At 45.0% G+C, this 57,671-nt stretch carries 50 protein-coding genes and 1 riboswitch (2 of these 51 cut by a window edge); of the genes, 26 read left to right on the plus strand and 24 right to left on the minus strand.

Features of this window, described 5'->3' with window-relative positions; translation table 11 throughout:
- Nucleotides 1-874 carry the 5' portion of a homogentisate 1,2-dioxygenase gene (locus KIV41_RS21260; protein ID WP_285337648.1) on the minus strand. 257 nt of this gene lie to the left of the window's left edge, so 874 of the gene's 1,131 nt are visible here — the first part of the coding sequence; it begins with the start codon at nt 872-874; its stop codon lies off the left edge, out of view.
- Nucleotides 867-1,940 (minus strand): 4-hydroxyphenylpyruvate dioxygenase, encoded by a 1,074-nt coding sequence (hppD, locus tag KIV41_RS21265; RefSeq protein WP_285337649.1) that lies wholly within the window; start codon nt 1,938-1,940, stop codon nt 867-869. Before hppD ends, KIV41_RS21260 begins: the two co-directional genes overlap by 8 nt.
- A 388-nt stretch (nt 1,941-2,328) precedes the next feature.
- Here hppD and KIV41_RS21270 point away from each other — a divergent pair, with 388 nt between their 5' ends.
- Nucleotides 2,329-2,790: a TetR family transcriptional regulator gene (locus KIV41_RS21270; RefSeq protein ID WP_038887163.1), complete on the plus strand. Its 462-nt coding sequence runs from the start codon at nt 2,329-2,331 to the stop codon at nt 2,788-2,790.
- 164 nt (nt 2,791-2,954) lie between these two features.
- Here KIV41_RS21270 and KIV41_RS21275 read toward each other — a convergent pair whose 3' ends face one another.
- Together KIV41_RS21275 and KIV41_RS21280 are read right to left on the minus strand one after the other, a co-directional pair.
- Nucleotides 2,955-3,689 (minus strand): hypothetical protein, encoded by a 735-nt coding sequence (locus KIV41_RS21275; RefSeq protein ID WP_045387528.1) that lies wholly within the window; start codon nt 3,687-3,689, stop codon nt 2,955-2,957.
- A 31-nt stretch (nt 3,690-3,720) separates the two neighbouring features.
- On the minus strand, nt 3,721-3,879 hold the full coding sequence (locus tag KIV41_RS21280) for a hypothetical protein (RefSeq protein ID WP_010447828.1): 159 nt from the start codon (nt 3,877-3,879) through the stop codon (nt 3,721-3,723).
- A gap of 529 nt (nt 3,880-4,408) precedes the next feature.
- Nucleotides 4,409-4,510: riboswitch (glycine riboswitch) on the plus strand.
- Nucleotides 4,511-4,627: 117 nt separating this feature from the next.
- On the opposite strand from KIV41_RS21280, the gene KIV41_RS21285 reads away from it, so the two are divergent.
- Nucleotides 4,628-6,004, plus strand: coding sequence for a sodium:alanine symporter family protein (locus tag KIV41_RS21285; protein ID WP_010447826.1), 1,377 nt, complete (start codon nt 4,628-4,630; stop codon nt 6,002-6,004).
- A gap of 51 nt (nt 6,005-6,055) precedes the next feature.
- Here the strand turns inward: KIV41_RS21285 and KIV41_RS21290 are convergent, their stop codons facing one another.
- Together KIV41_RS21290 and KIV41_RS21295 are read right to left on the minus strand one after the other, a co-directional pair.
- Entirely contained in the window at nt 6,056-6,622 is a 567-nt protein-coding gene (locus KIV41_RS21290; RefSeq protein ID WP_285337650.1) for a threonine transporter RhtB, read from the minus strand.
- A complete protein-coding gene (locus tag KIV41_RS21295) occupies nt 6,622-7,257 on the minus strand; it encodes a LysE family translocator (protein ID WP_005396787.1) in 636 nt (211 codons plus the stop codon). The genes KIV41_RS21290 and KIV41_RS21295 overlap by 1 nt, the downstream gene beginning before the upstream one ends.
- 309 nt (nt 7,258-7,566) lie before the next feature.
- On the opposite strand from KIV41_RS21295, the gene KIV41_RS21300 reads away from it, so the two are divergent.
- The 8 genes from KIV41_RS21300 to KIV41_RS21335 all read left to right on the plus strand — a co-directional run bounded on the left by KIV41_RS21300 (nt 7,567) and on the right by KIV41_RS21335 (nt 15,944).
- Nucleotides 7,567-8,061 (plus strand): hypothetical protein, encoded by a 495-nt coding sequence (locus tag KIV41_RS21300; RefSeq protein ID WP_285337651.1) that lies wholly within the window; start codon nt 7,567-7,569, stop codon nt 8,059-8,061.
- An 85-nt stretch (nt 8,062-8,146) separates the two neighbouring features.
- Nucleotides 8,147-8,641, plus strand: a complete 495-nt coding sequence (locus KIV41_RS21305; protein WP_010447818.1) for a hypothetical protein — start codon at nt 8,147-8,149, stop codon at nt 8,639-8,641.
- A gap of 86 nt (nt 8,642-8,727) precedes the next feature.
- Nucleotides 8,728-9,432 (plus strand): fimbria/pilus periplasmic chaperone, encoded by a 705-nt coding sequence (locus KIV41_RS21310; RefSeq protein WP_010447816.1) that lies wholly within the window; start codon nt 8,728-8,730, stop codon nt 9,430-9,432.
- A gap of 11 nt (nt 9,433-9,443) precedes the next feature.
- Complete coding sequence (locus KIV41_RS21315) at nt 9,444-10,118, plus strand: fimbria/pilus periplasmic chaperone (RefSeq protein WP_285337652.1); 675 nt, start codon at nt 9,444-9,446, stop codon at nt 10,116-10,118.
- Nucleotides 10,102-12,582 carry a fimbria/pilus outer membrane usher protein gene (locus KIV41_RS21320; RefSeq protein WP_285337653.1) on the plus strand — a complete coding sequence of 827 codons (2,481 nt, stop codon included), beginning with the start codon at nt 10,102-10,104 and terminating at the stop codon, nt 12,580-12,582. The genes KIV41_RS21315 and KIV41_RS21320 overlap by 17 nt, the downstream gene beginning before the upstream one ends.
- Nucleotides 12,572-13,450 (plus strand): hypothetical protein, encoded by an 879-nt coding sequence (locus KIV41_RS21325; RefSeq protein WP_285337654.1) that lies wholly within the window; start codon nt 12,572-12,574, stop codon nt 13,448-13,450. Before KIV41_RS21320 ends, KIV41_RS21325 begins: the two co-directional genes overlap by 11 nt.
- Nucleotides 13,451-13,558: 108 nt before the next feature.
- A complete protein-coding gene (locus KIV41_RS21330; protein ID WP_045387546.1) occupies nt 13,559-14,224 on the plus strand; it encodes a LuxR C-terminal-related transcriptional regulator in 666 nt (221 codons plus the stop codon).
- A 247-nt stretch (nt 14,225-14,471) separates the two neighbouring features.
- Nucleotides 14,472-15,944: a carboxypeptidase M32 gene (locus KIV41_RS21335; protein WP_010447811.1), complete on the plus strand. Its 1,473-nt coding sequence runs from the start codon at nt 14,472-14,474 to the stop codon at nt 15,942-15,944.
- Nucleotides 15,945-15,997: 53 nt separating this feature from the next.
- Here the strand turns inward: KIV41_RS21335 and KIV41_RS21340 are convergent, their stop codons facing one another.
- Both KIV41_RS21340 and KIV41_RS21345 read right to left on the minus strand, forming a co-directional pair.
- The gene (locus KIV41_RS21340) at nt 15,998-19,045 is read right to left on the minus strand and encodes an efflux RND transporter permease subunit (protein ID WP_285337655.1); all 3,048 of its coding nucleotides are present in this window, start codon (nt 19,043-19,045) and stop codon (nt 15,998-16,000) included.
- The gene (locus tag KIV41_RS21345; protein WP_010447809.1) at nt 19,042-19,812 is read right to left on the minus strand and encodes an efflux RND transporter periplasmic adaptor subunit; all 771 of its coding nucleotides are present in this window, start codon (nt 19,810-19,812) and stop codon (nt 19,042-19,044) included. The genes KIV41_RS21340 and KIV41_RS21345 overlap by 4 nt, the downstream gene beginning before the upstream one ends.
- 445 nt (nt 19,813-20,257) lie before the next feature.
- Between KIV41_RS21345 and KIV41_RS21350 the strand changes: the two genes are divergently transcribed.
- From KIV41_RS21350 to KIV41_RS21365, 4 genes are all read left to right on the plus strand, one after another.
- A complete protein-coding gene (locus KIV41_RS21350) occupies nt 20,258-21,364 on the plus strand; it encodes a M20/M25/M40 family metallo-hydrolase (protein ID WP_252041984.1) in 1,107 nt (368 codons plus the stop codon).
- 497 nt (nt 21,365-21,861) lie between these two features.
- A complete protein-coding gene (locus KIV41_RS21355) occupies nt 21,862-22,041 on the plus strand; it encodes a hypothetical protein (protein WP_252041983.1) in 180 nt (59 codons plus the stop codon).
- Between the two features lie 157 nt (nt 22,042-22,198).
- Nucleotides 22,199-22,627 carry a hypothetical protein gene (locus KIV41_RS21360; RefSeq protein ID WP_252041982.1) on the plus strand — a complete coding sequence of 143 codons (429 nt, stop codon included), beginning with the start codon at nt 22,199-22,201 and terminating at the stop codon, nt 22,625-22,627.
- 9 nt (nt 22,628-22,636) lie between these two features.
- Complete coding sequence (locus tag KIV41_RS21365; RefSeq protein ID WP_252041981.1) at nt 22,637-23,311, plus strand: Crp/Fnr family transcriptional regulator; 675 nt, start codon at nt 22,637-22,639, stop codon at nt 23,309-23,311.
- A 72-nt stretch (nt 23,312-23,383) separates the two neighbouring features.
- Here KIV41_RS21365 and tsgA read toward each other — a convergent pair whose 3' ends face one another.
- The 5 genes from tsgA to hrpA form a co-directional block, all read right to left on the minus strand.
- Nucleotides 23,384-24,550, minus strand: a complete 1,167-nt coding sequence (gene tsgA / locus KIV41_RS21370; RefSeq protein ID WP_285337656.1) for an MFS transporter TsgA — start codon at nt 24,548-24,550, stop codon at nt 23,384-23,386.
- 87 nt (nt 24,551-24,637) lie between these two features.
- On the minus strand, nt 24,638-25,348 hold the full coding sequence (deoD, locus tag KIV41_RS21375; protein WP_370445480.1) for a purine-nucleoside phosphorylase: 711 nt from the start codon (nt 25,346-25,348) through the stop codon (nt 24,638-24,640).
- Nucleotides 25,349-25,509: 161 nt separating this feature from the next.
- Nucleotides 25,510-26,025, minus strand: a complete 516-nt coding sequence (locus KIV41_RS21380) for a porin family protein (RefSeq protein ID WP_171305271.1) — start codon at nt 26,023-26,025, stop codon at nt 25,510-25,512.
- 214 nt (nt 26,026-26,239) lie between these two features.
- Nucleotides 26,240-26,719, minus strand: coding sequence for a porin family protein (locus KIV41_RS21385; RefSeq protein WP_010447800.1), 480 nt, complete (start codon nt 26,717-26,719; stop codon nt 26,240-26,242).
- A gap of 213 nt (nt 26,720-26,932) precedes the next feature.
- Nucleotides 26,933-30,970 (minus strand): ATP-dependent RNA helicase HrpA, encoded by a 4,038-nt coding sequence (hrpA, locus tag KIV41_RS21390; RefSeq protein WP_373417618.1) that lies wholly within the window; start codon nt 30,968-30,970, stop codon nt 26,933-26,935.
- A 175-nt stretch (nt 30,971-31,145) separates the two neighbouring features.
- On the opposite strand from hrpA, the gene KIV41_RS21395 reads away from it, so the two are divergent.
- Complete coding sequence (locus KIV41_RS21395) at nt 31,146-31,730, plus strand: FMN-dependent NADH-azoreductase (protein ID WP_252041979.1); 585 nt, start codon at nt 31,146-31,148, stop codon at nt 31,728-31,730.
- Between the two features lie 55 nt (nt 31,731-31,785).
- On the opposite strand, the gene KIV41_RS21400 is transcribed toward KIV41_RS21395, so the two are convergent.
- The 6 genes from KIV41_RS21400 to KIV41_RS21425 form a co-directional block, all read right to left on the minus strand.
- Nucleotides 31,786-32,283: a 4Fe-4S binding protein gene (locus KIV41_RS21400; RefSeq protein ID WP_252041977.1), complete on the minus strand. Its 498-nt coding sequence runs from the start codon at nt 32,281-32,283 to the stop codon at nt 31,786-31,788.
- The gene (locus KIV41_RS21405; RefSeq protein WP_285337658.1) at nt 32,270-32,881 is read right to left on the minus strand and encodes a molecular chaperone TorD family protein; all 612 of its coding nucleotides are present in this window, start codon (nt 32,879-32,881) and stop codon (nt 32,270-32,272) included. The genes KIV41_RS21400 and KIV41_RS21405 overlap by 14 nt, the downstream gene beginning before the upstream one ends.
- A gap of 111 nt (nt 32,882-32,992) precedes the next feature.
- Entirely contained in the window at nt 32,993-33,844 is an 852-nt protein-coding gene (locus tag KIV41_RS21410; protein WP_252041975.1) for a DmsC/YnfH family molybdoenzyme membrane anchor subunit, read from the minus strand.
- The gene (locus tag KIV41_RS21415) at nt 33,844-34,473 is read right to left on the minus strand and encodes a DMSO/selenate family reductase complex B subunit (protein ID WP_005433785.1); all 630 of its coding nucleotides are present in this window, start codon (nt 34,471-34,473) and stop codon (nt 33,844-33,846) included. Before KIV41_RS21415 ends, KIV41_RS21410 begins: the two co-directional genes overlap by 1 nt.
- Nucleotides 34,473-36,920, minus strand: a complete 2,448-nt coding sequence (locus KIV41_RS21420) for a DmsA/YnfE/YnfF family dimethyl sulfoxide reductase (protein ID WP_252041974.1) — start codon at nt 36,918-36,920, stop codon at nt 34,473-34,475. Before KIV41_RS21420 ends, KIV41_RS21415 begins: the two co-directional genes overlap by 1 nt.
- A gap of 524 nt (nt 36,921-37,444) precedes the next feature.
- Entirely contained in the window at nt 37,445-38,749 is a 1,305-nt protein-coding gene (locus KIV41_RS21425; RefSeq protein WP_285337659.1) for a MipA/OmpV family protein, read from the minus strand.
- Between the two features lie 264 nt (nt 38,750-39,013).
- On the opposite strand from KIV41_RS21425, the gene KIV41_RS21430 reads away from it, so the two are divergent.
- The 5 genes from KIV41_RS21430 to KIV41_RS21450 all read left to right on the plus strand — a co-directional run bounded on the left by KIV41_RS21430 (nt 39,014) and on the right by KIV41_RS21450 (nt 44,972).
- On the plus strand, nt 39,014-39,364 hold the full coding sequence (locus KIV41_RS21430) for a hypothetical protein (protein WP_010447780.1): 351 nt from the start codon (nt 39,014-39,016) through the stop codon (nt 39,362-39,364).
- 9 nt (nt 39,365-39,373) lie between these two features.
- Nucleotides 39,374-41,314: an alkaline phosphatase D family protein gene (locus tag KIV41_RS21435; protein WP_285337660.1), complete on the plus strand. Its 1,941-nt coding sequence runs from the start codon at nt 39,374-39,376 to the stop codon at nt 41,312-41,314.
- A 143-nt stretch (nt 41,315-41,457) separates the two neighbouring features.
- The gene (locus tag KIV41_RS21440) at nt 41,458-41,898 is read left to right on the plus strand and encodes a TerB family tellurite resistance protein (protein WP_045388248.1); all 441 of its coding nucleotides are present in this window, start codon (nt 41,458-41,460) and stop codon (nt 41,896-41,898) included.
- Nucleotides 41,899-42,162: 264 nt separating this feature from the next.
- Nucleotides 42,163-44,655, plus strand: coding sequence for a reprolysin-like metallopeptidase (locus KIV41_RS21445; RefSeq protein ID WP_285337661.1), 2,493 nt, complete (start codon nt 42,163-42,165; stop codon nt 44,653-44,655).
- Nucleotides 44,652-44,972 (plus strand): hypothetical protein, encoded by a 321-nt coding sequence (locus KIV41_RS21450; RefSeq protein ID WP_052447937.1) that lies wholly within the window; start codon nt 44,652-44,654, stop codon nt 44,970-44,972. Before KIV41_RS21445 ends, KIV41_RS21450 begins: the two co-directional genes overlap by 4 nt.
- A 57-nt stretch (nt 44,973-45,029) precedes the next feature.
- On the opposite strand, the gene KIV41_RS21455 is transcribed toward KIV41_RS21450, so the two are convergent.
- Both KIV41_RS21455 and KIV41_RS21460 read right to left on the minus strand, forming a co-directional pair.
- Complete coding sequence (locus tag KIV41_RS21455; RefSeq protein WP_045387588.1) at nt 45,030-45,560, minus strand: 3'-5' exonuclease; 531 nt, start codon at nt 45,558-45,560, stop codon at nt 45,030-45,032.
- Between the two features lie 82 nt (nt 45,561-45,642).
- Entirely contained in the window at nt 45,643-47,184 is a 1,542-nt protein-coding gene (locus KIV41_RS21460) for a sensor domain-containing diguanylate cyclase (protein WP_285337662.1), read from the minus strand.
- Nucleotides 47,185-47,469: 285 nt separating this feature from the next.
- On the opposite strand from KIV41_RS21460, the gene KIV41_RS21465 reads away from it, so the two are divergent.
- The 3 genes from KIV41_RS21465 to KIV41_RS21475 are packed head-to-tail and all read left to right on the plus strand — an operon-like array spanning nt 47,470 to nt 52,933.
- A complete protein-coding gene (locus KIV41_RS21465) occupies nt 47,470-48,102 on the plus strand; it encodes a DUF2760 domain-containing protein (RefSeq protein WP_005442696.1) in 633 nt (210 codons plus the stop codon).
- Entirely contained in the window at nt 48,102-50,066 is a 1,965-nt protein-coding gene (locus tag KIV41_RS21470) for an Hsp70 family protein (RefSeq protein WP_285337663.1), read from the plus strand. The genes KIV41_RS21465 and KIV41_RS21470 overlap by 1 nt, the downstream gene beginning before the upstream one ends.
- Nucleotides 50,067-50,122: 56 nt before the next feature.
- Nucleotides 50,123-52,933 (plus strand): Hsp70 family protein, encoded by a 2,811-nt coding sequence (locus KIV41_RS21475; RefSeq protein WP_285337664.1) that lies wholly within the window; start codon nt 50,123-50,125, stop codon nt 52,931-52,933.
- 85 nt (nt 52,934-53,018) lie between these two features.
- On the opposite strand, the gene KIV41_RS21480 is transcribed toward KIV41_RS21475, so the two are convergent.
- Entirely contained in the window at nt 53,019-53,213 is a 195-nt protein-coding gene (locus tag KIV41_RS21480; RefSeq protein WP_050920236.1) for a hypothetical protein, read from the minus strand.
- An 86-nt stretch (nt 53,214-53,299) separates the two neighbouring features.
- Here KIV41_RS21480 and KIV41_RS21485 point away from each other — a divergent pair, with 86 nt between their 5' ends.
- A complete protein-coding gene (locus KIV41_RS21485) occupies nt 53,300-53,986 on the plus strand; it encodes a DNA-3-methyladenine glycosylase I (protein WP_285337665.1) in 687 nt (228 codons plus the stop codon).
- A 90-nt stretch (nt 53,987-54,076) separates the two neighbouring features.
- Here KIV41_RS21485 and KIV41_RS21490 read toward each other — a convergent pair whose 3' ends face one another.
- A complete protein-coding gene (locus KIV41_RS21490; protein WP_285337666.1) occupies nt 54,077-55,054 on the minus strand; it encodes a Gfo/Idh/MocA family protein in 978 nt (325 codons plus the stop codon).
- An 11-nt stretch (nt 55,055-55,065) separates the two neighbouring features.
- Nucleotides 55,066-55,353, minus strand: a complete 288-nt coding sequence (locus KIV41_RS21495; RefSeq protein WP_285337667.1) for a putative quinol monooxygenase — start codon at nt 55,351-55,353, stop codon at nt 55,066-55,068.
- Nucleotides 55,354-55,456: 103 nt separating this feature from the next.
- Between KIV41_RS21495 and KIV41_RS21500 the strand changes: the two genes are divergently transcribed.
- Nucleotides 55,457-56,335, plus strand: coding sequence for a LysR family transcriptional regulator (locus tag KIV41_RS21500; protein ID WP_285337668.1), 879 nt, complete (start codon nt 55,457-55,459; stop codon nt 56,333-56,335).
- A 427-nt stretch (nt 56,336-56,762) separates the two neighbouring features.
- Nucleotides 56,763-57,671, plus strand: the 5' portion of a protein-coding gene (locus KIV41_RS21505; RefSeq protein WP_285337669.1) for a sodium/glutamate symporter. The gene runs 435 nt beyond the window's last position; only the first 909 of its 1,344 coding nucleotides appear in the window; its start codon is at nt 56,763-56,765; the stop codon falls past the right edge of the window.

Consider the following 57,671-nt stretch of genomic DNA (forward strand, 5'->3'; position numbering starts at 1 on the left):
CGTCATTATTATGATAGAACGGCACCTTCAATGCGCCAGGATCGCTTTCGATCGGACGAGGTACAAACGTACACACCACAAATCCAGCACCAACAAATGTGGTATGTGCGGAAGGCGGTAAGTGATAACGATGCGACATCAAAGGTCGAATATCACGCCAGTTCACTTTCACCACTGCCAAGTCACCGTGCCAACCAATGGCATCAAGTGGATTGAATGGATAAGTAATGACGCTGACTTTGTCATGGCGCTTCACCTGTACCTGCGTCAGTTCTTCTGAGTATTGCGCGCGAAATGCGTCGTTAATCGAAGGCGTTTCCAGAACCGCCGGGTCAAATACAGCATGATTACCCACCATGCCTTTCTCTGGCAGAGAATAAGCGGCATCGGTGTTTTCAATCATCAGAACAAACATTGGCTCACTTGGTTCTAATCGCCAACTGGTCGAGCGCGGGATCATCACGTAATCCCCTTCACTCACTTTGAGATGACCATAGTCGCAATAAAGGTCGGCCGTTCCGTGGTGGATGAATAGCAGCTCATCACCATCAGCGTTGCGGACCAAGAAGTCCATCTTCTCTTCCATACGCCACACTCGAACCTTACAGTTGGCGTTGTGTAGAAGATGTGGCACTGCCCAAGGCGAAATCTGGCTCGCCGTTTCAACTAGGTTGAAATCGAAAGCGCGCGGACGTAAGTCCCCCTCCCACTCAGACCAACCTGTCGGTGCATGTTGATGATGAAAGTGTGCTGCTGGGCCAAAGAATCCACTTCGACCTGCTTCACGTTCGTAAATTGCCTCTTCCGGGAAATCAGCATGTGCTTGCTTGGAGCACACTCCCTCCCGATGAGGGAATGTGATCCATTTATGCATCGCTTAGTACTCCTCGGCGGATTTGGTCTTCTTCAATCGATTCGAACAGCGCCTTGAAATTACCTTCACCAAAGCCCTCATTGCCTTTACGTTGAATGATTTCAAAGAACACCGGGCCAATTACCGTCTGAGTGAAAATTTGCAGCAAAATGCCGTCTTTGGTCGGTGCGCCGTCTATTAAAACTCGTAAATCACGTAGTTTGCTAACATCTTCTCCGTGCCCTTTCACACGCTCGTCCACTTTCTCATAGTAGGTGTCTGGCGTCGGCATAAACTCCATTCCACGATCACGGAGCGTTTGAACGGTTTGATAAATATCATCGGTGGTCAGCGCGATGTGCTGAATACCTTCACCGTTGTATTCACGAATGAACTCTTCAATCTGCGATTTTTCATCAGAAGACTCATTGATTGGAATGCGGATCTTGCCACAAGGTGCGGTCATTGCGCGGCTAACAAGACCGGTCAGTTTACCTTCGATATCGAAATAGCGGATCTCGCGGAAGTTACCAATGCGCTCGTAGAATCCTGACCACACATCCATATTGCCTTGCTTCACGTTGTGGGTCAGATGGTCAATTTCATACATACCAACGTCGGCTTTCGCTAAACGTTCGTCGGCATCGTCATAGAAACGGAAGTCGACATCGTAAATACTCTGCTTGCCGTAACGATCAACGAAGTACAGAAGGCTTTCACCAATACCGTATATCGCTGGAATGCTCAGTTCCATTGGACCAATTTCAGTTTTGTACTCAACGCCACCGTTATCCAGCGCTTGCTTTAATGCGACGTTCGCGTCTTTCACACGAAATGCCATGCCACAAACCGATGGGCCGTGAACTTTAGCAAAGCCTTCTGCTTGACTGTGCGGCTGGGCGTTAACGATAAAGCTGATGTCACCTTGTCGGTACAGCCAAGCCTCTTTAGAGCGGTGTTTTGCGATCTCTGCAAAACCCAACGATACAAACAGCGCTTTTAATTGTTCAATGCCTTCGCTATTCGCCGCTGTGTATTCCACAAATTCGAATCCATCCGTTCCTAATGGGTTGTAGGTGTCCACCATGACTTTCTCCTTATGTCATTGCTGTATTTGAACATGCGTTCTCGTTCGATATTTCTAACTTGGCGCAGGAGGAGAAAAATTGGAATACATGAGTGGAAATCTGGCTTTACGCAGTTTTAAATGGCAGTTGTAAAATTTATGTTACACACAATTTTGCAATAGCAAACGTTTACGACAATTATACGGAAAGCGAGCTATATCAATGCATTATCATATCCATCAGCAATTTACACACCACAAGCAAATGTAAACAAGTTGTTACCTTGGCTATTTTTTTGGCCAGTTATGCGCATTTCTCATGCGAACAACGTCAATATTAGGTTTCCGATATGGAATGGTAGACGATAAGTGGTAGTATCTTTTTTTAATCACAACACTGGCAATAGTTATGGCACGCCGAACACAAGAAGATACCCAAATCACCATCAACACCATTCTCGATGTTGCAACAGAGCAATTGATAACGCTTGGTTACGAGAAAATGTCTTACACAACGTTGAGTGAGCAGACAGGGATATCGAGGACGGGGATCAGCCACCACTTTGCAAAGAAAGTAGATATTCCATGTGCGCTTCAAGGTCGCCTACTCAAGCTGATGGTTGAAAAGTTAGATCTCTCAAAGAATGAGACGGTGTTTATAGCGAGTTGGCAGAAAGCTCTCGAAGACGGTCAGTTCTTGGCGATATGGCGCCTCGCTTTCCAAATGACGATAGGCAGACATCATCAACCTTACGTTTATGAGCTAACCTCTCAGGTAGAGAGCTTAGTCGCTTATAAGCTCAGCCAACCATGTTATAAGACTATTGAATGGCTGATAGGGTTAACGCTTATGAAAATAGGGAAAGCGTAAAATTATACCAATCACAGTAAGTAACTGGAGTTAGCGCAGGAAAAACATCTGAAAACAAGGCTAGTATTTTTGATTAGTGGTTATTTACTAAGACGGTATTAGATACAACAAAGGAGCTCAGTGAGCTCCTTTTTAATATGTGGTTCACTACCGAAGCGATGGTGCTATAAACCCATGTCTTCAGTAATATCTTTAATCTGCTTTAAGTCCATTTTATTGACTTCAATAAGCTGGTCAACTTGGCTTAAACGAGAGTTTGCTTCATCGTATTTATCACAGGCGTCAGATTTCACATCCCAAGATTTGCCTTCTAAGAAAACATCACACTCTTTCTTTAGCTTCTCAATTTTAGGCAATAGTGCTTCGCGCTCTTTCTCAAGAGACTCAAGCTCTTGCGATATTTGTAATTCTTTGCGGAACACCTCTCGAGAACGCTCGAACATCGTCGCTTGCATATCGGCTTGGCGATTCAACTTGTCGTTTTCATTCTTGGTGCTGCTTAATTTGTTTTTCTGCTCTTTCACCTGTGATTCAAGTGCAAGATTCACTTTTTCGACTTCGGTTAACTGTTCTTGAAGTGCTTTTAATTCGGCTTTATGAGCTTCTTCTTTCTCTGCCAACAGTGTCGCTACTTTTGCATCAACTTCTTGATCTAGGCTCGCTTCACGTGTTTTTACTTGAGAGACCAAGTCAGTTTTGTCTTGTGTCAGTGCTTGGTACTTTTCTTCCAACACTTGATACGTGGACTCCCACTTGCTCGCTGTCATTGCCGAGCCAGCTAAACCACCAAATGCCAGACCCAACACTGCCGCAATCGCAATATAAATATGAGTACGCTTATCGCGCTCCTCAATGACAACTACTTCGTCTTGATCTTCAATATTGTTCTGAGAAGTCACCGTATCTTACTCCAAGGGATCTACTGATTTGCTAGCGAGTGAGTTCCGCAATCATGATTGATGCGGTATAAATTAAGAATGCGCCAATCAAGGTAATGACGGTCGCTTTTTGGACTTTTTCATTGGTACGATAACGAAATAACACAAACGCTAACGCCACCAATACTGCAATGGCTAACAATCTGGTCATACTGCCTCCTTGTCCAACTCTGAGAACCTATCTGACTCCATAGACAGTCTCGCAAAAACTCATTGTAACCTATTTCTACGGAGCATACGGTCAACATAGCGTAGAATTTAAAGCGATTGCTCCCGTTTTGATCAAATTAATGTTCTAATTTGAACAACATATCATCAGCCAATCGAAATCCCATCGCGCCCTAGAATCCTTCCCCGACCTTCCATACACACCAAGAATAAACCCAATTGCACGTAATTTGTTTAATTAATCAACAAACCTATGAAATCAAAGCCACAACATCCGCATAATGTATTGAAAATAAATCTTCATTTGGTGTTGAAATGGTAACAAAACATGATAGAGTTCACACGTTAATGGTGACCAGCATCATTAACTAACCTTTACTCATTTGATTGAGTAAATGTTCCGATGAAGACTGCAGGAGAGTGGTTATTAACTAAATTTTAACATTTAGTTAGGGTAACTCGCCGAAGAATTAACTATTTCAGGTGCTACTTAGGTAGCGGGGACTGTAGTTGGAGGAACCTCTGGAGAGAACCGTTAAATCGGTCGCCGAAGGAGCAAGTCCTGCACATTTGTGTAGGGTGAAACTCTCAGGCAAAAGGACAGAGGAGTGGAAAGTAACAACCTAACTATTTGGCGTTCCCGCCTAATTTAAATAGCTTGGCTCTATTAGAGATCTTTGATCTCGTCCTTTCCCTCTTCTCCTTATTAGTTGTTTTATTAAGGGGAAATCATGAACGACCTACAATCTTTACTTCAAACCATTGATAACTTTGTCTGGGGTCCACCACTGCTACTTTTGCTTGTGGGAACCGGTGTTTACTTCACTTTTAGCCTAGGCTTGATCCAGTTTAAGCACCTACCAACTGCGTTAGCGATGGTATTTCGTAAAGATAAGTCATCTGATAAACAGGGTGACGTTTCTAGCTTTGCTGCGCTGTGTACTGCGCTGTCTGCAACAATTGGTACAGGTAACATCGTTGGTGTTGCTACCGCAATCAAACTTGGTGGCCCTGGTGCCCTATTCTGGATGTGGCTTGCCGCTCTATTCGGAATGGCAACCAAATACGCGGAGTGTCTTCTTGCGGTGAAATACCGTCGCGTTGACGACAAAGGCCAAATGATTGGTGGCCCTATGTACTACCTACAATATGGTGTTGGCTCGAAAGCGCTTGCGATCATGTTTGCGGTATTTGCACTGGGTGTAGCGTGTTTTGGTATCGGTACCTTCCCTCAAGTGAACGCGATTCTTGATGCCAGCGAAATTTCTCTCGGTGTAAACCGTGAACTTGCTGCTTTCATCCTGACTCTATTGGTTGCGTTTGTCACTTTGGGTGGTATTAAATCCATCGCGAGTGTTGCAGGTAAAGTGGTTCCAGCAATGGCAGTATTTTACGTACTGGCTTGTTTGAGCGTGATCATCATGAACGCTGACCAATTGCTAAACGCCGTTGAGTTGGTGTTGGTGTCTGCCTTCACTTCAACCGCAGCGACAGGTGGTTTCTTGGGTGCAAGCATTATGCTAGCCATCCAGTCAGGTATCGCTCGCGGTGTATTCTCAAACGAATCTGGTTTGGGTAGTGCACCGATGGCAGCTGCGGCAGCGAAAACAGACTCTTGTGTTAAACAAGGTCTGATTTCAATGACTGGTACCTTCTTCGATACCATCATCATTTGTACTATGACAGGTCTAGCGTTGATCCTGACAGGCGCTTGGCAAAGTGACTTCTCTGGTGCAGCGATGACAACGCACGCATTTGCTGTAGGCTTGAACGCAGAGACATTTGGTCCAATGCTGGTGTCTATCGGCCTGATGTTCTTCGCGTTTACCACCATTCTTGGTTGGAACTACTACGGTGAGCGTTGTGTGGTATTCCTGTTCGGTACTAAAGCAGTGCTGCCATACAAACTGATTTTTGTTGGTTTGGTAGCTTCAGGAGCTTTCCTTCACTTAGACATGATTTGGCTGCTGGCTGATATTGTGAATGGTTTGATGGCAATCCCTAACCTGATTGGTTTGATTGCTCTACGCCATGTCGTGTTGGAAGAGACGAAGCTGTTCTTCAAATCCTCGTCTCAATCTGATGATTTTGATGCAGTGAAAGCATAAACCGAGCTAGAAACTTTAAGCCCGCTGATTTCAGCGGGCTTTTTTATTTTGCTAATCTCTCAGCCATTGGTGTTCGACCTGTTCCCCTTGCTTTTCAAAAAATGAAGAGTGCTGTTGTTTAAACTGATCGACTTTAATGTCATCAATAGGCCACTGTTTAAAGTCTTCATTGATAACTGCTTTTTCTACACCAAACTCAAGCGACACAAGCTTAGGTCTGACATGACGATGAAAGTAGGTTTCTCCGCTACTGTCACACACCATAGGAACATGGGATGCGGGTTCACTGTTAATCGATACCATGGCCCAAATACTAGAGTCAGGCTTACAGCTCTCCTCTTTGACCACATCAATTTCAAACTTATTGTCCAGTGTCGTCATAACATAAATAGCCAATGACTCTTCTAGATAGACGCGTCTTAGTAAAAGCTGCTTTGTGTCTTGTGTTCTAGCTTGTTGGATACCATTTGAAAACGGATGGAAGTATGACCAATGCCACTGCCAGTCCATGTCTCTCTGTTCAAATTGAAGCTGAGGTACGGCTTTCCAAGCGACAGCACCAACCATCGCTGCCAGAAAAAGGAGGAGAATTAATATCAATTGAATAAGTAAACGCATTAGACTGGCTTTTCTACTAGTAACTTAACACCAAGAACAACTAATACCGCACCCGTTGCCCCTTCCATCCACTTCATAAAGCTCGCATTTTTCAGCAAACTTTTCGCCGAATTAAGTGCTCCGGCCAAACCACATTGCCAAACCATCGCAATAATAAAATGAATCATCGCCATCGTCATCGACTGTAACAACGGTGAACCTTCTGGGTTCACAAACTGCGGCAAGAACGCAAGATAAAATACGGCAGTTTTCGGATTCAAAACGTTAGAAAGAAAACCTTCCCGAAAAGATCGTTTCCCACTGTAGGCCTGATGAACTTGCTCTGAGACTGCAATACCACCATTGGCCTTCATCAATGCTCTTAAACTACTTAGACCAAGCCATATCAAGTACGCCGCGCCAATCATTTTCACGGTTTGGAAAAGCTCCGCAGATTGCGCAAGAATGGCAGAGATACCAACCGCTGAGAAAAAAGCGTGCACAAACAGCCCAAAACAAATCCCTAAACTGGTCGTGCAACCATCTTTCAGTCCAGAGCGACTGGTATTACGGATCACCAAAGCAGTATCCAAACCAGGCGTTAAGGTCAAAATGGTAATGGCAACCAAAAAGGCCTCAAAATTTAAAATATCCATATCATTGATTGAGTTATTGAGAATTACCCATCAATACCGCCAATCAGTGTGTTCTGCAAGTCCATTTTTATAAATCAGCATGTAAAGCCTCTACCCCACCAATGAAAATGGCTATTTTCCATGGCAACGGCCTCTGCATCAGTTGCTTACCCCTGCTCTCAACCTTGAGTTAATTCACCAGAAAAATGCAAAACTACAACTATATCTACAACTTTTATGTATCGCTTCCAACTTGTTTACTACTTCATTATTCATAGGGAGACTTATAGTTTTGTTAGTTCAAACGTATTAATTCACAAAGGACGTCAGATGTGCCGACTCAAAGCTAATTTGATTTATTTGACGATTTCCCAGTTTTGGATGTTGGGATATGTCCAAGCTGACAGCTTATCGATGAATATATCTGGCTATATCGGTGATCAATGTGAAGTAAATTTTGGTTCTAATGACACTATGGACTTTTCTAATGAAATATCAAGAACACTACCTTTTGACATATATTGCAACCAACCAATAGTGCTTACTATTCGTTCAAAATACGGCGGTCTTAAACACGAAGATAATGAACTTGTAAACCTCACTCATTATTCCATCAATTTGGATGTTAGCTCAATAAATATCGCTACAGAGTTAAACAGTGAGGATATTACCACACCAGTACAAATTGACAGTTTTGGCGCTATTCCTTTTTCCACTATTGGGGAACTAGGAGTAACGCTTGAGCATGGCTTGCTATACGCAGGCTATTATAAAGACGTCATTGAAATTGATATCTACCCATCAATAAATAACGTCACGAAGTAGGAAATCTGCAATTTCGCAGAAAAGCTAGCTCGGCAGGATTTGAGCTAAACATGAATGTTATCTCTTGAGTTAAAGGAATCTTCTTATGAAAAAACTAACGATTTGCGCAGCAGCAATTACTGCTTTATTTGGTACTCAGGTCAATGCTGCACCGGGCGATGTTCAATTAGTTGGTTATGTTTCACCTGTTTGTGAAGTTACAGGGCTTGCTACTCAACTTCTTGATTTCGGCGATGTAACGAATATTCAAACTGTATCCCTCAACCTGGGTATGCAATGTAATGATGTTGATGGTGCAACCGTTTCTCTAACCAGCTCAGAAGGTGGTTTGGAATCTGATGATAATGAGGACTTTGCGCTGGAATACACTGCTACGTTTACTCCTACCGGTTTGTCTCCTCTGGTTTTGAATGCACCTGGTGGTCCTGGTCTTAATGATGTATCGGTAGATGTTGCCTACCCTGGTTCATCAACGTTGGCAGGTGGTGTTGGCGCGACCTTAACGGTAGCAACGACTGAAACAGCGGCTTGGGCTGGCGGCTACTCTGATACGTTAACTGTGAATATCACATCAAACTAATCGATATTCTTCCCCCCCCAATGGGAGGCTTAGGCACGGGCCTCCCTATAACAACAGCAACACCGATGAACTTGATGGAGCTCAACATGTCTCGTTGGATAAATTTAGTAGTACTATCTTTAGTTTGTTCTTATGCACACGCTTATAAAGTCGAGCCTATGGTTGCAGAAATGGAACCTCTCGGTAAACGAGCACAGATGTCCATGCGTATAGACAACACCTCCCGAGCGCCCCTCACCGTTGAGCTCTATCCTTTTTCTATGACAATGGATGAGCACGGAAAAGAAACCATCCGAGCAGCGGATGACGAGTTACTTGTCATACCCGTAACCGCCATTATTGAACCAGGTCGTTCCCAGTCTGTGATGATCCGATACTTAGGCGACCCATCGATCACTCAATCAAAATCGTATCGTATTGCCGTTAAGCAAGTAGAGGTTAAGCGAGGTGATGGCAACAACGGTCAACTTGGGTTACTGCTCCAGTTCAATACACTTGTCAATGTGAGACCAAAGAATACAGCACCAGCTCTTGATATTAAGAGTGTGCAAGAAGGGGAAAATAAGTGGATCGTTGAAGTCGAAAATACTGGAAACAGTTATGGCAGATTAACGAAAACTAACTGGCGAGTAACTGATGGCAACCATTCTAAATACCTCAAGGGCATCGACATTAGTAAGCTGATAGCGGGGACATTAGTGTTACCACATTCGACACGCTATTTTGACATGCAGCCACTGGATGGATTTGATGCATCTAAGGTATCAATCGAGATCGATCAGGACGAATAACAATGAGAATAATGAGTCTACTTGGCGTTCTCCTACTAGTCATGAGCTACCCATCGTTAGCCATTGTTATTTCACCCACGGTTTTAGAACTGAATACAAGCAAGAGTAATAATGCTCAATTGATTGTCACCAATAACTCAAATATCAAATTACCTATTGAAGTGACCGTTAAAAAAATTGTATTCAATGAAGATGGGAAATACTCGACTAATAATATCAGTCACGAAGAAATTTTAGTTTTTCCACCAGCAGCAATGTTAATGCCAGGGAAAAAACAAACATTTCGAGTGCAATGGTTAAAGAATAAGCCTATTAATCATTCAGAGAGTTATTTCATTCGATTTAGTGAAGCTAAAGTAAAAGACAATAAAGAAACTCAACGTAGCAATAACCTAACAACCGACGTTGACTTAAATATACATTATAACGCGCTAGTTCACGTGTTCGACCAAACATTAAGGCCCAATGTATACGCCCATATTGATGAACTCGGTGCCATTACACTTCAAAATAGAGGCTCTCGATACACATTTTCATCACTCGTTCATTTTGGTGAGTTAAATTCTGAGGTAAATGATCTGCTGCAAAACGAAATTGGGCAGCAATTCTTACCTCCTCATTCATTAATAAAGTTGCCGTCAACTTCAACCTTACCTGCCGGTCTATATCATGGAAAAGAACAATGAATTGAGTTTATTATTGAAGTTCTTCTTTCTACCCCTACTCTCACTGTTTCTAACAAATAGTGTCTCCCATAGTCGAGAAGTCGTTCTGAACCCGACTGGCAGGGATATCGAATTGGTCTCTTTAGTTAGGATCAGTGATACTGTACTCGGTGAAGCTTCTATCACCATCACCGCAGACGATTCCATTGTATTACCCAAAGAAAGCACACTAGGTCTATTATCTTCTTCAGTTTCACAGCAAGCCATCCAGAGGCTTCGTGACGTAAACAACCTCGAAACGCTCACACAAGTTGACTTTGAAAAAGTCGGACTGGGCTTACAGTTCGATCTTTCAACCCTAGAGTGCATCATCGCCGTCCCAAATGAGCTAAGCCTCACACAGCAAATCTCGTTGTCCGATAATAACGATCATTACAATTACAACGAGCCAAGCTTTTACAGTGGTTATTTGAACATTTTCCTAAACGCAAATGAAACCCAATCATTTGATGAGCAAAGCTCTAGAACCAGCCTTTATAGCTCTCGACTAGATTCTGGCCTAAACATTGGTTCACTTAACATTGAGTATGAGTCCATCTTTGAAAATGGCTCTGAAAAAGAATCGACATACAATAGAGAAGGGACGCGGCTCAATGTCGACTTCCCTACCCAAGGAACAAGGCTAGTCGTCGGTGACATGTACAATCCCGGCACTAGTTTTCAAGATGGCACTGACGTTCTTGGGCTCGGCATTACGCGAGACTTTACGCTTATCCCCACCCGAAATGTTCGACCAAAAGCAAATCAGTCTTTTACGCTGCAAAGAACCTCAAGTGTTGACGTTGTGATTGACGGTATTGTTGTGCAACGATTCACGCTTGGTGCAGGCAGTTATAACTTGAGTGACATCCCCTTGGCTCAAGGAACGAACGATGTAGAACTCGTGATTACTGACTCATCCGGTCAACAAGAACGCATCCAGTTTTCGATTGCCACAGGTAACGACTTATTGGACAGCGGAGAGTTTGAATATAGCCTGATGTATGGTGCGCCTTCATTTTTCGACAATGGCGCCATAGATTATTTTTCAGATCAAAGACTTGCTCATGGTTACCTAGATTTTGGTGTGACGCCTTGGTTAACACTCGGTGTTAACGCTCAGACAAGAGAAAAGCTGTATCAATATGGCTTTTCTGCTCTATTTGCGAATTCTCTTGGCATTACCGAACTTTCTGGCTCCCAAAGCCACCATCCCGAGTTTGGCAATGGACACGCCTATAAAGTGGCGTTTGATGCGGAGTTTTCTGACGCCAATTCATGGCAGCCTCAACTTAGCCTGGTTTACGAATATCAATCCGAGAATTTTTCTGGCGTCAGTGACCTTGACTCAACCCAATCACCATTAAATTTAACCACACATTATGCGTCAGCTTTTGCTGCTGTTTACATTTACGATAGTTTGAGAGCCGCAGTGACATTCAACTATCGCTCTGGCCTCGATAAAAACAATGATTATTGGTCAGTCAGCCCGAGCTTATCTGGTCCTTTTTTTGGCACACCTGCTACTTGGAGTGCTCGCGTAAACTATCAGAATAATGAGGTAGACTCAGATGAAGTCAACACAACACTAACTCTAAGTTGGCCGCTTAGTAAACAGTCTCGCGTCGTCGGCCGATACTCTACTGAAATCGATCAAGCTTCGCTCGACTACACCTATCAAAACAACGTTGGCAATACTGGCGGGGTCTCTGGTTTTGCATCTGTCGTTACCGACAGAGAGACGGATTCTAGCGTCGACCTCGGCATTAACTATGCCGCAAATCGATACCAATTCATTGCGGACCACTCTTCACGCCTTGAAGATCTAGACGAGGACAGACGAAATCACTCCACAAGAATCGAAATTGGTAGTGCCCTCGCCTTTGCAGGAACCTCCGTTACGATTGGCCGCCCTGTACGTGAAGCATTTGCGGTTGTAAGCAAGCATTCAAGCTTAGAAGATAACGCTATCGCGATAGACCCAACTAAAGATGGTGACTACGCCCGCGTCTACAGTACTAACCAACATAACGTATTAATCCCGGATCTGGTCGCCTACAACACACAACTGATTAGTTACGATGTAGAAGATCTTCCTCCCGGCTATGATCTTGGAGAAGGTGCCTTTTGGCTCAATCCCGGAAACAAGCAAGGGTACGCTCTTCAGATTGGTTCCGATGCCGTCTTAACCGTTATAGGCACTCTTTTAGATAGACAAAGTGGCAGCCCCATCCCTCTTGTGGCAGGAACAGCAAGCTACTTAGGAACGGGAAAGCAGCTGCCAATTGAGTTTTTTACGAATAGAAATGGCTTATTTGCGATATCTGGCTTGAAACCTGGGCGCTATAAGCTCGAACTTGATACCAAACAAAAGCAAACCGTCACCATTGATTTAAGTGAACAACAAGAAGTCCTGATAAGACTGGGAGAGCTCTATGTTGATTAGATCATCCTTTTACCTGATTTCCCTTATTACAGCCTTGCAATCCAATTCGGTGGTAGGTTGTCAAATAAACTCACTGAGCATTGAGCCTATTGCAACGCCTTATAGCTATGATGTCTTTGCCAATGGACCTTATGCGATGACCAACTCTTATAAAGCTGCCGCAGATATTGTAGGCGAAAATTGTCATGTTGAGATGTCACTGCAAATGGAAGATGTAACGACGACATTAGCGGGCAGTAACCAGCAAACTCTCGCATTTACATGGGCTGGGGGCAACGGTACGTCCGTTGCAAACCAATGGCAATTTGTACTAACAGAACAATCGCCCTCGGCCATCATACAAATGCGTTACCCAGCAAAGCAGTGGCTCCCGGCAGGCTCCTACAGCGGAACACTACAGCTCGCGTTAGCTTATTCTTCAATGTTGAACCAAACACCATTATCGCCTGCAATCACGACTGTGAATGTCACGGTTAACCCGATTGCAAAAATACAATTTTATGGATTAACTCAGAGGCAATACGACTTAGATTTGGGTAACTTGTACTCAAACAAAGTGATCAGTAATGCGCCAAATTTATGGGTTCAAAGTAACAGTCCTTATCAAATTACCGTTACTTCTAGCCACCAAGGGAAGTTAAGGCATCAATCGAATGATGGACAGTGGGACATCGATTACCAACTTTCGTTTGATAGCCAAGTGATTGACTTAGACCTTTTGGAGGCTCAAGTGAACAAAAGTGAAATGACTTCTGGGCTGCCTATTGCTCTTAACTTTGTCATTGGTGACACGTTCAACAGACCGGGAGGAAAGTATAGCGATACTCTAGATATATCTATTGAGCCACTTCTTTCACAACAACCATAGGCATTCCCAATGATGAGACAGTAAAGAGTGGCAAGGGCAATATCAGTGGACTATGGTGATATTGTTAACATTAAGTGCTAAGACAAAATTACTATTTTGGGGCTAGTCATGCACGGTAGGGCAAACAACAGCGGCCGACTCAGTATTCTTTTGGTTGGAGATCATTGTATACAGAATCAGTTTTTACGCCGCGAAATAGAGAAAAGTAATAAGTATAAGTTCACAAGGAAAAGCATTCATGATTTCAGTCACTTAACTATCCAAGGCTCGTTCGACATTGTGTTGGTATCCTACGCACAATTAGAAAAGTATGATTATCATGGCTTTATCTCTGCCTGCACAGCGGAGGCAGACCTGATCGTTTACGACGTACCTAATGGTATTGTCGAGCTTAAACTCGCCGCGAGTTTAAATCTCAAGGGAATGCTTTATGAAGATGCCCCTATTGAGCACTTAACGCGCTGCATACAAGCGGTCGAAAACCAAGAGCTCTGGCTACCGAGAAAAGTCATGGAAAAAATGCTCAGCGACATTCGCCCTTATGCAATGAACTCCCAGGATATCAGCTCCACACTAACCAAACGTGAGAAGCAGATACTTGATCGGCTCGTTCAAGGCCATTCTAACCTGCAAATCGCGGAAGAGTTATTTGTTGCGGAAAGCACAGTAAAGACCCACGTTTATAAACTGTACAAAAAACTCAATGTCAGTAACCGAAAAGAAGCCGTTCAGAAAGCAAGCCAACCGTTTCATTACGAATTTAAGCCACACTAACGTATTAGGTGTACTTAACCGCACATGCTGCCCCCCCCTCTAAAGGCATCCTACCTCTATACAAGTTACTGAAATTGTGCACAATAGACCTGAATTATTTGTTAAAAAATAGTAAATTCAAATAATCTCGCTATCGGTGATTTGTTGATGCTTTATCTTGTTCTGCATCCAGCACCAAGAGAAGGAACCCTAGGTTCAAGGACCCCTTTGGGGCGTTTAAGGAAAGAAAATACAAAAGAGTAGTCACATGAGCGCATTTCAAAAACTCGTCGAACATTCAAATAAAGTCTTCAACTTCGGTCATTTAGCATCCATTGTTGGTTGGGATCAGGCAGCCGTTATGCCCGCAGGCGGTGCAGAAGCTCGATCTAATGCAGTGGCAGAATTAGAAGTCCACATCCACTCTTTAATGACTCAGCCACACCTTGGTGACCTATTTGCTCAAGCAGAAGAAGAGTCACTATCTGCTAAAGAGCAAGCCGTACTTCGCGAAATGAAACGTGATTGGCAGCAGGCTAACCTATTACCAGAGTCATTAGTTCAAGCTCAGTCCCTAGCGGGCTCAAAGTGTGAACACGCTTGGCGTACTCAGCGTGGTGACAATGACTGGGCGGGGTTCGAAAAGAACTGGGCAGAAGTGGTCAAACTTTCTCAAGAAGAAGCGCAAATCCGAGCGGAAGCCAATGGCACTACGCCTTACGATGCAATGCTAGATATTTATGAACCTGGCACAACTTCCGCTTCACTCGATGCTCTATTTGCAGACGTTAAAACGTGGCTACCGAATCTAATCGATGACGCTATCGAGAAACAAAAGTCGAACAATATTCTACTGCCTAACGGCCACTACCCTGCTGAAAAGCAAAAGGCATTGGGTCTAGAAGTCATGAAGCTTTTGCAGTTCGATTTTGAGCATGGCCGTCTCGATGAAAGTGTTCACCCTTTCTGTGGTGGTGTACCAACCGATGTACGAATTACTACTCGTTATGACGAGAGCGAATTTGTTCAATCTCTAATGGGTATCGTGCACGAAACTGGTCACGCGCGTTACGAGCAAGGTTTACCTAAATCGCTAGCGGGCACTATGGCAGGTCAAGCACGCTCAATGGGAATCCATGAGTCTCAATCTCTGTTCTTTGAGATGCAAGTCGGTCGTAGCCAAGGATTTGTAGAACACCTAGCACGTCTGGCTTCGAACCACTTTGAAGGCCCTGAGTTTGCACAAGATAACTTATCAAAAATCTACACTCACGTAGAGAAAGGCTTTATCCGAGTTGACGCTGACGAGTTGACCTACCCAGCTCACGTCATCTTACGTTACGAGATTGAGCGCGATCTGATGAATGGCGTAATCAAACATACCGACGTGCCAGAGTTGTGGAATGAAAAGATGAAGTCTTATCTTGGTCTATCAACAGAAGGGAACTTCAAAAACGGTTGTATGCAAGACATCCACTGGACCGATGGTTCATTTGGCTATTTCCCTTCATACACACTAGGCGCAATGTATGCGGCACAATTTATGGCTGCTATGAAGAAAACCGTGGACGTGGATGGCGCAATTCGCTCCGGTGATCTGTCACCAATCTTCACATGGTTATCTGACAATATTTGGAGCCAAGGAAGCCTACTATCTACTGATGACTTGGTCACACAAGCGACTGGTGAAGTCTTAAACGCTAAGCACTTTAAAGATCATTTGATTGGTCGTTACCTCTAACAGTCAAATCGAAAGAAAGCCGAGCATATTGCTCGGCTTTTTGTTTTTAATGGCTACTTAACCAGTATCGCATCATTTGTCTTTTCATCCATTTCATTAGGCGATTGCACGCCGTTATTACGATGAGTCCAAAGGTAGATGGATGGAATAACCGTAAGGGTCACTATCATCGAGATAACACAGCCCCATCCTACTACTAACGCCATTGGAGACATGTAATTGTCATAACCACCAAACCCATACGCCAAAGGAATTAGACCAGCAACCGTCGTGATGGTCGTTAATGTTATTGGTCGAACGCGACTTTGAGTCCCTTGAATGACAAACTCTAATAAGTTGCTTTTATTACAATCCGATTCGTGTTCTTTAAAGTGCCAGATCAACACTAAGCTGTTATTCACCATGATACCAATCAAGGCGATCATCCCGATAATCGAGAAGAAACTTAAAACTTGATTGTGTAAGAACAGAATGAACAACGCGCCTGCAATACCAAAAGGAATCACCGTTAAGACAATTAACGTCTCTCTCATCCTATCGAACAACAAGATGAGAAGCAGAGCGATGCCAATAAACGCCACGCTGATTGCAATGATAAAGCCTTGTTGTGCTTCCTGGGTTTCAAGGATTTGACCAGTAGCGATGATCGATGCACCGCCGTACTCTTTATTGGCAAACTCTTGTTGCACCAAAGCAAACACCGCCACAGGGTCTGTTACCGTAGCATCTACCCCAGAAGAAACGCGGATAACTCGTTCACCATTAAAGTGCTTGATCTGCGCTTCTGAGTCTGCATTTTTCCATCGAACCAACTCGCTCAAAGGCACGAGCTTGTTATCACTTGCACGAACTAACAGGTTATTGAGCTCCTCAAGTGACTTGTCATCCTCTTCTAACGCAACTCGGAAGTACACTTCTTCCTCACCGTTAAAGATGCGAGTCACTCGCTGACCATCAATCGCGAACTTGATGATGTCACCTACTTGGTTCGCGCTAATACCATAATATTTTAACCAATGGTGCTGTAGTTCTGCTTGGATCTGCGGTGCAGGTGCGTTCAAATCGCGACGCACACGACTGGTTCCGTCGAGAGAATCAATATATGCCGTTAAGTCATTGGCTAAGTTCTCACGACCTTCGTCCGTTCCGCCAACAACACGTAAATCAACTGGGCGTCCAACTGGTGGCCCACCACCATCAATATCAAATTCGATCTGCGCGAGACCGGTAATTTGTGTGGCTTTTTCTTCCCACTCCTCAACGATTTGCTCTGCCGTTCGGGTTCGACTATTAGGTGGTGTTAGTGAGATAACCCAATAGCTATTTGGTGAACTCACCTCTCCGTACCAGTAGTTTACCTCTTCCGTATTTTTAATCAGTGACTCTAATTTCTGAGTTTCTTGCCAAACGTCATCCAAATCCAGTTCTGGATTCGACTCAGCACTTATCTCGATCAGATACGCGCCATCCGTAGGGAAGAACAGAAAACTCAAGCTCTTATAAGAAATTGCACCTAAACTCAGGATCACAACAGTGATACATGGTAACGCCAACTTACTATTGCGAATAACAAACTCAATCAATCTATTAAGGATCGTTAAATCTAAGAAGGCTTTCTTTTTGAGTTGGTTGCGCTTGGTTAAAATGCCTTTTAGGTGAGCAGGAATAAAGAACAGTGCATCAACGAATGAGAAACACAGCGCCACAATCACGGTAAGCGGAATAACATAAACGAGCTTACCACTGTTACCAGGTAAAAAGAGCAACGGCACAAACGCGATCATAGTTGAAAGAATACTAGCCAGTACCGCAGGAAATACGCTCTTCACCCCCTGAGTTACAGCGGTTTCAACAGGGTATCCCTCTTCGACTAACGCGACGATTTTATCACTGACAACGACAGCATCATCCACAATGATGCCGACGATTAAAATCAATGCCGACATGGTAAACACATCGAGGATTTGGCCAAAAGGTGGAAGTAAAGCCAAGGTGCCAAAAATACAAACTGGAATGGAAACCGCAACCCAAAACGCGATTCTTCTGTCTAGGAACAGCGCCAGAGTAATCAGCACTAAACCAAGTCCTACCAAACCGTTGTCTTTCACAATACGCGCTTTTTCTTGAATATCTCCAGATAAATCAGAACCGATTGCGATTGTGTACTTATCCCCTAGCAAGCTTTGCTGGCTATCAATCAATGCTTTAACCGCATTGGAAGTACTAATGACATCGGCTGTTTCATTGGTCCTGAGATCAAATAGGATACTCTTATTACCATTTATCGAGCCGTAAACATCACCTTTTTCAAAACCATCCTCAATGACACCTGAGACATCTTTTAGCTGGATATTGGGACTGAATGAAATGAACATGTTTCTCAGCTCATCAAGACTGTCCAACTCTGCAGATGTCATTAATTCTGGGTTGTTCTTGAGCGTCTCTAGACGTCCTCCACTGATCAAAGTGTTACGCTCGGCAATCAGTGCTGCAACTTGGTCGAGTGTCAGACCGTACCGGCGCAATGAAATTGGTTCAAGCTGAATTAAGAACTCAGGAGCGCGTAAATCAACGGTATAAACCTCACCTATCCCCTCAACGCGGCGCAACGCGAGCTCAAGATCTTTGGCTTTCTGTCGCAGTGCTTTGTAGCCAACATCACCTGAGATACCCACTACCATGAAATCTAGACTGTACGATTTTTTGATCGAAAGTGTTGGCGCTTCAGTCACTCCTGCAGGCAAGTCAGATACTCTTGCCAAGGCATCTCGAATGTCTTGGTACACCGCATTTGGGTCTGAAACGTTACGGTCCAACACCACACTGATGTTGGAAATGCCAGTTTCAGAGGTAGATGTGAACTCTTTTAAGCCAGAAATGGAAAGCAACTCTTTTTCAATCTTACTGGTGATATTGCTCTCGATGTCTTTCGCACTTGCTCCGGGATAAACGGTAACAATATTACCTTTACCTAGATCAAATCGCGGCTTTTCCGCCAGCGGCAGGTTGTACGCAGTTAGCGCCCCTACACTGATGATCAAAATCGTCAGTATTTTAGAGGCAAACTTACGATGAGAGAGTAGTTCTAAGAAGAAGTTCACATCGCCTCCTCATCATTGAAATAGACATAAGATTCCATGCCAGGGTTCAGCAAACCATCAGTGTTTTGGACGGTGACTTCAACAAGGAAGCCTGGTTCACTGTTTTTAAACGCAGGCGAAAGTAAGGTAATTGTTCCATCTAACGTCTTATTCACTGAAGGGACTTCGACTTTCACCGCTTCACCTTTTGTGAACTTGTTAAAATCAATTTCCAATAGGTGGAAACTGACCTTTAACATATCCATATCTGCGATAGTAAATAGAGGATCGCCTACCGAGATAAACTGCCCCATCTCTACAGAACGATCAATAATGACGCCATCAAATGGAGCATCTGGCGTTGCTTTATCTAGCGTCCTTGCGGCAATTTTGTATTGGGTGTTGCTGACATTAAATTGAGCTCGGCCAATGTTGGTCACACGAATTTGATTATCGACATCACTCGCGGACACGCCTTTGCTCTTTAATAGAGACTGATAGCGCTTCAATTGCTTTTCTTGAATATCGAGCTCAGCGCGACTTACTTCAAGCTCGTTTCTCGCAAGCTCTAAGCTCAACGAATAGTCTTGCGACGACAAAGACAGTAACTCTTGGCCTTGAGTCACCAAATCGCCATTGTCATAAACATAAGAGTCGACGACTCCTGCAACCTCACTTTTAACAACGACACTTTTTTCAGGGATTAACTGACCTACAACGTAATCACTCGAGGCATGAGCAATACTTGATAGGAAAAACAACGGTATTAGTGCAGATCTTTTATTCATTTAGTTATCTCAAATCTGATGAACCAAAAGTGACCTGTGCAGATTGCTCTATTCAAATAATTAGAAACCACTGATATCAACGCACAAGCCCATGATGTTTAGCAAAACGTTAACCAAAAGTATGGTTAATAGTTAACGCAATTCTTGATTGGACCTATAAATTATCAGTGGAAGTGTGGAAAAAAAGTGAGTCCTTAATGGACAGGGTTGAAAGTCAATTGATAGAACTATTTACACCTCTAGCGTACTTTTTCAAGAATTAACCGAATTCGTGACGGTGTTATGAGATTCAGAATTCTCTTGGTCAGAACAATGTCAGGCAGCGGTGTTTTTTGATTCAAGACAGTTTTCACTGGGTTAAGGTGTGTAATAAGAGGTGTTCTGTTCCCTTTCGGGCCCGCACGATACGGATGCGGTCTCGACCCAGAAAGAAAGAGACACCCAAATGACACAAATCAATCAAGAACGTCTAGTTGAACACTTCTGCCAACTGGTTCGCATCGATAGCGAATCAATGAATGAAAAACAAATCGCAGAAACTCTAGCTGAGCAACTGGGCGAGTTAGGCTTTACAGTTCAAAAGCTACCTGTACCAGAACACATTTCTAACGGTTTTAACGTATACGCGCGTCTAGAAGGTAAGAAAGAAGGCTCTATCCTAATGAGCTGCCACATGGATACAGTAACTCCGGGTATTGGCATCGAACCTATCATCGAAGACGGCATCATTCGCTCTAAAGGCAATACAATTCTTGGCGGCGATGACAAGTCTGGTATTGCGGCAATCATGGAAGCGGTTCGCTGCATCCAAGCAGAAAACCTTGAGCACAAAACACTAGAGCTTGCATTCACTGTGCATGAAGAAGGCGGTCTGTTCGGCTCTGAGTACTTCGACATGACGCACGTAACGTCTAAAGAAGCGATCGTACTAGACACAGGCGGTCCTATCGGCACTATCGTGACAGCAGCACCTGGTCAGCAAAAAATCGTTGCGACAATCAAAGGCCGTCCAGCACACGCGGGTCTAGCTCCTGAAGAAGGCATCAGTGCAATCATGGTCGCGGCAGATGCCATCAATCAGATGAACCTGCTTCGCATCGACGAAGAAACAACAGCAAACATCGGTATGGTAAATGGTGGTCAAGCGACTAACATCGTAATGCCAGAGCTAAAAATCGTTGCCGAAGCTCGCTCTCTAAATGGCGAGAAGCTAGAAGCGCAAGTCAACCACATGATCTCTACATTCGAGTCTGTGAGCGAAAAACATGGTGCAGAAGTTGAAATCGAATCAAGCCGTGCATACGACGCGTTTGTTATCGAAGAAGACAATGCACACGTATCAGCAATCAAAGCGGCATTCGCTGACATGGGCATCGATGCGTTCACAAAAGGCACAGGTGGCGGTAGCGACGCGAACAACTTCAATAAGAAAGGGCTAACAACCGTAAACCTTTCTACAGGTATGGCAAAAGTACACACCACGGAAGAATTCATTGCAGTGGACGACATGGTGAAAATCACAGAGTTCGTAAAACACTTCCTAGTAAAATAAGCTCACTGCAAACCTAAATTCAGATAATCACTTTGATCCCCTTCCGGCCCTACGCTTGAAGGGGATTTTTTATTAGATACCTTTGCGTACTTCACTTACTAGATTGTGCTCACTGTAAATAAATCTAGTGCCATAAACCCGCCCACAACTTTGTGACACTGTCACTAAAAACCCACAAATAGATAGCCACAATATCAGTTTTTGTGCTGAACATTGGCTATTTACTCTCCTTCTACCAACGTATTTTAATAAAAAGCCTAAACGCTTATAAACTTCGCTCAATTAAGATGCCAACTACATAAAAATCAACACCTTGACTAGATAGATAACGACAAATTTGGACATAAGGTTCCAATCTGATTCCACCATCAAGCTGGGGCTGGAAGTACCTAGGCTCAGCAGAAAATCATGTTCAGTTTGGTTTTAACCCACTGAAAATCGATCGTAGTAGCATCGACAATGCACAGCGAGTAGCGAACTATTTTAATCAGTCTAAGTTGCTGACATGGGAACAAGCAGGCACAACGGCATGGGGTGAATCGGAAAACGCCATTTTCATCGATACCGATGCAGACGGTGAACGCCGCTACTTTATGCAAAAACGCCCGGGAGTGAACATCGCGTTGCCAGTTCAAAACACCTCTGACGCTGATTGGCAACATCTCGGCCAGTTCTAACTCGTAAAAATGTTCGTAGCATGATCATTTAACGTTAACGCCCTACCTAAGCTCAGACTTGTGTAGGGAGTCTTTCTATTTTATTCCAGCGGTCTTTTTGGTGTTGCCCTCAAACCGAGTTACACTACGCCCTCTTTTCCTTTTCTGATTCATTCCCATGACCGACGCTGATATCGAGCTGCAACACCTTTGGTTAGAAGTCCAAGCTGAGCGCTGGCAGAACCTGTCACGCTTTTTGTTTAGCTATTACTGTTACAAACACAACCTCGTGAGTAAAACCAATAAAGTGTGTTGGGAAACAGCCCGTGCATCACTACCTTGTTCTAAGACGATTACCGAACGCAAACATGCGGTTATCGAACCATTGATACCGGAAGATACGGTCGTTGGACTATTAAAAACCATCAGCAAAGATGGCGATATGAGCTTTGAAATAATGACGAGCACACTCGACACATTTTTGCGCTATGTTGTGATCAGCAAACAAGAAAAAGCCCAGCTTAAAACCAACATGCCAGCAAGTTGGTATCAGCTAGAGAACAAGTCATTAATGGCACGTTTTGAGCTCGCAGGTATTGTCATTTAAGGTACGTCGATGCAGTTACAAACCCTAGGTAAAGGACGCTTCGAGGCGCAATGGAGTGAAGATAAACATCTTATCGAAAAAACGATCCGAGATTGCATCTGTACGCGCCGAATTTTTGATGAAAACGAAAAGCTCCTCACCCAAGGCGAGCATGTCGAGAACTTATATCTGGTCGATTCCGGTCGCATCTCCATGGGAGTCACGGCGAGAAACGGCAAAACCTTTCTGCTTGGCACGCTTGAGTGTGAACAACAAGTCTTTGGTGAAATGGAGTTCTTTACTGGCTATCGTTGCCAAATGGATATTATCCCAGTTGAGCCAGTTGAAGTTGCCATTATTGATGCGCAAAAGCTGCAAAAGTGCCTGTTAGAGCAGCCTCGACTGTCGCTTTACTTTGCCAGTGCTATCGCGATTGATTACCAAGATACGGTGGAGATTCTTTCTCGCCGATTACTTTACCCAATCACCTATAACGTGGCATACGACATTTATCATCAGTATTTAAATGACCTGCCAGTGGATGGGTTCCAAAAGAACTACTTGGAAGCTGAGCGATTTGCCACCTCAGATCGTGTGTATCGCCGCGCAGTGAAAGAGCTTGAAAGCAAAGGCTTCATTGCCAAAGAAAAGAAAGGGTTACGTATTCTCGACTTGGACGGACTGCGTAATTTTGTCGACGAATAGCTGAGTTCTTTAATCGTAAATGAGAAAAGGTCTGCACAATGCAGACCTTTTTGTTTTCGTACTTAATTTCATTTAAGCGGTTTGCGTTTGCCTTACCGTTTTAAACTTCATTGAAACCACTAACATTGCCACGACTACTGCGTAGATAACTGGGATAGCGTACATCACGGTTTGCAGACCAACCACGCTTTCCATTACCGAACTGATGGCTGGGCTAAACATCGCGCCCGCACTGCCGCTGATTAAAATGTATGACACGTTCTTACTGGTTGCATTGCGCACAAACGATACACCGTAAGCAATAAAGGCATTGTAAAGCGCAGCGCACGCAAAACCGTAACCGTAAGTCAGGTATGACAACCATTCTAGTTTATCCGTAGTAACGATAACGCTAGTGATCACCATAGCAACAGAGATGATAGTCAGTAAGAAAGTCTGAATCTTCATACGCGAAACAATCACGGTAGAAACCAACGCACCAACCAGAGCGGCAGACCAGTATTGAGTGATGATGTTGCCCGCTTGCTCAAATGGGATATCAAACTTCTCTTTCACGAACATTGGTGCCCAAGTTAGGAAGGTGTACAGCGCAAGCATACCTAGGAACAAACCTACACCACCGCTGATGATGCCGAAGTTCCATTCAGATTTTGCTTCTTGCTCAGAGCCACTTTCGCCGCCACATTGGTTAAAGTTGGTCAGCAGCGCAACAAACATAGTTGCCAGCGCTACCACGCCCACACTCAGGTAGCTGATGCTCCAGTTCATGGCATTGGTCAGTGCATATGTGGTAATCAAAGGGAAAACAACGCCCGCAACATTGAAGGTCGCGTCTTGAACCACCAGCATGGTGCTTTGAATTTTGTCTTTCCATACCGATACGACGATAGTACCCGCGATACAAAGACCGACACCACCACAGAAACCAATGACTGTCATGCCAAGCATCACGATAAACAGAGATGGTGCAACGTATAGGCTCAATGCAGAAGCTGCAATCGCGCCGTAACACAACACGGTCATGCGTTTGATGCCGACTTTCTCAATCAAAAAGAAAGCAGCGATAGTGCCGGCAAGTGCGCCGCCATTTAATAGCGAGAAAATCGACGCGACTTCGTTAACGTTCGCATCAAAGGTGTTGGCAAGCGGTTCGACCAACATACCAAATTGGGTCGCAAAACCCGCCATGATGAAGTTGGCGAGAAAGCTAATTGCGGTGAGTGTTATTTTATTTTTCATAGTTCACTCCAAGGGCTCATTGGATAGATGTTCTTATCATGATTGAGAGCCAGCGAGCTAGCTCTCAAAACAAACTTAATCGTAGGGTTAAGCTTTAATCGCAGTTTCTAGCGCAATTTCAATCATGTTGTTGAAAGAAAGCTGACGCTCTTCTGCTGTGGTTTCTTCGCCAGTAATGCAGTGATCAGACACGGTCAAAATCGCCAGCGATTCGATGCCGAATTGGTGCGCCAAGCCGTACAAGCCCGCCACTTCCATGTCCACACCAAGCACGCCAAAGCGTTCTAGTGCAGGGATCATGTCTTCATCCGGATCGTAGTAAAGATCACCAGTGAAAATGTTGCCCACTTTGACATCAATGCCTTTCTCTTTCGCAGACATGTAAGCATTGTGCAGCAGTTCAAACGTTGCAGACGTTGCCATGTGGTAGCCACTGCTGCGCTTAGCGTTAGTTGGTGAATCCGTACCTGCTGCTTGCGCTAAGATTACGTCACGCATGTGAACGTCTTTTTGCGTCGCACCGATACTACCGATTCGGATAATGCGTTTCACACCAAAGTCATTAATCAGCTCGTGACCGTAAAGCACCATTGATGGGATGCCCATGCCATGCCCCATGACTGAAATGCGCTGGCCTTTGTAGTAACCGGTGTAACCCAGCATGTTACGAATGTCCGTGACCAGTTTGGCGTCATCTAGGTAGGTTTCAGCGATGTATTTCGCGCGCAGCGGGTCGCCCGGCATGATAACAGTTGAAGCAAAATCTTCTGCAGAACCTGCGATATGAGCAGTCATAATGTTTTCCTCGTTCGTTCTGATGGCGCAATCATAATGAGGAAGCGGGACAAAGTTTCAGGACAAAAGTCCGGTTTAAAAGTACAAGGTCAGAACGGAAGAAAGGCAACAAAAAACAAAAAAGCACCTATGAAAGGTGCTTTGGGGGTGATGCGAAACCAGTATTACAAGAAGTGGAATGTTACATTGCCAGTAATGCTACTTAAGCTATCACTATCTCCTTCAATATCCACGCCGAAAGCTTGATAACTCGCCCCAATTGAAATGTTATCCAGAACGAAGTATTCAGCACCAAATCCAACCACATATGACACACCATCATCCTTGTCCAAAGAACTTAATGATCCGTTGTATTCAACATTAAATGCGTTAATTCCCGCTTTACCGTATACGTGGAGAGGGCCAAAATCAATGCTAGGTTTTGCAGCTAAGTAGAACGAAGAAAAATCCACACTGCCGGAGTTTCCACCTAAAGATAGGTCAACTTGTCCATGGTTAAAGTAGCCAACTTCAATACCAATCAATGGCAAGATCCCCGTGCCAACATGAATGCCGTAAGTTGTGTCATTTTCGCTGTCGATATCAGACTGACCAATTTGACCACCAGCGTAGATCCAAGAGTCAGCAAACGCTGAACTTGAACAAAGCACCAGAGCCAATAACGAGAGTTTTGTTTTCATAGTGATACCTTTCTGATTGGATTCCAGACTGGCCTATAAGACGAGTGTTTTCGCGTCTATTATGCTTTTCTAGCCAGACTATATGAGAAAGCTAGCTCGTTTTTCGAAAAGTGGGCGAATAAAATATAAGCAATATTTATTTGTGTGATTTACAAACAAAAAACGCCGGCATGTTGCCGACGTTTTACAAATAAACCTTCGAAGAACTCGATGATTATAGGAAGTGCAGTGTCGCGTTTAGAGAGAAAGTACCGATGTCGTCTTTACCCGCTGTGTAGTTCATGTAGCTTGCACCAACAGACATAGGACCGAAAATGAAGTATTCCGCACCCACACCGTACATTAGATCGAAATCATCGTCGTTTGTGCCGCCAGAAACTTTCTTATCCCACTGGTGGATACCGCCTTTTGCGTACACGTGTAGCGGGCCGAAATCGATACTTGGCTTAAGTGCTGCGTAGTAAGAAGTCAGCTTAGTATCTTTGCCATCTACTTTGAATTCACCGTGCTGAGTTACACCTGCTTCGATACCGATGATAGGCAGGATACCTGTACCAACGTGTACTGAGTAAGAAGTGTCACTTTCGCCTTTAAAATCAGACTGGCCTACAGACGCTCCGCCGTAAATCCATGAGTCTGCCATTGCTGCAGAAGAAGCACCAAGAAGTGCTACTGCCAATAGAGTTTTCTTCATCATCAACCTTTACTCTTTATTATTACCCACTTCTGCTTTGGGCAGAGGTTGGTACTGCAAACATAAAAGAGGCGAACCTTTGCCTCTTTTATGACTAAAAATCACTTGTGGCCAAAAATCTGCAATTACTGTACCAATAGAGCCTATAACTGGACAAACCATTGATTAGTCAGTAATCCCCACAAGAAAAACCGCCGCTATTGTACTGATCGCTTAGCAAGCATCAATCGCATTTTTGACACGTTTATCAGAAACCGGATATGGAGTGCCTAATTGTTGAGCAAAGAAGCTCACACGAAGTTCCTCGAGCATCCAACGGATCTCTTTTACATTCTCCGGAATCACCATGCCTTTTGGAATCTTGTTCAGCAACTCTTTATAATCACTGGCTACTGACTCCACTTTTAGCATGTGTAAACGGTCTTTATTCGGATCAATCGGCAACTTCTCCATACGGCGCTCAATCGCGCGCATGTAACGTAGAATATCTGGCAGACGTTTCCAGCCACATTCTGTTGCGAAACCTTTGAAGATCAGTCCTTCTATTTGTGCTTTGATGTCCGATAACGCAAACGCCATGGTGAAATCGATCTTGCCTTTCAACTTCTTATTGATGTTGAACGCGGTCGTCAGGATGGTTTCCACTTGCTGCGCAATTTCCACCACGGTATCACCAAGTTCAGCACGAACGTGTTCTTTCAGCGCATCAAACTTCTCAGGCTCCCAAACCAAACCGCCCTGCTCTTCGATAAGCTTATCGACACCACACGCGATACAGTCATCAATCAGATCCAGCACTTTACCGTAAGGGTTAAAGTACAGACCCAACTTCGACTTGTTCGGTAAGTTAGAGTGCAGGTATTTAATTGGCGACGGCACGTTCAACAAGATCAGACGGCGCTGACCCGCTTGCATTGCCGTGACCTGCTCGTATTCGGTCTCGTACAGTTTGATTTCAACACTGTCCTTAGAATCCACAATCGCTGGGTACGCTTTAACATCGTAACCGCCACGTTTTTGTTGGTACACCTTAGGCAGCTCGCCAAAACTCCACGTATGCAAACCTTCTTGCTCGATGTCGTCATCCGCAACTTTTGAAAGGGTTTCTTGAACTTTGTCTTTCAAGCTCTCTTTCAATTCGTGAAGGTCTTTGTTTTCCTTCAACTTGCGATTTCTATGGTCAACCGCGCGGAAAGTCACCTTCAAGTGCTCCGGAATTTGATCCATATTCCAATCTTCGCGCAGAACTTCTACACCCGTCATTCGACGCAGCTCTTTCTCTAACGAGTCAAGCAGCGGCGCTTCCATCGGTGTTGCACGAGCTAAGAAAGCATCGGCGTAGTTTGGCGCAGGAACAAAGTTCTTACGCACCGTCTTCGGCAGCGATTTAATCAAACTCACCACAAGCTCATGGCGCAGACCTGGGATCTGCCAATCAAAGCCTGCAGGCTCGACTTGGTTCAAGATCGGCAGCGGCAAGTGTACCGTCACACCGTCACTGTCATCACCCGGCTCAAACTGGTAGCTCAGCTTAAGTTTCAGGTTGTTTTGATGCCAGAAGTTCGGGTAATCCAAATCGGTAACGTGGCTTGCATCGCCCTTGAACAGCATCTCTTTCTCGAAGTTCAGCAGTTCTTTGTTGTCTTTAGACGCTTTCTTCCACCACGTATCGAAGTGTTTACCAGAGACTACTTCAGTACCAACACGTTGGTCGTAGAAATCAAACAGTTCATCGTCATCCACCAAGATGTCACGGCGACGAGATTTGTGTTCAAGTTCTTCCACTTCTTGAAGAAGCTTGCGGTTTTGCTTGAAGAACGCGTGTTTAGTTTCCCACTCACCTTCCACCAGCGCACTACGAATGAATAGCTCACGACTGACGGTTGGATCGATACTGCCATAGTTCACCAAACGCTTCGGTACAATTGGCACGCCGTAAAGCATCACTTTCTCGTGTGCCATGACTGCTGCACGTTTCTTCGACCAATGCGGCTCGCTGTAACTGCGCTTAATCAGGTGCTTCGCTAACGGTTCAATCCACTCAGGTTGAATCTTGGCGATGATACGACCCCAAAGTTTAGAGGTTTCCACCAATTCAGCAGACATGATCCACTTAGGTTGTTTCTTGAATAGACCCGATGCTGGGAAGATATGGAAACGAGCGTTACGCGCGCCTTGGTATTCATTCTTCTCTTGGTCTTTCATACCGATGTGTGACAACAAACCGACTAGGATTGAACTGTGTACGCCATGGTAAGACGCAGGCTCATCGTTAAGTTTGAATTCCATTTCACGCATCGACTGGTGAATTTGGAAGTACACATCTTGCCACTCACGTACACGTAAGTAGTTCAAGTAGTCTTGTTTACATTGCTTGCGGAACTGGTTGCCTGTCAGCGCTTTTTGCTGCTTCTGGATGTAATCCCACAAGTTCACAAACGTCAGAAAATCTGAGTCTTCATGGAAGAAACGTTTGTGCTTGTCATCAGATGATTGCTGCTTGTCACTTGGACGCTCGCGCGGGTCTTGAATCGACAATGCCGCCGCGATGATCATTACTTCTTTCAGTGCGCCTTGCTTTGGTGATTCCAATACCATACGTGCTAGACGAGGGTCGATTGGAAGGCGTGCAAGTTGACGACCAATGCTGGTTAGGCGTTTTTTCGCGTCCTTCGCTTCTGCGTTAATCGCACCTAGCTCTTCCAGCAAACGAACACCGTCTTGGATGTTACGTTTGTCTGGCGCTTCCACAAATGGGAAGGCTTGAATGTCACCCAAACCAAGAGCCGTCATCTGCAAGATAACCGACGCTAGGTTAGTACGCAGGATCTCAGGATCGGTAAACTCCGGACGTGACTCAAAATCTTCCTCTGAGTACAGACGGATACAGATACCCTCTTCCACACGACCACAACGACCTTTACGCTGGTTCGCACTCGCCTGAGAAACTGGCTCGATTGGAAGACGCTGAACCTTAGTACGGTAACTGTATCGGCTGATACGTGCCGTACCTGGATCGATAACGTATTTGATGCCCGGAACCGTCAACGAGGTTTCCGCTACGTTGGTTGCCAGTACAATGCGACGACCAGCATGAGGTTGGAAAATCTTGTTCTGTTCACCCGCCGACAAACGTGCGTAAAGCGGCACAATTTCCGTGCTCTTCAGATTACGTTTAGACAGTGCATCAGCGGTATCGCGGATTTCACGCTCACCGTTCATGAAGATCAGAATGTCACCTAAGCCTTCATCGCACAGTTCGTCTACCGCTTCGAAGATACCTTCAAGTTGGTCACGATCATTATCGTCATCACCACTTAGTGGGCGGTAACGCGTTTCTACTGGGTAAGTACGACCTGACACCTCAATGATTGGTGCGTTGTTGAAGTGTTTTGAAAAACGCTCAGGGTCGATGGTTGCCGACGTGATGATCACTTTCAAATCAGGACGACGTGGCAGCAACTCTTTCAAGTAACCCAAGATGAAATCGATGTTCAGGCTGCGCTCGTGCGCTTCATCGATAATGATGGTGTCGTATTGATTCAAGAAACGGTCATGCTGAATTTCAGCCAGCAAGATACCGTCCGTCATCAATTTGATTTGGGTATTTTCAGAGATCTGATCGTTGAATCGAACCTTGTAACCAACAAACTCACCAAGCTTGGTTTCCATCTCTTCGGCAATACGGTTCGCAACCGAACGCGCCGCAAGACGACGAGGCTGAGTATGACCTATCAGACCGAATTTACCGCGACCAAGCTCAGCACAGATTTTTGGTAACTGAGTGGTTTTACCTGAACCGGTTTCACCTGCAACGATAACCACTTGGTTTTCTTCGATCGCTTTCGCAATGTCGTCGCGTTTTTGGCTGACTGGCAGAATTTCAGGGTATTCAATCGTTGGTTTGTAGCTACTACGTTGCTCCACAACCATCATGGATTTGGCGATGTCTAATGCGATTTCATCAAATACAGCGTTACGCGCTGCATCTTTTTTGATTTTGCTTGCACCAGAGATTCGTTTACTCAAGCGGAAGCGGTCACGCATCATGCACTGGTTAAGTGCCTTGCGTAGTGACGCCGCATTATTTACTTGAGCCTGAGGCGCAGCATTCTGAGAAGCTTGTGCTTGAGATGCATTAGCCTGCTTCGCTTTGGCATTTTGCGCACCATTTGACGGTGTCGCTTGCTCTTCAGCGGGATTCTTTTTTGGGGGCTGTGACGAAGTCAAAGCGTTTCCTATTCTTTTCATTACATAAAACTGCGCGGATTGTAGCACATAAGGGCTAGAACAAGATAACGGAAAGCAGTATCCAGCAATCATTCAATTTTTTCGAACAACTTAAGCAAATCCATCGGGTTTTGAGTCTATGAGCATTGCCTATAATGCATCACATAGCCGAAAGCACTCATTAAAGGAAATCCATATGTCTCGTGTACTAGCTCTTAAGTCAAGCATCCTTGGCGATTACTCTCAATCAAACAAACTGGTTGAAGACTTCATCAAAAATGTAGACCAAGATAAACTAACAGTTCGTGATTTAGCTGCGAATCCACTGCCAGTTTTAGACTTTTCCGTTGCGACAGCACTACGTGCAACAGAAGATCTTTCGCAAGAGCAACAAGCGGTGGTTGATCTATCTAATACCTTAATTGAAGAAATCAAAGCAGCAGATACTTTGGTTATCGCAGCACCAATGTACAACTTCACGATTCCAACCCAGCTTAAAAACTGGATTGATTTGATTGCTCGTGCAGGCGTGACATTCAAATACACAGAAAATGGCGTTCAAGGTCTGATTGAAGGTAAGAAAGCAATCGTAGTCACCACTCGTGGTGGTCTTCATAAAGACTCACCAACCGACAGCATGACACCATACCTACGCACAGTATTGGGCTTTGTTGGTATCACGGATGTGGAATTTGTTTACGCAGAAGCGCTAAACATGGGCGAAGACGCAGCAGCGAAAGGCATCTCAGACGCACAAAGCCAATTGGCAACCTTGGCGTAAGATTGAATAGCATTGAATACAAACAAAAAGGGATTGGTTCGCGCCAATCCCTTTTTTATCGTTTTAAGTCAAAGCTGATCATGCTGTTGTAGCAACTTTGCGCGCATTGTCCGCAACCTTTGCATTTGGCAGCGTCAATTTTAGGTTTCATATCATCTTGCCATTGCAAAGCATCATAAGGGCAACTGTCCTCGCAACTACCGCAATAACCGTATAAGTTTTCGCAGCTGTTCGAGATAGTGGCAATCAAGCCTGTAGACTCTGTTTGATTGGAAAGCGCCAATGTAGGACACGCCGACTTACACGCGCCGCATAAATCACATGCCGAGTAACTGATGTCTAACGCGGCAACGCCATCAACCATTTCTATGATTTGGCTCGGACATGCAGAAGCGCACTTTCCGCACCCATCACATAGCCTTGTGAACATCGACTCTTCCACCGCATACGGCGGTCTCGCTTTTACACGAGGCTCTTGAGCTTGCTCTACTGTTGCGCAACGGAACGAAAACAGACGTCGCTTGCTTAGATCAACCGATTCAGACTGGCGCATCCGAGTAATCTCTCTTTGCTGGCACAACGACTTGGTATTGCTCACTCAAGGATTGAAGCAATTCTTCAGTAAGGCTCGACAATTTTGAGTAAGGCGCAAGAGTCACTGCTTTTTTGAAGCGTTTGTTGAAAAAACCAAACCACGTCATCAGGTGCTCGCGCAGCATTTCAGCCGCCAGTTTTTGTTGGTCAGTTTCTAGCAACATCCCTAACACCATCAGCATCAAGCCGATCTGGTCTTCTGGCTCACGTTGGTCAGATTCCAAAGCAAAACCACAACGCTGCAAGAAGTAACGATATTCAATGGTTGATTCACCAAACAACACCGCTTCTTTATCTAGATAAGCCGAACCCCAAGGTGGCGCAGGCATCTCACCAATACCGGCAAACATGCGATCGTGCTCCATTTGCAGTGTCTCTTCGCTCTCGTTTTGAAAGCTGCGCAGCATGTCATTGAGCGCTTCGATTGGCGTATCAGTATTGCTCAACAACGTATCGAAATTTGCCGCTGGGTAATCTTTTGGCTGGTAGTAAAACAGTGCACCAAACAGCTTAAGAACGATGCTGGTATCTTGTGGTTCAAGTTGAGAAATTTGCATGAAGTACCTTTGATGACTGGTGTTTTTATTCTTCGATTAAGTAAAACGGAAAAGAGGTGGGACGAACACTCGCCCCACTCTGCTAATTGTTATCAGTACAAACAACGATTATTAGTACAAACCAGATGTAAAGTGCATGCCGTAGAACACGTTACGACCTAGAATCTCTGCAACGAACAAGGCAACGAATGCCACGATAGCCAGCAAGTTCTTCTGACGACCTTCAGCGGTAAACAACTCAGCGAATACCCAAAGAGCAGCAGCAACCACAAGCAACAATACGTGACCAGCAACATAGCCAGATAGCATGGTGATTTGATCCAAGCCACTGTGAATCGCCGTTGAGATACCTGCGAAGTAAATCGTCTGCATTACTGAGAACGCTAGGTTCAGCGCAATCAAGCTCACACCAGCCCACATTAGGCGACGATTGGTTTTCTCAGCCGTCACGTCCAATACGTTGATCAGCGTGTAACCAAACATCAGACCCGAAGTCACGACCGTGAACCAAAACGCAACCGTTGTCATTGGTGAGTACCATGCTGGTACCGTTTCGATTTGGTAAACATTTGCCATCGCGAACATGAAAATCACGCCAACCGCGATAGACAACCAGTTCACAATTTTGCGAACGCCTTCGCTGCCGATTTTTAGAATCGTTAGCAACCAGTACAAACCCGCTAGAGACAGAAAGCTTGCACCCGTTAAGATCTCGTTAGATAGCGCCGCACTACCAACACGGTTTAATGCGTTGAAGGCACGAAGTGGACTACCTAAATGCGTGGTTGAGAACAAGAAACCCAATCCCATTACAACCAAAATTGCGAAACGTGCGATGTTCATACGAGGTTCTGTCACGCGTGGTGGCTTGCCGAATTTCTCGAACGCATTAACCGTTAGGTGCGCGCCAACCGCTGTTTGAGCAAGAACCGTAAAGGCAACTAATGGTGCTTCGTATAACATTATTTCACCTCTCTTGGATTCTGTAGGAAACCAGTGCGGTCATTGGTTGGGCGACCATTTGGATTTAGCTTCACGATCAGGTTCGGGCTCGTAATGCGAGAGTCTGGCAATGGTGCCACATCCGCGTTTGAACCGTATTTCGCGCGTAGCTCATCAATTGGACCAAACTCAATCGCACGCAATGGACAGCTATCAACACACACTGGCATTAAGCCTTCTGCGACACGTTCGTAACAGCCATCACACTTAGTCATGTGACCTTTTTCTTCGCTGTATTGAGGTGCGCCGTATGGGCATGCCATGTGACAAGATTTACAGCCGATACACACGCTTTCATCGACAACAACAAAGCCGTCTTCTTCACGCTTGTGCATTGCACCTGATGGACAAACCTTGGTACACGCAGGGTTAGTACAGTGGTTACAAGAGATCGATAGGTAGTACGCGAACACGTTTTGACGGAACGCACCGTTTTCTTCCGTCCAGTTGCCGCCTACGTATTCGTAAACACGACGGAAGTTGCGGTCGATACCCAGATCTTTGTTGTCTTTACAAGAGAGCTGACATGTTTTGCAGCCAGTACATTTGCTTGAATCAATGTAAAAGCCATACTGCTTCGCTGTGCTCATTATTTAGCCCCCATTTTCTTAATTAGCGTCACTTCAACGAGGTTGGTATGGCTCGGGTTTGATTTTGCCAACGGGCTTGGACGTTGTGTCGTCAATACGTTGATTGAACCCGCTTGGTCAACACCTTTACCATTTGGTGAGTACCATGCGCCCTCACCTAAGCCAACCACATGCGGCATGATGCGTGGGGTCACTTTTACACGAACGTTCATTTCACCGAACTTGCTGCGAACACTCACTAAATCGCCGTTATCAATATTGCGAGAAGCGGCATCGACTGGGTTGATCCAAAGCTCTTGTGGTGCTGCTGCTTTTAGGATGTCGACGTTGCCGTACGTAGAGTGCGCACGTGCTTTGTAGTGGAAACCCGTCAACTGAAGCGGGAACTCTTTACGATCTGGCGAATCCCAGCCGTTGAACGTCGAAACGTATTCAGGCAATGGCTTGATGGACTCATCTTCGTCCAGTTCCCATTCTTCGTTGATCTTCGCGAGGGTCTCTGAGTAGATCTCAATCTTACCTGACGGTGAAGGCAACGGATTCGCTTCTGGGTCACGGCGGAAATCTTCAAACGCCACATATGGACGGTCGAATTGCTTCTTGTAGATGCCCTGCTTTCTCATCTCATCGTAAGACGGCAGGTTTGGATCGTTGTTTTGTTTAACGGTCTGAGCGTACATCCACTGTAGCCACTCTTCTTGAGTGCGACCTTCAGTAAATTCATCAAACACGCCCATGCGCTTCGCCACACCAGACATGATGTCGTAGATTGGCTTACATTCGAAACGAGGTTGAATCGCTTGGCTTGCAAAGATGAAGTAAGGCATTGATGCAGCCGCACCATCCATACAGAAATCCGATTGCTCTGAGGTTGTACAGTCTGGCAGTACGATATCGGCATACTTCGCAGAAGAGGTCATGTGGTTGTCGATCACCACAATCATTTCACACGCTTTTTCATCTTGAAGAATGTCGTGTGTGCGGTTGATGTCCGAGTGTTGGTTAATCAGGCAGTTACCTGCATAGTTCCAGATGAACTTGATGTTGTTTTGCAGCTTCTCTACACCTTTGATGCCATCAGTAAGATCGGTCATCTCAGTGCCGCGGAAAATCGCGTCTGTCCAAAGGAACATTGGGATAGAAGCGCTGATCGGGTTTGGTACTTTCGGGAAGCGTTGGAATGGGTAAGAGTGGTTACCCTCACGAGCACCAGTACCACCGCCTTGTAGACCAACCTGACCACGGAGCAGAGACAGCATCATGATCGCTTTACACGCTTGCTCACCATTTGCTGAACGTTGTAGACCCCAACCTTGGGTGATGTAAATGCGTTTTGCATCGCCGATTTCACGCGCAAGTTTCAAGATCACATCAGCAGGAATACCTGTGATTGGCTGTGCCCACTCTGGCGTTTTCTCGATACCATCTGGACCTGTTCCCATGATGTAATCTTTGTAGCTGCCGTTTTCTGGCGCTGACGCAGGCAGTGTTTTGCGATCGTAACCCACACAGTAACGGTCAAGGAAGTCTTGGTCGACTTTATCTTCGCTGATCAATACATGTGCGATAGCAGCGATCAGTGCAGCGTCAGTACCATGCTTGATTGGTACCCATTGGTCTTCACGACCCGCGGCAGTATCGGTGTAACGAGGGTCGATACAGATCGTACGTGTGTGGCTGATGTTTTTGGCGTCCACGTAGTTATGAACCTGACCACCGCCCGACATACGAGTTTCTGCAGGGTTGTTACCAAACATCAGACAAAGATCTGCGTTTTGCACGTCGTCAATCGAGTTGTTGTCTACCCAAGTGCCGTAGAAATACTCAGACATACATTCAATGTTCGCTGCTGAGTAGTCACCATAGTGATTTAGGTAACCACCACAAAGGTTCATCATACGAGCAACCAATGTCGCGCTTGGGTCCCAACTCTTAGTTACCGTACCACCCAAGGTACCCGTACCGTAGTTTAGGTAAACCGCGTCATTACCGTAGTCTTTAATGATGCGTTTTAGGTTGTCACCAATGAGGTCAAAGGCTTCATCCCAAGTGATGCGTTTAAACTTACCTTCACCACGTTTACCAACACGAAGAAGTGGGTATTTCAAACGGTCTGGCGAGTAAACACGGCGACGCATAGAGCGACCACGCAAACAAGCACGTACTTGATGGTTGTGGTTATACACATCATCACCCGTGTTATCGGTTTCTACCCATTTGATTTCACCGTCGACCACATGCATACGAAGCGGACAACGCGAACCACAGTTAACGGTACATGCCGACCAGACAATTTTTTCATTTGGTTTTGCTGGCGTTTCTTTGGCAACCGCTTTAGTTGCAAACGGGAGAGAAAGCGCGTTTCCTGCTAACGCCAAAGCGCCAAGTGCAGAACCGCCCTTTAAAGCATCACGCCGAGTAATATTAAACTTACCATTTTGACTCATGGTTTTTTCCTAAATTACGTTTTTGAATTTGGTCGTGGCGCTTAATTAATGGCTTTAAGTGGGGAAAGAACACTCGTTAGAAATAAAAGACATAGAGATTGTATTTTCAAAATAGGCATTCATTGAAAATATCTAATTTCGCTTTAATTAATACACAAGGCAAATCAAAGCAACATTTCTACAAAACCATCAATTAAGCTAGATAGCACAAGCCTTGAGCAACTAAGGCATGGCCACCCGCCACTATTAATATCCTTGTAGATTTAAGGGGTGATAATCTTGACCACAGTCAATTATTAAAAAACACAAAATGCAATCTTATATTTCATTTCAACGTTTTATATGAATGAAATATTAATAGGTCAGAGAGATGTCAATTCAATTAAATATTAGAATAGTTTTTAAATTGAATGGATAACAATTACAAATACAGAAGAATAGAAATAAGTATAATTACCAATTAACAGGAAATAAATAAGCCTCATGTCAAGATGAGGCTTATTCATATATGTTTTTAGCTAAGCTTAAAAATCGTACTGGAAGTAGATCGTGTTGTAGTTACTGCCACCTTTGATGCGGCCAAACTGAGAGGCGTTCTCGAAGATCGCACTGCGGTGATGCAGTGAGTAACCGACCCACATGTTCTCCCAATCTTTTTGGTTGAACAGGTCACCGACGTTTACATCCAATGAGAAATCGAGATAGTTGAGCAGGTTGCTTGGTGTATAGCCCTTCTCCTCCATCTCTGTCCCTTCGATATAAGTAATGTTATCGATGTAAGACATACCTTCTGCAACACCAAAACGCCATTTCGTAGGCCAATTAAAGGTGTAATACGCTTTAATCGCCATTACGTATTCAGTGCTAGAAGATTGCACGTCTGACGACCAATGGTGAACAAGACCTGGGGTTAGGTAGATATCTAGAGGTAAACCAAATAGCTCGTCTGTCAGCGGATGCCCGTAGAAGAAGGACGTCAGTTGGTTGTTGTATTCATCTTTCTCAGCATTGAACTTAAAGATGTCACCCATGTTAGAAGGCGTTGCCCAGCCATGTGCAATTCGGAGATACGGACGATTACGCAAATCTGACTTACGATCTTTGCCTTTATCATTGAAGAAACCAAAGCCAACGAATACTTCACCTTGGTAACGATCTTCCACGATTTGGCTATTGTACGCTTCACTATCCAGACGAGTGATGCTGGTTTCACCCAATAGATACAGGTTAGAAATTACGTGGTAACGTGCTTTGATACCCAAATTCGCATCAATACCCGCACCAATTTTCTCGCCTGTTACTTCATCAAACGAGTAGTAAGTACTGTTGAAATCGGCATCTTTATAACGAATGGTAAAAGAGGGTTCTAACTCCCAATCGCCCAATTCATAATTAGCAGCGATACGGTAATTAGAATGAAATTGGAATTCGTCATCCGTCATGACTTCAAATTCTGCGCGCCAGTTTTCGTCGAAGTTATAACGAATTTGGCCACCGAAATCGACACGATCCCCTTCAAACGCATTTTGAATGGACTTAGGAATATCAACAAAGCGTAAACGCATGATGGCACTGGTACGCCAGTTAGAATCGCTTTCATCAAATAAGAACACACCGCCTTCGATACCGTCGATGTACAAGTGTTCGTTTTCAAAGAACATCATTGGCACAAACGTGCTTACCGTTGAGTCATCATTGGCTGTATAAAAAGGTATCGATGCTGTACGGTACATTGCTGCAATCCCCCACTCTTGTTCTGATGAGGATAAAGCGGGCAAGGAAACAGCAGATGTTGCCAAAAGAGCCACTACTTGTGTTGTTTTCTTCATAAGGTTCCAAAGGGAAAATTGGTTGATAAAAAGCCAAACGTTCTCAGAATGCTATTTTAAGCTTATGTTATTTAAGTATTAGCCGTTACAATAATCGTAACTAATATTGCGCTAACTTCACAGGCTTTATGTCTGGTGCATTAGTAAACAAATGTGCCAAAAAGTTTTGTGGTAAAGAGATAAGTGTTCTGTTCATTGTCAAGTGACTAGAGCGCAGTGCTTATAGAAATGCGTATAGATTAAACCCAACCTAATGAAATTAATGTGAAAGCTTCCGAACTCATCACCGTTCTTAACGATTTATCTCAACAAAACGATCCAGATATCGTAATGGGAGAATCCTGGCTACCCGAACGGTTAGTTAGTACACAATTAGATGGTGATCTTCTTTTTCTTCAATTTGATAACGCTCCAGAAGAAATACAAGGAGAGGAGGAAGGTCGCGGATTTGTTGAGCATGAAATCGATCTGATTCGCACTCGCCTGCAACAAATTCTCGATGAAGATAGCGACAATGCTTCAAAAGCTGACGCGATGTTAGGTTTATTTCTGATGGGACATGAACTTAGCAGCTCACAAGTTATCGAAATACTCGAAGAAGATTCAGAACAATAAGGAACCGCTTTGCCAACATTGCTCAATACCAACGAACTTTCCTCCCTTCCTCTGATTGTTGCCGGTCCGATTTTAAGAAAAGTCACCGCGACGGAAGTGAACATTTGGTTGGTGACAACCCAACCTCTCGAAGGCTTGGTTGAAATCAGCGATGCTAGCACTGGTGAACAATACTATTTCCAGCCAGTATCAACAGAGCATCTATTGCAAGTTGGCGAACGCGCTTGGGTTTGTATGCTGACACTTCAAGGCAAATTTCCTACCCACAAAGCACTGCGTTATCAGCTCGATACTCAATCGGGCTTGCTAACCGAGTTGATGCCCCATCTTATCTATGGCGAAGACAAGCAAGCAGCGCAAGGTGTCGAATTTTTAATTAGCGAGAAAGCTGATTATGTACTGCACGGCTCTTGCCGTAACCCACATCATTTTAGTAAAGACACACTAGTCCAAGCAGACGCCAAGGTTGCCAGCCAGCAAATCACTGAGCGCCCTGACATGCTGCTCATGAGCGGCGACCAAATCTATGCCGATCATGTGGCGGGGCCGATGCTGGATGCCATCGAACAATTGGTAGAGCTACTAGGCTTGCCTGATGAAGAATTCGAACAAGCGCCGATTAAAAACACGCAAGAACTGTATCAAAGTCCAGATTGCTTTTATGGCCGAGATAACATTCTGCCCCACTACGTAGATGATGGCAGTTTACTCACCAAGCTTTTCCCTCATCGGGGAACACCAATTTTCAGCTCGCGTGAATGTGAAAACCACTTAATCAGCTTTGCTGAACTGTTTGCAATGTACCTACTCGTTTGGTCTCCAGTACCTTGGACGTTAGTCAATCGCGAACGTTTATTGGATAGACAATTCACGACCGGTGGAAAAGCGCTCGAGCCAAAATGGCAGCAACATTGGCGTGATGAGAAAGTCCATATCGATGCATTTATCGAAGGCTTAGATAAAGTTCAACGTTTGTTGGCACACGTCCCAACTTACATGATCTTTGATGACCATGACGTTACTGACGACTGGAATCTGACCGTTGGCTGGGAAAAATCCGCCTATGAGAATCGCTTCTCCAATCGTATTATTGGTAACAGCTTAATTGCGTATTGGTTATGCCAAGGTTGGGGGAACGCACCAGAAAAGTTCGATGCACCTTTTATTGAGCAGGCACGCCGTTACTTTGATGAACTAACGCCTGAATCTCAAGACGACTTCATCCAATACTTATATCGATTCGAAGACTGGCACTATACCATCCACACTTCACCCAAAGTGGTGGTGCTAGATACCCGAACTCGTCGTTGGCGCTCGGAATCACGCATGAACAAACCATCTGGCTTGATGGATTGGGAAGCCTTGATCGAGTTCCAGCAAGAACTGATGCATCAAGACAAAGTGATCGTCGTCTCGGCTGCGCCAATGTTCGGTGTAAAGTTTATTGAAACACTGCAACGCATCATGACCAGCTGTGGCCAACCGCTGCTGATTGATGCTGAAAACTGGATGGCTCATCCGGGCAGTGCGAATACCTTAATCAGTATTTTCACTCACACTAAAACGCCGACCAACTTTGTGATTCTTTCCGGAGATGTACACTACTCTTTCGCGTACGACATCAAACTGCGTTTTCGCCGCAATAGTCCGAACATCTACCAAATCACCTGTAGCGGGATTAAGAACCAATTTCCTGCTCAATTGCTGTCAGCTTGTGATGCGATGGATAGACTTTTGTACAGCCCCCGCTCACCGTTGAACTGGTTTACTAAACGTAAGCGTCTGAAAATTTTTAAACGAGCCCCAAGTAATCACAACTTCTATCGATTAGTAAATCAAAGCGCAATTGGTGAACTGAGATTAGATGAAAATGGTAAGCCAAGTAATATCAGTATTTTAACTGGTGAAGGTAACTCAATACATTTCCCACCAACGAAGGTAGAGGAATAAATCCACTTTTTAGTGGTCAAATTCTGTATTGAACAATAATGTCCTCTCATTCGTATGAGATCTTGATCAAGTTTCATCAAGACCTTGAGATTTGTTCAAACCAATACCATCTTAAACAAATAGATAACAGCTTGGTGCTTAACATGTTTAATTCGCTTACTTCATTATTTAAACAACTTATTGAAGGCTCAGACCTTAGCCAATCCAACACGCTGTCACCCAATATGGCAATAGCATGTCTCCTTTGCGAGGTAGCTGGGGCAGACAGCCAAATCGATGAAAAAGAGCAAGCTAGCAAACACTCTTTAATTATGAAGTTACTTTCGCTGACGGAAGAAGACGCCAGTACACTGCTTACTCAAGCTCAAAGTAAGTCAGCGGAATCGACTTCTCTTTATGACTTTACTTCACAACTGCGCGAGCTTTCACAAGAAACTCGCTATGAACTTATCAAGAGTATGTGGGAAGTGGCGTACGCTGATGGTGAAATTGATCCATTGGAAGATGCCGTCATTCGCAAAACAGCAGAGCTGCTCTATGTCGACCATAGTGAGTTCATTCGTGCAAAACTATCCGCGAATTAGCACACGGCTAAACGTCTTTAAAGCTAATCAAAACAAGAGAAAACGCCCTTATTAGGCAGCTAAAAGTGACCAATTTTTCATTGAACCTACGGCAGCAACATTGTTTTTAGCTGCTACTATTCTGTAAGCACATTAAATAGGGAAAAATCTAGAACTCGATTACGTAAATCACTGGTTGTATTTATAAATTATTGATCATTCGCCGCATCTATAATACTTTCGTTAGACATTTAACTCATACAATACATACATCAGAGAATGGTAATGAAGTACAACAAGTTAGTCGGCGCAATATCCCTGTCATTGATGTTCAGTGCGGATGCCTTATCCAACGATCTTTGGCAGTCTGTTTTTTCCGAAAAATCAACAAGTAGCAAATCATCAACGACCTTTGCCGTTGATGCGGGCAAGTTAAAAAGTCACTTTGCAAATGGTCAAGCTAGGAGTGATTTAACGCTTCAGGTGCCTTTACCTAATGGAGAGCTGATTGACTTTGTTTTAGCCTACGACTCCATTCTCTCACCTGAGATGCAGGCAAAATATCCAGAGTTAAGAACGTACACTGGCCATGCCGTTGGTGATACCAGTATACAAGGCCGATTCGATTACACGCCGAAAGGGTTTCACGGCATGTTTCTCCACAATGGCGAGTATGTTTATGTGGAACCAAAGCCTGATGGTTCAGGCCACTATGTGTCTTACAACCACAAACTCTCTAGCCCATTCCAGGATCAGGTTTTAGAGAATAACCAAGCAAAAACGGCGCAAAATCGGCTTGCTTCCCGCGAAAATATTGAGTCACGTACTTACAGGCTGATCGTCTCTGCTACTGGTGAATACTCACGATATCATGGTGGAACAGAATCCTTGACTCGCTCTGCGATCACGACAGCCATCAACCGAGTAAATCAGGTATATAAATCAGACTTAGCCGTGCAGCTTGAGCTAGTGAATTTCAATATATATACCAATGCAGCGACGGACCCGTTTACCGACTCTGATGCAGGGATCGACATTGATCGCAACCATGATGATCTGACGAGGAAGTTTGGTAGTGACGCATTCGATATTGGTCATATCTTTACCACTGGTGGGGGTGGTTTGGCCGCACTAGGCTCAGTATGTGATGATTTTAGGAAAGGGGCAGGTGTCACAGGCAGTGACGTCCCGGAAACCGATGCATTTTATATTGACTATGTTGCCCATGAACTCGGTCACCAGTTTGGTGCAAACCACACATTCAACGGCAATATGTGGAATTGCGAAGGTTCAAACCGCAACAATCCAACCGCTTTCGAGCCCGGAAGTGGTAGCACGATCATGGGATATGCTGGTATCTGTGGCGATGATGATTTACAAGGTAACTCAGATGCCTACTTCCATGCCGCCAGTATCAAAGAGATCAACGACTATCTTGCAACTCAAAGCTGTGGAACCGTAAATACTTCCGCAACCAAAGTACCCGAAGTCAACGCAGGTAGCGACTATACCGTTCCAGCCAGTACACCTCTGGTACTAACTGGCTCAGCAACGGGCACTGGCAGTCTGACTTATGTATGGGAGCAGATGGACTCTGGTACGGGCTCCTCAAATTTGACGAACGATTATGGCAGCGGCCCTCTATTTCGTTCTTGGATGCCAACAGCCGAGCCTACGCGTTATCTACCAAGGTTGGAAGATGTGGTGGATGGTACACTGACAAAAGGTGAAACATACGCGACAACCAGCCGAGATTTAAACTTCAGGCTCACAGTAAGAGATGGTAATGGTGGTGTGTCGAGTGATGATACTTTGGTAACAGTCGATCGTAACAGCGGACCTTTTGTTGTGATCACACCTACAGCAGGCTCAACAATATTGGGGAGTTCAAATATCGAATGGGACGTAGCTGGCACAGCTCAATCCCCGATAAACTGTTCTGCCGTTGATATCCGACTATCAACCGATGGCGGTGTGACATTCGACCAAACCTTACTCTCTGCGACCAATAATGATGGTTTGGAATCGGTAAGCTTCCCTGCTCAAGCGTCTAACAATGCACGTTTGATGATCCAATGTAGTGACAATATCTTCTTTGCTGTTTCGAAAGGTTTCTCAGTTGCGGTACCAGAAAAAGTAAGAGCGGTTGATGATGCTTACGCGATTACTCAAGGCAGCGCTCAAACATCATTCAACGTACTTAATAACGATAAAGGTGAAGGCACACTTAAGATCACTGCAGCTAACTACAGTGGTGCAGGTATGGTTTCTCATACAGATACAGTGATCAACTACCAACCTCAAGCGAGCTTTGTTGGGAGTGAAACCATCACTTATTCAATCCTTGATGGTGCTAACCAAACGTCGACAGGAACACTGACAGTTACTGTTAACTCCAACACGGCCGAGATTTCAGCACTAAATGACAGCTATGATCTTGACCACAATAGCTCAGCAACAGTACTCGATGTATTAGCGAATGATGCGGGGCAAGGTACATTAACGATCAGTGCAATACATTACACTGGTAGTGGCTCAGTCATTAACTCAGGAACAGAAGTCAGCTATCAACCTGCACAAGGCTTCTCGGGTATTGATTCATTTACCTACACGATCACCGACGAGACATCTCAAACGGTTACCGCAATGGTAACAATCAATGTTGCGACAAAGCCGAGCACTGGTGGTGGTTCATCATCTTCAAGCAGCAGCGGCGGTAGCTTAAACTGGTTCAGTTTACTCATGCTTGCAGCATTTTGGGTGAGGAGAAATAAATGATTAAAGTAATTCTTCCCTTTGCTCTGGTTGCCATGACTGGTTGTGCTGCCGAGAAGCAAGTAGAAGCGGATACACAGAAAGCGCTCAACGCGGAAGATTACCGTCTTTTTCAGGTGCCTGGACGTGGTAATGTTCTTCCGGGTATAGAGACTGAAGAAAGAGCGTTCGCTGCTAAGTTATGCGGGGTAAAAATCATCCAAGGAATAAGTGATACTGTAAGAGATGATGAAGAGTTAGAAAAACGTAAGCTTTTAACCCAATATGCCGCGGAATATAACCTGAAAATGTATCCAAAGTGCAAAAAAGCTAAGCAGTAAAATGCAATTTAATCACTTCAAATAGAAAAGGGAGCTCATCGCTCCCTTTTTAGATCTCTATAGCATGGTCAGTGCAAGTTTCGCTAAGTTATAAGCGTCCACATAACCGGAGTGCTGGCGACCTTCCCACTCAATCCCTTTTGCTTCTTGTGCAGCTTTATGGCCAATGCGCTTGTCTTTCAGGCGATTTTGAATTCGGTACAAGGTAGCTAGGTTGATGAACTCAGTGAATGGAGCATCAATGCCCTTCTGTTCGCACTCTTCAAGCAGGATAAGATCATCACGCCCCCAAGAAGCATAGATCTTGTTACGACCACCGAAGTTCTTCAACATCGACTTAAGCACTTCTTCTAGAGGTCGGCCCTGCTTTTCAATCTTACGAGGGGTAATGCCGGTTAACTCAACACAAAATAGTGAAACCTCATCATGTTCCGGTTTCACGTAGTATTGTGCGCGCTTGACGATTTCGCCTTTAGACAAATCTATTTCCGCTAGACCTACTTCGATGATCTCTCCAGTGCGGCCAACGCCGTTCTCACTCCAACAGCACATTTCTAAATCAAAGCACACGACACGGTTATGATTCATAGTTTGTCTTGATTCCTAGCGTAAATTTGAAAGCGATGGATTCTACCGTAACCAATATCAAAACTCGAACTTGCTCGCTGAATTAATCAGCAATCGACACTAAGTTTCGTCCATTTTTCTTACTAAGGTAGAGTTGTACATCCATTTTTTGAAAAAGAGCTTCCGGATCTTCACCATCATGAAGTGCAGCACCGATACTGAGAGAACACAACACGATACTCTCTGAATACTCCATTGGTGAACTTGCAACGACACCACGAAGTTTTTCAAGATAGGCTTCCAAACTCGGTTTATCCGTCACGCGACTAAGAATACAAAACTCATCACCGCCGGAACGGTAAAATCTATCACCTTTGTTCAAATTAGCAGAGACAAGCTTAGTCACATGAATTAACGCTTCATCACCAACCAAATGGCCGTGCTTGTCGTTAATCTGCTTGAAACAATCGATATCAAAACCAATTAAGGTAAAGCCAACGCCGTCATTAATGAAATGCAGCAAATGATCATTAAAAGCTCGTCGGTTATATAAGTGTGTAAGAGGATCACGCTCTGCCATCGATGTTAACTCACGAGTTTTGGCTTCTAACATCTTCGCAAGACGCTCCTTCTCGCGGGATTGTAAGTTAACAATGTAAGCGACAAGGACAGAAATAATAAGACCACCAAAGGCGATACCATAAAGTACTGAGCGATCCCAAGGAGAAACCATATCCGTTAATTTGAATTCAATTAACCAATCTCGATTAGGAAGCTGTATGGTCTTCTTAATGATAGCGCCATCGTGCGAATCCCAACCTTCGCTTTGAAACAGCACCGGATCATCGTATGCGTCAAAACCAAGATCGCTTACTTTCACTAGCATCTCTAGTTCGGTCGCCGTTTTAGTGATCAAATCATCGAAATAAACAGTACTACGCACTACCCCAACAACAACCCCTAGCAGATCCCTACTTTCCTGCTCGAAAACTGGGTGATAGACCAAGAGCCCTGTTTTATCTAACGAACGATCATAGCCATCTTGTAAAAGGCGAACTTTATCTGAAATGTTAGCCCCACCACTGGCAATGATGTCTTCCAGAATCAAATCAAACCTTAGCCTCGAGGAATAGAAGCCAAGTAAATCGATATTTGATTGTGTTCTAGGGTAAATATCAGAAGCGATATAAACAGGTTTGTCATCAGGAAGAATGTAACCGAAGGTCTTGGGCTGATCTTTTGGAACCGTAAACACCTCAAAATTCGGGAACGTTTTTCGCACTTGCTTTACATGTTCAGGTAGCTGTTGAGGCGTGACTTTTTGCATCCACTGCAGACCGATTAAGCTCGGAGAGCTATCGATAACTTGGCGAGCAAAAATAGGAAATCTGTCCCAGTGCTTTTTGTCTATCGAATGAAAGAAATTAGCGCCAGAACCGATGAAGGCCAAATCAGTTTTTACGTAAGTTTTTAAAGACTCAGCTTGTCTCTGAGCTAAGCTATCAAAAATGGTAACGGTGTACTTTTGCTGAATCACATAGGCAACGAAAACAAATACCCACGTAATGATCACGGACGCACCAAAGGCAGACAATGTTGCTTTGTAGCGAGAGAAAAAAGGTTCTTGAAGTGTATTTCTAGTCATGCCCCATCCACGTCAAAAGCGTGTTTAACGTCGTTTGCTGTACGATACTGCGCCAGAGGTGTGTAAACATCAAGCAACATTGCACTTATCTATATCTAATCGTTGATTTTTCATGCTAATCATGAGGTATATTCATGAATTATTACAGTCTTAAGCCTTGAATATGCTAACATCCGCCATCATTTTAGTGTCTAAACTTGGTGCAGATCGCAAAGCCGATCCTTTTAGTTAATAAATATGAGCCAATACTAAGCGCCAATAAATCAATAGAAAGAGAAAAATGTCATGAACATTGATTTGAACCTAATTCCTCAAACGTTCGATATGCTTCACGCAGGCCTTGCGGCTTCGAGCGTTTTACTTCTTCTTATCGCGGTATCTCGTAAATCTAAAGTGGTCGAGAAAGTGGTAGAAAAACCGGTCGAGAAAATCGTCGAGGTTGAGAAGCCTGTCGAGAAGATCGTTGAAGTAGAAAAAGTAGTGGAAGTTGAGAAAGTCGTAGAGCGTGTTGTAGAAGTTGAATCGAAACTTGCAACGGCATCTACAGACTCTGCAATGCAGCTACTTTCTATCATGCAGCAAGAAGCTCGTCTGATTGACTTCCTAAAAGAAGACCTAACGTCATTCTCTGATGAAGAGGTGGGCGCAGCTGCTCGCGTAATTCACACTGGCGGTCAGAAAGTACTGAACGACTACGTGACGCTTGCACACGTTCGCAACGAAGACGAAGAAACTCGCATTACGGTTGAAGAAGGCTTCAACCCACAAGAAATCCGCCTAACAGGTAACGTAACAGGTAGCGCGCCATTCAACGGCACACTAGTTCACAAAGGTTGGAAAGCAACATCAATGACGTTGCCTAAACTTGCAGAGAACTACGACGCATCTGTGATCGCTCCAGCTGAGGTTGAGCTTTAATGGAACACATGAACCAAGAAAACCATTCTCAAGAAGCGTCTGTTGAAACTCAACAGACGCCTAAATTCAGTGTCGGTATCGACTTGGGTACAACACACTGTGTGATGTCTTTTGTTGATACACACGATGAAGACGCTCGCGTTGAAGTAATGCCTATCCCGCAACTTACTGCGCCAGGCACGGTAGAGACTCGCAGCCAGTTAGGCTCTTTCCTATACCAACCGCACGAGCACGAAATGAACCCGCAATCACGCGTTCTTCCGTGGTCGAGCGAGCCAAAAGCTCTGGTTGGTGCAATTGCACGTAACCTAGGTTCAAAAACACCAATTCGTCTTGTAGCAAGTGCGAAATCTTGGCTTTGCCACGCTGGTGTGAACCGTCGTGATGCATTCCTACCAGCGGGTAGCCCGGAAGAAGTGGAAAAAGTATCCCCTCTTCGCGCGACAGAGCTCTACCTAGAGCACCTAAAAGACGCTTGGAATCACACCAATCCAAACCACAACCTTGCCGATCAAGACGTGACAATTACGGTTCCTGCTTCTTTCGATCCTGCTGCTCGTGATCTAACTGCAGAAGCAGCACGCAACGTTGGTTTCGTGCACCTAACGCTTCTAGAAGAGCCACAAGCTGCGCTTTACAACTGGATTGATAACAGTAACGACAAATGGCGCGACGAAGTTGAAGTTGGCGACATCGTGCTTGTGGTCGATATCGGTGGTGGTACAACCGACCTTTCTTTGGTTGAAGTAACTGAAGACGATGGCAACCTAACTCTGAACCGCATCGCGGTAGGTGAACACATCCTACTTGGCGGTGATAACATGGATCTTGCACTTGCGTACCGCTTGAAGATGAAGCTAGCGCAAGAAGGCAAAGAGCTACAGCCATGGCAAGTTCAGGCGATGACGCACGCATGTCGTGACGCGAAAGAAGCGCTATTGAACGACAGCGAACTTCAGTCAGTGCCAATCGTGGTACCAAGCCGTGGTTCTAAACTGCTTGGCGCAACGCTGAAAACAGAACTGACTCAAGAAGAAGTACAACAAACACTGGTTGATGGTTTCTTCCCTCAAGTTGCAATTACGGACCACCCTGTTCAACGTAACCGTGGTGCACTAACGCAAATGGGTCTGCCTTACGCGCAAGATGCGGGTATTACTCGTCACATTGCAGCGTTCTTGTCTAAGCAAGCCAATGCCCTTTCTGCTTCAGGAAATGGCGGCGAAGCAGCAGCTCAAGATTTCAACCCATTTGCTAACATGCCTGGTATGCCAGGTGCGGATGCAGCGCAGTCGGCTGACTTCATCAAGCCAACGGCAATCCTATTCAACGGTGGCGTTCTGAAATCGAAACTTCTAGCAACTCGTCTAGAAGATACGATCAACGAATGGCTCCTTGAAGCAAATGCAGAAATGGCGAAACGCCTAACAGGTGTGGATCTAGACCTTGCGGTTGCTAGCGGTGCGGCTTACTACGGCTCTGTACGCCGTGGTCAAGGCGTTCGCATCCGTGGTGGTATTGCTTCGGCGTACTACGTGGGTATCGAAAGTGCAATGCCAGCGATTCCGGGTATGGCGCCGCCAATGGAAGCACTTTGTGTTGCGCCATTTGGTATGGAAGAAGGTTCAAGCGTTGACGTACCAAGCCAAGAGTTTGGTTTGATCATCGGTCAGCCAGTTAACTTCCAATTCTTCGGCTCAACCGTTCGTCGTGATGACCTAGCAGGTACTCACCTAGACTACTGGGCACCAGAAGAGCTTGAAGAGCTTCCAGAAATTCAAGTAACGCTGCCTGTATCTGAAGGTCGTCGTGAAGGTGAAGTGGTTCCAGTAACTCTAGCTTCTCGCGTGACAGAGCTTGGTACGCTTTACTTAGAAGCCATTGCCGCTGATAACGGTCAAAAATGGCATGTTGAGTTCGATGTGCGCGAAGACGCGAAAAGCGACTCAAACGAAGAAGAATAAATAGAAAATCAAACGGCATCCAATCGGGTGCCGTTTTTAAATACACGAAGGTTTGTATGGCATCTCCTCGTTTTCTTGTTGGTATTGACCTTGGCACCACAAACACTGTGGTGGCGTACTGTGAAATCACCGACAACCTTGAACAATCCGAAGTATCCCTATTCGACATCGACCAATTGATTGGTCCGGGTGAAGTGGTTCGTAAGCCACTGCTGCCCTCTTTCCGCTACCACCCTGCGGTTGGTCAAATCTCCCCTTCTGACCTAACACTCCCTTGGGAAAACGAACCTGTATCTGGCGACATTAGTAATGTGATCGTGGGTGAATGGGCTCGTGAATTAGGCGCAAAGGTAGAAGGACGTCAGGTATCCAGTGCAAAAAGCTGGCTATCACACCAAGCAGTGGATCGTAGCTCAGACATTCTTCCTTGGGCTGGCGCGCAAGACGTAGATAAAGTCTCACCCGTCATTGCCAGTGCAAGCTACCTCAACCACATTCGCCAAGCGTGGAACTACCGGCACCCTAGCAACAAGCTAGAAGACCAAGATGTGGTTGTGACCGTTCCTGCATCGTTCGATGAAACCGCTCGTAAACTCACGCTTGAAGCCGCTGAGCTGGCGGGTTTAAAGAAAATCGTCCTGCTCGAAGAGCCACAAGCGGTATGTTACGACTGGTACGCGCGCCACCAGCAAACCGCTGCAGATGAGCTCAAAGAGCTGCCACTGATTCTGGTATGCGATGTGGGCGGTGGTACCACCGATTTAAGCTTGATTGAAGCAAGTTTCTCTTCTCAAGATCAGCTAGCCCTTGATCGTATTGGCGTTGGCGAACACTTGATGCTGGGTGGTGACAACCTCGACTTAGCATTAGCGCATCTTGCGGAAAGCCGCTTCAATCAAAGTAAGAAGCTCACCGCAGCAAGCCTGACTAAGCTGATTCAGCAAACGCGTAAAGCGAAAGAGAACCTGCTTTCAGCGAATGCACCTGAAGAAGTGAAAATCACCATGCTGGGCAGCGGCTCAAAACTTCTTGGCGGAACAAAGAGTATTGGGCTGAGCAAACAAGAAGTGCACCAAATCGCTTTAGATGGCTTCTTCCCGCTTTCTGATTTCAGTGAAGTACCAGACAAACGCCGCAGCGCCGTTGTCGAGTTTGGTCTTCCGTACGTTGCTGACCCAGCAGTGAGCAAACACGTTGCCGAGTTCTTAACCACGCATCAGCAAGTGTCTCGTGCCGCTCTTGGCATTGAAGACGACAAACAAAATGCCATTCCAGTCGGTTTGCTACTCAATGGTGGTGTATTCAACAGTGAGCTTGTCACTGAGCGTGTCACTACCCTACTTTCCGATTGGCGCGGCGCTCCGGTTACGGTTTTAGATAACCCACATCCAGATTGGTCTGTTGCGCTGGGTGCCGTTGCCTTTGGTAAAGCACGTCGTGGTGCACAGCTTAAAATTGGTGGTGGTGCAGCCCGTTCTTACTTCTTGCATCTTCAAGAAAAGAACAAGATGGGCAAAGCGATCTGTTTGCTTGCAAAAGGTACAGAAGAAGGACACGAGATCCGCTTAAGTGGTCGTCGCTTCTCGCTTACCCTAGGTGAACCCGTTCGCTTTAACCTGCTGACTTCTACCCACGACACCTTAACCAATAACACTGCCATTCAAAACGGTGTGATGGTTGACGTTGATCCGGACTTGTTTGCTCCTCTGCCCCCTTATATCACCACCCTTGAAGGTGAAGGCGCCGAATTGCAAGCCAACCAGAAAGAGCGCGTAGAAGTGCAACTGGCGTGTCAGTTGACTGAAGTCGGCACGCTTAAGATGGAATGTGTCAGCGCAGAAGATGACAGCAAACGTTGGGAGCTTGAGTTCGAAGTTCGTAACAAGCAAACCGACGACAGCGAGCAAGTTAAGCTTCACCCTAAACTGAACGAATGTAAGGAGCTGATCGCTCGCCTTTACAGTGGTAACAAGAAAAGCGCAGAAAGCAAAGAGATCAAAACCTTAGCCAAAGATCTTGAGAAGAAACTTGGCAAGCGCGACGAGTGGGATTTCACTACCCTACGTCAACTGTTCGATACCTTTGCACAAGGTCGTAAGCGTCGCCGTCGTTCTGAACAGCACGAGAAAAACTGGCTTCGTTTGGCAGGTTTTGCACTGCGTCCGGGCTTTGGCGATCCAACCGACTCATGGCGCATTGAGCAAGTTTGGGGTCTCTACCAGCAAAACATTCAGTTTAAGAACCATCAAGGTTGGACTGACTGGTGGGTATTCTGGCGTCGTATCGCTGGTGGTTTAAGCCAAGATCAGCAAGAGACCATCTTGGCGGACATCGCGAAATACCTACATCCTGGTGCGATGAAAAACCCACAATCCGCCAAAGCGGCACAAGATATGGGTTACGAATCAATGGTGCGCTTATCTGCCTCTCTAGAGCATCTAGAAGTCGAAGACAAGGTTCTATTGGCAACGTGGTTCTTGAGCAAAGCCATCAACCATAACCAGTTCGAACAAGCGCACTGGTGGGCAATGGGTCGCTTAGCATCACGTACCCCTTTGTATGGCAGCCAGCACAATGTCATTCCTCGCGAACAAGCGGAACAGTGGCTACCTAAGCTGTTAGAGCAGAACTGGCAGAAAGAGCCAATGATCGCGTTTGCAGCCGTAATGATTTGTCGTAAGACGGGCGACCGCCTATTCGATATCTCTGACGACTACCGTGAACAAGTTCTCACTAAACTGAAGCAAAGCAAGGTGCCTGAATCTTGGGTATCGCTGGTTGAAGAAGTCAAAGAGCTATCTGAGAGTGAATCGAAGCGTATCTTCGGTGATGCACTCCCAAGCGGCCTGACGTTGGTAAATAACTAGGCTCTCACGCTTATAAACGCAACAAAGCCCTTCTCGTGAAGGGCTTTGTTTTATCTGATTCTACTTGCTGACAAAAGTCGGCTCGTTAGTTCATTTCCGTATTGATCACCACGTCACGCGTTTCATTATCCATATCACTGATGCCAACAACTGAGATTTCACGGTCAGATAAATTCTCAATCATGCTGTCTTCTAACCCACCGTCCGTCATCCACGCATAGAATTTTTCTGCAATACGATCCGAACCTTCCCCGACAAACGTTATTGTGACCTTCTTCATTTGTGACACTCCATCAATTTACGATTCAGCCACTTAAGCGTAGTATGTTTCGCAAATATCGACATAAACTAGGACTAACTTCTTTTATGAGTATCGAAAAATTTGACGCGATTTATCAGCGCGCTGCCGAGCGTAAAGGTGGTGAAGATCAACTTGAAGCGCTTTTATCTCATCCACTAAGCAAAGAAGAGCTGGCAGCGATTCCTGATGACCGTTGGCTAGCGGCATTTTCGATGAAAGTATTCCAAAGTGGAATTTCTTGGAGTGTGGTTCGCAACAAGTGGCCGAACTTCGAAGAGGTATTTTTCGGCTTTAAAATCGAGCCGCTATTGATGCTGTCTGATGAACAATGGGAAACCAAAGCAACCGACAAACGCATCATTCGCCACCTCACCAAAGTCATGTCGATCCCTGCCAACGCTCGTATGATCCACGAAGCAAAAATTGAACACGGCTCTTTTGGTCAAATGGTCGCAGATTGGCCACAAGGAAAAGTCACCGACTTGTGGGCATATTTGAAGAAACGCGGTAATCGCTTAGGCGGAAATACTGGCCCTTACACACTGCGTCAAATGGGCGTCGATACCTTTATACTGTCTAGCGACGTTGAAGCTTACCTGCGTAATTGCAAGATCATTGAAGGTGGCAAAGATACTAAGAAATCGCTCGACGCAACCAACAAAGCGTTTGTTCAATGGCAGCAAGAAAGCGGAAGAAGTCTGACTGAAATCAGTCAAGTCATTGCATTTAGTACCGGCGACAACCGCATTTAATCCAGACTGAACACAAAATAAAAACGGCGCACTGATCATTGTTAGTGCGCCGTTTTTACATTCATTGCTCTATTTCACTTAAGTGCCGACTTACGTTGAAGCCAGTGATTCCCACTCCGTCAGTAGCTGCATGATACGGTGAGAATCGTCCCATGTTGCACAAGGGTTCTCTAACGATGTACACCCTGCTTCAACCGCTTGGCGAATATTGCGCACTTGATAGTAAAAAGCATCCCCTGCCGCCGGAACAGACACTTCACGCTTCGACGTCTCGTAAATTTCCACACTAAACTGGTTATCTTGCGTTGGTAGCCATGGGTTCGAGTCTAACGTAATACAGCCTTTGCTACCCAGAATAGTGAACTGGTGTTTCAATCCATGATCTTCGGCAGTGTGTACGCTCACCGTTTGTTGCTCACCGAATTGCATCATCAAGCTCGATTCACAGATATTACCGTCATGGCCTCTTCGGCCAATCGCCGTCATAGAGCGGTTTCCAAAGGCTTGTTCACCCAACATGGTTTTCACCACCAAATGCACCAATGACATTGGGTAACAGCCTAAGTTATACAAAGCACCTTTACTGTCTGGATTCACAAACTGCGCAATCGATGCAATGTAAGAAGTATGAATCGAGCGAAGTTCACCAATCTCTCCCGATTTAAGCACCGAAACCAACTCGCTGCTCAACGGGTGATGTAAATACATTAAGCCTTCAGCAAAGAACACCTTGTGCGCTTCTACTGCTTGAAGTGCCAGCTCGGTTTTTTCCATATCGACAGAAAGTGACTTTTCACACAGGATCGCTTTGCCATGCTCCGCCGCTTTGACGATAAAATCATGATGAAGGTGATTTGGCAATGCGATATAAATAATGTCAACTTGCTCATCGGCAATCAAAGCATCGTAATCGTTGAACGTGTTCTCGATGCCATATTGCTCAGCGAATGTCTTTAAATTCTGCTCCGAACGCCCAGCCACCGCGTACAACTCACTCTTGTCATCGCCTTGGATTGCCTCAGCCATGACACCTGAGATAAAGCTTGTGCCTAAAATGCCCCATTTCATGTTCACGTCTCCTATTGAGCTTGGGTTTCGAATGCTTGGACTAACTCCGCCATTTCAGCAGCAATGAACGCTTGTGTATGCGGCATAGCAAAATGTGCTTCAATCGCGGTGCGGCTTTCATATCGCTCCCAAAGAATCACACGCAGTGGGTCTTTCGAATCGTAGGTCGCATTCGCTTGCAAACATCCCGCTTCGCTCTGCATATCAAGGCAAAATTGTTCAATGGCTTCAACCACTTGTTGTCTTGGGTTATCTGCATTCATTTTTAGTTCGGCGGTAACAAAAATCGTCTCGCTCATGATGGATCTCTTTCTCCATTCTTAATCATTCCGCCACTGTAATTAACCTCATATGATTGATAAACTCTGCTTTAGTTATTTCTTTATTAACTCTGGGTGTGCAATGGACAAATTAACAAGCATGAAAGTTTTTGCTTACGTGGTCGAACATGGCAGCTTTCGTAACGCCGCACACCACTTTGATATTTCACCAACCATGGTTGGCAAGCACGTGAGCTTTCTTGAGCAAAGCTTAGGTACACAGCTGATTCATCGCACCACGCGCAAACAGTCCCTGACCGAAGCTGGCAGGCTCTACTATCAAGAGTGCCACCGCATCATTGAAGACATCACCAACGCAGAGAACCTGATCCAGACACTGATTAACCGTCCAACCGGAACGGTGAAAGTTAACTGCCCTGTCACTTATGGCAAAAAGGTCATTGCACCCATCGTGGCTGACTTCTTAGCAGAATTTCCCGATTTGAACGTAGAGCTGATGTTGGATAACAATTTGATTGACCCATATCGAAGCGAAACAGACGTGATTATTCGAATCGGAGAGTTAGTCGATTCGTCGTTAGTCGCAAGAAAGCTGGGTGAATACCACATGACTTATTGCGCTTCCCCCTCTTATCTTGAGCAGCATAAGCCTATCCAGTCACTTGAAGATTTAGAACATCATCATTGTTTGGGCTTTCACTATCATCAAGGGGAAAGCCAACAAGTGGTCAACATGCCTTCTAATACCTTTGGAAACCGCAACACCCGATTGACCTCGAATAATGGTGACGTGCTGAAGTTTGCCGCGTTAAAAGGCTCTGGCGTTCTGCTGCAACCAAAGATCTTAGTTGAACAAGAAATCCAATCTGGCGCATTGGTGGAAATTCTCCATCAACATACTCCCAAGCCAAAGCCGATCCACCTGCTTTACCGTTCAAAACAGCTTTCCCTTAAAATTCGCACCTTCGTCGATTTTGTTCTTTCTCATGTGAGCCAATAATACAAACAGACAAAACGGCTGTAATTTAACCAAGCAATTAGTTTTTATTGTCGATATGACAAATATTATTTCTCATTAATTATCTTTATTTTTCATACCGTTAGTACAGAACGCTCATTTGATGAACATAATTTATTGATTCCCATCAATTGCATTGCCCTGACAAAGTGACTAGGATTGCCGCCTTTCCTGAGTGAACTATCAAAATAACATCGAGAAATTTAATCTAATTTCTCTCCAAGTTCGTGCGTAATCACGACATTTGCACTCATTTCAAACTGCATAAGCGCATTCCTTTGCTTATGAAAACGACATTGATTTCTCAACACTTTTGGTCACGTATGTGACTTTTTTCGTTGGGAGTGATTTTTCAATCAAGGTTGGTCACAAGGACGCTACCCCTTGACTGCATTTACTGGAGGATAAGATGCCTAAAGGTCTAATGCTGACTGACTTAGCCATTGCTGGCTTACTATTGATTTTGGCAAAAGTCATTCGCGTTCACACGCCATTACTGCAACGTATGTACATTCCATCGGCGGTTCTCGCGGGATTATTCGGTCTAATTTTTGGACCAGCCCTGCTAGACGTACTGCCTTGGACCGATACCTTTACCGCTAACGCAAGCCTGTTAACTGCTGCACTTTTTTCTGCGTTAGGTCTGGCAACGGATGTTCCATCACCTAAAACCGTCGCACAACGCGCTGGCTCATTGTGGGCATTCAACCAAATCGCTTCTGTTTCTCAGTGGTTGTTTGCGGCAATGTTTGGTCTTGCGATCACTACCTTCTTCTGGCCAGAGATTAATCCCGGCTTTGGTGTGACAATGTCTGCAGGCTTTATGGGCGGTCACGGTTCAGCCTCTGTTGTTGGTGAAATCTTCACGGGGCTTGGCTGGGAAGATGGCTTCACACTAGGTTTAACCTTCGCAACCGTGGGTATTTTCATTTCGATTTCTGTCGGCATGCTCATGCTGCAATTCGCATTGAAGATGGGTTGGATTCGTAGCTTTACGACATTCGACAGCATGGACGAACACGAACGCAAAGGCCTTGTTAAGCCTGATGATCAAGAACCGGTAATGAAAGACACCATGTCTTCCCTGTCGGTTGATTCTTTCGCGATTCACGCTGCGCTAGTGGTTGTCGTAACCGCTTTCTCTTATGTCGCCGCCAACTACTTGTCTTCTTTCCACGATAAGGTGCAAATTCCTACGTTTGTAACTGGCTTCCTTGGCGGCATGCTTGTGCGAATCATCGCGAAACAAACGAAAGCTTCACGCTATCTTTGTGACGGTGCATTCAAACACGCTGCGGGCATCAGTACCGATTATTTG

It is taken from the genome of Vibrio sp. D401a, assembly GCF_030248515.1.
GTDB lineage: Bacteria > Pseudomonadota > Gammaproteobacteria > Enterobacterales > Vibrionaceae > Vibrio > Vibrio rotiferianus.

Coding starts and splice junctions, on each gene's coding strand:
- hppD (WP_285337649.1), bottom strand. CDS start 1,940: ATGGTGGACACCTACAACCCATTAGGAACGGATGGATTCGAATTTGTG.
- KIV41_RS21270 (WP_038887163.1), top strand. CDS start 2,329: ATGGCACGCCGAACACAAGAAGATACCCAAATCACCATCAACACCATT.
- KIV41_RS21280 (WP_010447828.1), bottom strand. CDS start 3,879: ATGACCAGATTGTTAGCCATTGCAGTATTGGTGGCGTTAGCGTTTGTG.
- KIV41_RS21285 (WP_010447826.1), top strand. CDS start 4,628: ATGAACGACCTACAATCTTTACTTCAAACCATTGATAACTTTGTCTGG.
- KIV41_RS21290 (WP_285337650.1), bottom strand. CDS start 6,622: ATGCGTTTACTTATTCAATTGATATTAATTCTCCTCCTTTTTCTGGCA.
- KIV41_RS21295 (WP_005396787.1), bottom strand. CDS start 7,257: ATGGATATTTTAAATTTTGAGGCCTTTTTGGTTGCCATTACCATTTTG.
- KIV41_RS21300 (WP_285337651.1), top strand. CDS start 7,567: ATGTGCCGACTCAAAGCTAATTTGATTTATTTGACGATTTCCCAGTTT.
- KIV41_RS21305 (WP_010447818.1), top strand. CDS start 8,147: ATGAAAAAACTAACGATTTGCGCAGCAGCAATTACTGCTTTATTTGGT.
- KIV41_RS21310 (WP_010447816.1), top strand. CDS start 8,728: ATGTCTCGTTGGATAAATTTAGTAGTACTATCTTTAGTTTGTTCTTAT.
- KIV41_RS21315 (WP_285337652.1), top strand. CDS start 9,444: ATGAGTCTACTTGGCGTTCTCCTACTAGTCATGAGCTACCCATCGTTA.
- KIV41_RS21320 (WP_285337653.1), top strand. CDS start 10,102: ATGGAAAAGAACAATGAATTGAGTTTATTATTGAAGTTCTTCTTTCTA.
- KIV41_RS21325 (WP_285337654.1), top strand. CDS start 12,572: ATGTTGATTAGATCATCCTTTTACCTGATTTCCCTTATTACAGCCTTG.
- KIV41_RS21330 (WP_045387546.1), top strand. CDS start 13,559: ATGCACGGTAGGGCAAACAACAGCGGCCGACTCAGTATTCTTTTGGTT.
- KIV41_RS21335 (WP_010447811.1), top strand. CDS start 14,472: ATGAGCGCATTTCAAAAACTCGTCGAACATTCAAATAAAGTCTTCAAC.
- KIV41_RS21345 (WP_010447809.1), bottom strand. CDS start 19,812: ATGAATAAAAGATCTGCACTAATACCGTTGTTTTTCCTATCAAGTATT.
- KIV41_RS21350 (WP_252041984.1), top strand. CDS start 20,258: ATGACACAAATCAATCAAGAACGTCTAGTTGAACACTTCTGCCAACTG.
- KIV41_RS21360 (WP_252041982.1), top strand. CDS start 22,199: ATGACCGACGCTGATATCGAGCTGCAACACCTTTGGTTAGAAGTCCAA.
- KIV41_RS21365 (WP_252041981.1), top strand. CDS start 22,637: ATGCAGTTACAAACCCTAGGTAAAGGACGCTTCGAGGCGCAATGGAGT.
- tsgA (WP_285337656.1), bottom strand. CDS start 24,550: ATGAAAAATAAAATAACACTCACCGCAATTAGCTTTCTCGCCAACTTC.
- KIV41_RS21380 (WP_171305271.1), bottom strand. CDS start 26,025: ATGAAAACAAAACTCTCGTTATTGGCTCTGGTGCTTTGTTCAAGTTCA.
- KIV41_RS21385 (WP_010447800.1), bottom strand. CDS start 26,719: ATGAAGAAAACTCTATTGGCAGTAGCACTTCTTGGTGCTTCTTCTGCA.
- hrpA (WP_373417618.1), bottom strand. CDS start 30,970: ATGAAAAGAATAGGAAACGCTTTGACTTCGTCACAGCCCCCAAAAAAG.
- KIV41_RS21395 (WP_252041979.1), top strand. CDS start 31,146: ATGTCTCGTGTACTAGCTCTTAAGTCAAGCATCCTTGGCGATTACTCT.
- KIV41_RS21400 (WP_252041977.1), bottom strand. CDS start 32,283: ATGCGCCAGTCTGAATCGGTTGATCTAAGCAAGCGACGTCTGTTTTCG.
- KIV41_RS21405 (WP_285337658.1), bottom strand. CDS start 32,881: ATGCAAATTTCTCAACTTGAACCACAAGATACCAGCATCGTTCTTAAG.
- KIV41_RS21410 (WP_252041975.1), bottom strand. CDS start 33,844: ATGTTATACGAAGCACCATTAGTTGCCTTTACGGTTCTTGCTCAAACA.
- KIV41_RS21415 (WP_005433785.1), bottom strand. CDS start 34,473: ATGAGCACAGCGAAGCAGTATGGCTTTTACATTGATTCAAGCAAATGT.
- KIV41_RS21420 (WP_252041974.1), bottom strand. CDS start 36,920: ATGAGTCAAAATGGTAAGTTTAATATTACTCGGCGTGATGCTTTAAAG.
- KIV41_RS21425 (WP_285337659.1), bottom strand. CDS start 38,749: ATGAAGAAAACAACACAAGTAGTGGCTCTTTTGGCAACATCTGCTGTT.
- KIV41_RS21440 (WP_045388248.1), top strand. CDS start 41,458: ATGTTTAATTCGCTTACTTCATTATTTAAACAACTTATTGAAGGCTCA.
- KIV41_RS21445 (WP_285337661.1), top strand. CDS start 42,163: ATGAAGTACAACAAGTTAGTCGGCGCAATATCCCTGTCATTGATGTTC.
- KIV41_RS21450 (WP_052447937.1), top strand. CDS start 44,652: ATGATTAAAGTAATTCTTCCCTTTGCTCTGGTTGCCATGACTGGTTGT.
- KIV41_RS21455 (WP_045387588.1), bottom strand. CDS start 45,560: ATGAATCATAACCGTGTCGTGTGCTTTGATTTAGAAATGTGCTGTTGG.
- KIV41_RS21460 (WP_285337662.1), bottom strand. CDS start 47,184: ATGACTAGAAATACACTTCAAGAACCTTTTTTCTCTCGCTACAAAGCA.
- KIV41_RS21465 (WP_005442696.1), top strand. CDS start 47,470: ATGAACATTGATTTGAACCTAATTCCTCAAACGTTCGATATGCTTCAC.
- KIV41_RS21470 (WP_285337663.1), top strand. CDS start 48,102: ATGGAACACATGAACCAAGAAAACCATTCTCAAGAAGCGTCTGTTGAA.
- KIV41_RS21475 (WP_285337664.1), top strand. CDS start 50,123: ATGGCATCTCCTCGTTTTCTTGTTGGTATTGACCTTGGCACCACAAAC.
- KIV41_RS21480 (WP_050920236.1), bottom strand. CDS start 53,213: ATGAAGAAGGTCACAATAACGTTTGTCGGGGAAGGTTCGGATCGTATT.
- KIV41_RS21485 (WP_285337665.1), top strand. CDS start 53,300: ATGAGTATCGAAAAATTTGACGCGATTTATCAGCGCGCTGCCGAGCGT.
- KIV41_RS21490 (WP_285337666.1), bottom strand. CDS start 55,054: ATGAAATGGGGCATTTTAGGCACAAGCTTTATCTCAGGTGTCATGGCT.
- KIV41_RS21495 (WP_285337667.1), bottom strand. CDS start 55,353: ATGAGCGAGACGATTTTTGTTACCGCCGAACTAAAAATGAATGCAGAT.
- KIV41_RS21500 (WP_285337668.1), top strand. CDS start 55,457: ATGGACAAATTAACAAGCATGAAAGTTTTTGCTTACGTGGTCGAACAT.